The sequence below is a fragment of the Vibrio mexicanus genome, assembly GCF_001012815.1.
In the GTDB taxonomy this organism is placed as follows: domain Bacteria; phylum Pseudomonadota; class Gammaproteobacteria; order Enterobacterales; family Vibrionaceae; genus Vibrio; species Vibrio mexicanus.
In genome coordinates this window covers 1-57671 of record NZ_JYJP01000106.1, presented here as the reverse complement: position 1 = coordinate 57671, position 57671 = coordinate 1, and the positions used below count along the sequence as shown (strand labels likewise).

The 57671-nt window shown below is 45.2% G+C and carries 45 protein-coding genes, 1 other RNA gene and 10 pseudogenes (1 of these 56 running past the window's edge); 44 read left to right on the top strand and 12 right to left on the bottom strand.

Annotated features, from left to right (window positions below; genetic code table 11):
- A pseudogene (gene purF, locus UA76_RS15890) lies at positions 1-104 on the top strand (amidophosphoribosyltransferase); it begins 1409 nt to the left of the window's first position.
- A 76-nt stretch (positions 105-180) separates the two neighbouring features.
- On the opposite strand, the pseudogene znuB reads toward purF, so the two are convergent.
- Positions 181-965, bottom strand: a pseudogene (gene znuB / locus UA76_RS15885) (zinc ABC transporter permease subunit ZnuB).
- Positions 962-1744, bottom strand: a complete 783-nt coding sequence (gene znuC / locus UA76_RS15880; protein WP_047048145.1) for a zinc ABC transporter ATP-binding protein ZnuC — start codon at positions 1742-1744, stop codon at positions 962-964. The pseudogene znuB and the gene znuC overlap by 4 nt, the downstream one beginning before the upstream one ends.
- 82 nt (positions 1745-1826) lie before the next feature.
- Here znuC and znuA point away from each other — a divergent pair, with 82 nt between their 5' ends.
- The 3 genes from znuA to UA76_RS23485 all read left to right on the top strand — a co-directional run bounded on the left by znuA (position 1827) and on the right by UA76_RS23485 (position 6289).
- The gene (znuA, locus tag UA76_RS15875) at positions 1827-2708 is read left to right on the top strand and encodes a zinc ABC transporter substrate-binding protein ZnuA (RefSeq protein ID WP_047048142.1); all 882 of its coding nucleotides are present in this window, start codon (positions 1827-1829) and stop codon (positions 2706-2708) included.
- Between the two features lie 441 nt (positions 2709-3149).
- Positions 3150-4799 carry a two-component regulator propeller domain-containing protein gene (locus UA76_RS23490; protein WP_052772075.1) on the top strand — a complete coding sequence of 550 codons (1650 nt, stop codon included), beginning with the start codon at positions 3150-3152 and terminating at the stop codon, positions 4797-4799.
- Positions 4796-6289 (top strand): helix-turn-helix transcriptional regulator, encoded by a 1494-nt coding sequence (locus UA76_RS23485; RefSeq protein WP_052772074.1) that lies wholly within the window; start codon positions 4796-4798, stop codon positions 6287-6289. The genes UA76_RS23490 and UA76_RS23485 overlap by 4 nt, the downstream gene beginning before the upstream one ends.
- A gap of 1322 nt (positions 6290-7611) precedes the next feature.
- Here the strand turns inward: UA76_RS23485 and UA76_RS15865 are convergent.
- Positions 7612-8043: an HIT family protein gene (locus UA76_RS15865; RefSeq protein ID WP_047048138.1), complete on the bottom strand. Its 432-nt coding sequence runs from the start codon at positions 8041-8043 to the stop codon at positions 7612-7614.
- Positions 8044-8411: 368 nt separating this feature from the next.
- Positions 8412-10145, bottom strand: coding sequence for an arginine--tRNA ligase (gene argS / locus UA76_RS15860; protein WP_047048134.1), 1734 nt, complete (start codon positions 10143-10145; stop codon positions 8412-8414).
- Between the two features lie 220 nt (positions 10146-10365).
- On the opposite strand from argS, the gene UA76_RS15855 reads away from it, so the two are divergent.
- Positions 10366-10932 carry a VOC family protein gene (locus UA76_RS15855; protein WP_420340925.1) on the top strand — a complete coding sequence of 189 codons (567 nt, stop codon included), beginning with the start codon at positions 10366-10368 and terminating at the stop codon, positions 10930-10932.
- Between the two features lie 126 nt (positions 10933-11058).
- Here UA76_RS15855 and UA76_RS15850 read toward each other — a convergent pair.
- A pseudogene (locus UA76_RS15850) lies at positions 11059-13834 on the bottom strand (insulinase family protein).
- Positions 13835-14086: 252 nt separating this feature from the next.
- Between UA76_RS15850 and sixA the strand changes: the two are divergent.
- The 23 genes and pseudogenes from sixA to UA76_RS15735 all read left to right on the top strand — a co-directional run bounded on the left by sixA (position 14087) and on the right by UA76_RS15735 (position 35603).
- A pseudogene (gene sixA / locus UA76_RS15845) lies at positions 14087-14553 on the top strand (phosphohistidine phosphatase SixA).
- Between the two features lie 181 nt (positions 14554-14734).
- The gene (flhA, locus tag UA76_RS15840) at positions 14735-16831 is read left to right on the top strand and encodes a flagellar biosynthesis protein FlhA (RefSeq protein WP_047048132.1); all 2097 of its coding nucleotides are present in this window, start codon (positions 14735-14737) and stop codon (positions 16829-16831) included.
- A gap of 47 nt (positions 16832-16878) precedes the next feature.
- Complete coding sequence (flhF, locus tag UA76_RS15835) at positions 16879-18372, top strand: flagellar biosynthesis GTPase FlhF (protein ID WP_047048129.1); 1494 nt, start codon at positions 16879-16881, stop codon at positions 18370-18372.
- Between the two features lie 13 nt (positions 18373-18385).
- Positions 18386-19272: pseudogene (locus tag UA76_RS15830) on the top strand (MinD/ParA family protein).
- Positions 19265-19996 (top strand): RNA polymerase sigma factor FliA, encoded by a 732-nt coding sequence (locus UA76_RS15825; RefSeq protein WP_047048172.1) that lies wholly within the window; start codon positions 19265-19267, stop codon positions 19994-19996. The pseudogene UA76_RS15830 and the gene UA76_RS15825 overlap by 8 nt, the downstream one beginning before the upstream one ends.
- A 44-nt stretch (positions 19997-20040) precedes the next feature.
- Complete coding sequence (gene cheY, locus UA76_RS15820) at positions 20041-20409, top strand: chemotaxis response regulator CheY (protein WP_000697871.1); 369 nt, start codon at positions 20041-20043, stop codon at positions 20407-20409.
- A 42-nt stretch (positions 20410-20451) separates the two neighbouring features.
- Positions 20452-21171, top strand: coding sequence for a protein phosphatase CheZ (locus UA76_RS15815; RefSeq protein WP_047048121.1), 720 nt, complete (start codon positions 20452-20454; stop codon positions 21169-21171).
- A 9-nt stretch (positions 21172-21180) separates the two neighbouring features.
- The gene (locus tag UA76_RS15810) at positions 21181-23394 is read left to right on the top strand and encodes a chemotaxis protein CheA (RefSeq protein WP_047048119.1); all 2214 of its coding nucleotides are present in this window, start codon (positions 21181-21183) and stop codon (positions 23392-23394) included.
- 27 nt (positions 23395-23421) lie between these two features.
- The gene (locus UA76_RS15805) at positions 23422-24537 is read left to right on the top strand and encodes a protein-glutamate methylesterase/protein-glutamine glutaminase (protein WP_047048116.1); all 1116 of its coding nucleotides are present in this window, start codon (positions 23422-23424) and stop codon (positions 24535-24537) included.
- A gap of 10 nt (positions 24538-24547) precedes the next feature.
- Positions 24548-25324, top strand: coding sequence for a ParA family protein (locus tag UA76_RS15800; RefSeq protein ID WP_047048112.1), 777 nt, complete (start codon positions 24548-24550; stop codon positions 25322-25324).
- Positions 25317-26390, top strand: coding sequence for a chemotaxis protein CheW (locus UA76_RS15795; protein ID WP_047048109.1), 1074 nt, complete (start codon positions 25317-25319; stop codon positions 26388-26390). The genes UA76_RS15800 and UA76_RS15795 overlap by 8 nt, the downstream gene beginning before the upstream one ends.
- 37 nt (positions 26391-26427) lie before the next feature.
- Complete coding sequence (locus tag UA76_RS15790) at positions 26428-26922, top strand: chemotaxis protein CheW (RefSeq protein ID WP_047048106.1); 495 nt, start codon at positions 26428-26430, stop codon at positions 26920-26922.
- Positions 26922-27416, top strand: coding sequence for a DUF2802 domain-containing protein (locus tag UA76_RS15785; protein ID WP_047048103.1), 495 nt, complete (start codon positions 26922-26924; stop codon positions 27414-27416). Before UA76_RS15790 ends, UA76_RS15785 begins: the two co-directional genes overlap by 1 nt.
- A 302-nt stretch (positions 27417-27718) precedes the next feature.
- Entirely contained in the window at positions 27719-28339 is a 621-nt protein-coding gene (ccmA, locus tag UA76_RS15780) for a cytochrome c biogenesis heme-transporting ATPase CcmA (protein ID WP_047048100.1), read from the top strand.
- A gap of 3 nt (positions 28340-28342) precedes the next feature.
- A complete protein-coding gene (ccmB, locus tag UA76_RS15775) occupies positions 28343-29011 on the top strand; it encodes a heme exporter protein CcmB (protein ID WP_047048099.1) in 669 nt (222 codons plus the stop codon).
- 99 nt (positions 29012-29110) lie between these two features.
- Positions 29111-29862, top strand: a pseudogene (locus UA76_RS15770) (heme ABC transporter permease).
- Positions 29863-29866: 4 nt separating this feature from the next.
- Positions 29867-30073 (top strand): heme exporter protein CcmD, encoded by a 207-nt coding sequence (gene ccmD / locus UA76_RS15765; protein ID WP_047048096.1) that lies wholly within the window; start codon positions 29867-29869, stop codon positions 30071-30073.
- Positions 30070-30555, top strand: coding sequence for a cytochrome c maturation protein CcmE (ccmE, locus tag UA76_RS15760; protein WP_047048092.1), 486 nt, complete (start codon positions 30070-30072; stop codon positions 30553-30555). The genes ccmD and ccmE overlap by 4 nt, the downstream gene beginning before the upstream one ends.
- Positions 30552-32508: pseudogene (locus tag UA76_RS15755) on the top strand (heme lyase CcmF/NrfE family subunit). Before ccmE ends, UA76_RS15755 begins: the two are co-directional and overlap by 4 nt.
- 2 nt (positions 32509-32510) lie before the next feature.
- The gene (locus UA76_RS15750; RefSeq protein ID WP_047048090.1) at positions 32511-33062 is read left to right on the top strand and encodes a DsbE family thiol:disulfide interchange protein; all 552 of its coding nucleotides are present in this window, start codon (positions 32511-32513) and stop codon (positions 33060-33062) included.
- Positions 33062-33541 (top strand): cytochrome c-type biogenesis protein, encoded by a 480-nt coding sequence (locus UA76_RS15745; protein WP_047048087.1) that lies wholly within the window; start codon positions 33062-33064, stop codon positions 33539-33541. The genes UA76_RS15750 and UA76_RS15745 overlap by 1 nt, the downstream gene beginning before the upstream one ends.
- Positions 33541-34758 (top strand): c-type cytochrome biogenesis protein CcmI, encoded by a 1218-nt coding sequence (gene ccmI / locus UA76_RS15740; RefSeq protein WP_047048085.1) that lies wholly within the window; start codon positions 33541-33543, stop codon positions 34756-34758. Before UA76_RS15745 ends, ccmI begins: the two co-directional genes overlap by 1 nt.
- A 104-nt stretch (positions 34759-34862) precedes the next feature.
- Positions 34863-35603 (top strand): MlaA family lipoprotein, encoded by a 741-nt coding sequence (locus UA76_RS15735; protein WP_202906953.1) that lies wholly within the window; start codon positions 34863-34865, stop codon positions 35601-35603.
- A gap of 122 nt (positions 35604-35725) precedes the next feature.
- Here the strand turns inward: UA76_RS15735 and UA76_RS15730 are convergent, their stop codons facing one another.
- From UA76_RS15730 to UA76_RS23135, 4 genes and pseudogenes are all read right to left on the bottom strand, one after another.
- The gene (locus UA76_RS15730) at positions 35726-37069 is read right to left on the bottom strand and encodes an outer membrane protein transport protein (RefSeq protein ID WP_047048079.1); all 1344 of its coding nucleotides are present in this window, start codon (positions 37067-37069) and stop codon (positions 35726-35728) included.
- Between the two features lie 277 nt (positions 37070-37346).
- Complete coding sequence (locus UA76_RS15725) at positions 37347-38684, bottom strand: outer membrane protein transport protein (RefSeq protein WP_047048076.1); 1338 nt, start codon at positions 38682-38684, stop codon at positions 37347-37349.
- Between the two features lie 249 nt (positions 38685-38933).
- Positions 38934-39662: a DUF3379 family protein gene (locus UA76_RS15720; protein WP_047048167.1), complete on the bottom strand. Its 729-nt coding sequence runs from the start codon at positions 39660-39662 to the stop codon at positions 38934-38936.
- Positions 39663-40217, bottom strand: a pseudogene (locus UA76_RS23135) (sigma-70 family RNA polymerase sigma factor); the annotation flags it as partial. It lies immediately after the preceding gene.
- A 583-nt stretch (positions 40218-40800) separates the two neighbouring features.
- Between UA76_RS23135 and fadI the strand changes: the two are divergent.
- The 3 genes and pseudogenes from fadI to UA76_RS15705 all read left to right on the top strand — a co-directional run bounded on the left by fadI (position 40801) and on the right by UA76_RS15705 (position 44943).
- A pseudogene (gene fadI / locus UA76_RS15715) lies at positions 40801-42106 on the top strand (acetyl-CoA C-acyltransferase FadI).
- Complete coding sequence (fadJ, locus tag UA76_RS15710) at positions 42106-44271, top strand: fatty acid oxidation complex subunit alpha FadJ (protein ID WP_047048074.1); 2166 nt, start codon at positions 42106-42108, stop codon at positions 44269-44271. Before fadI ends, fadJ begins: the two are co-directional and overlap by 1 nt.
- A gap of 123 nt (positions 44272-44394) precedes the next feature.
- Positions 44395-44943, top strand: a complete 549-nt coding sequence (locus tag UA76_RS15705) for an NAD(P)H nitroreductase (protein ID WP_047048071.1) — start codon at positions 44395-44397, stop codon at positions 44941-44943.
- Between the two features lie 54 nt (positions 44944-44997).
- Here the strand turns inward: UA76_RS15705 and UA76_RS15700 are convergent, their stop codons facing one another.
- A complete protein-coding gene (locus UA76_RS15700; protein WP_047048068.1) occupies positions 44998-45873 on the bottom strand; it encodes a LysR family transcriptional regulator in 876 nt (291 codons plus the stop codon).
- Positions 45874-46111: 238 nt separating this feature from the next.
- On the opposite strand from UA76_RS15700, the gene UA76_RS15695 reads away from it, so the two are divergent.
- From UA76_RS15695 to recR, 7 genes are all read left to right on the top strand, one after another.
- A complete protein-coding gene (locus UA76_RS15695) occupies positions 46112-47209 on the top strand; it encodes a response regulator (protein WP_047048066.1) in 1098 nt (365 codons plus the stop codon).
- A gap of 182 nt (positions 47210-47391) precedes the next feature.
- Positions 47392-47523 carry a hypothetical protein gene (locus UA76_RS25240; RefSeq protein ID WP_047048063.1) on the top strand — a complete coding sequence of 44 codons (132 nt, stop codon included), beginning with the start codon at positions 47392-47394 and terminating at the stop codon, positions 47521-47523.
- A 23-nt stretch (positions 47524-47546) separates the two neighbouring features.
- A complete protein-coding gene (locus tag UA76_RS15685) occupies positions 47547-47951 on the top strand; it encodes a YbaN family protein (RefSeq protein ID WP_047048060.1) in 405 nt (134 codons plus the stop codon).
- A 143-nt stretch (positions 47952-48094) separates the two neighbouring features.
- Positions 48095-48640: an adenine phosphoribosyltransferase gene (gene apt, locus UA76_RS15680; protein ID WP_047048164.1), complete on the top strand. Its 546-nt coding sequence runs from the start codon at positions 48095-48097 to the stop codon at positions 48638-48640.
- Between the two features lie 36 nt (positions 48641-48676).
- Entirely contained in the window at positions 48677-50908 is a 2232-nt protein-coding gene (gene dnaX, locus UA76_RS15675) for a DNA polymerase III subunit gamma/tau (protein WP_047048057.1), read from the top strand.
- An 86-nt stretch (positions 50909-50994) separates the two neighbouring features.
- Complete coding sequence (locus tag UA76_RS15670) at positions 50995-51324, top strand: YbaB/EbfC family nucleoid-associated protein (protein ID WP_047048055.1); 330 nt, start codon at positions 50995-50997, stop codon at positions 51322-51324.
- Positions 51325-51437: 113 nt separating this feature from the next.
- Positions 51438-51959, top strand: a complete 522-nt coding sequence (gene recR, locus UA76_RS15665; protein WP_112417538.1) for a recombination mediator RecR — start codon at positions 51438-51440, stop codon at positions 51957-51959.
- A gap of 68 nt (positions 51960-52027) precedes the next feature.
- On the opposite strand, the gene UA76_RS15660 is transcribed toward recR, so the two are convergent.
- Entirely contained in the window at positions 52028-52276 is a 249-nt protein-coding gene (locus tag UA76_RS15660) for a YkgJ family cysteine cluster protein (protein WP_047048052.1), read from the bottom strand.
- Between the two features lie 148 nt (positions 52277-52424).
- Here UA76_RS15660 and UA76_RS15655 point away from each other — a divergent pair, with 148 nt between their 5' ends.
- The gene (locus UA76_RS15655; RefSeq protein ID WP_047048160.1) at positions 52425-52904 is read left to right on the top strand and encodes a YcgN family cysteine cluster protein; all 480 of its coding nucleotides are present in this window, start codon (positions 52425-52427) and stop codon (positions 52902-52904) included.
- Between the two features lie 190 nt (positions 52905-53094).
- A complete protein-coding gene (locus UA76_RS15650) occupies positions 53095-53487 on the top strand; it encodes a hypothetical protein (RefSeq protein WP_047048050.1) in 393 nt (130 codons plus the stop codon).
- A 146-nt stretch (positions 53488-53633) separates the two neighbouring features.
- Here the strand turns inward: UA76_RS15650 and UA76_RS15645 are convergent, their stop codons facing one another.
- Positions 53634-53936 (bottom strand): MGMT family protein, encoded by a 303-nt coding sequence (locus tag UA76_RS15645; protein WP_047048046.1) that lies wholly within the window; start codon positions 53934-53936, stop codon positions 53634-53636.
- 52 nt (positions 53937-53988) lie between these two features.
- Here UA76_RS15645 and UA76_RS15640 point away from each other — a divergent pair, with 52 nt between their 5' ends.
- The 4 genes and pseudogenes from UA76_RS15640 to UA76_RS15625 form a co-directional block, all read left to right on the top strand.
- Complete coding sequence (locus tag UA76_RS15640) at positions 53989-54729, top strand: VP0952 family biofilm-associated protein (protein WP_047048043.1); 741 nt, start codon at positions 53989-53991, stop codon at positions 54727-54729.
- 146 nt (positions 54730-54875) lie between these two features.
- Positions 54876-56893 (top strand): annotated as a pseudogene (locus UA76_RS15635) (diguanylate cyclase).
- 130 nt (positions 56894-57023) lie between these two features.
- Positions 57024-57120: signal recognition particle sRNA small type (gene ffs / locus UA76_RS23130), an RNA gene on the top strand.
- A 123-nt stretch (positions 57121-57243) separates the two neighbouring features.
- Positions 57244-57671 (top strand): TnsA endonuclease N-terminal domain-containing protein (locus UA76_RS15625; RefSeq protein WP_047048037.1); only part of this gene is annotated, 428 nt, incomplete at its 3' end.

Here is a 57671-nt window from a genome sequence, read left to right as displayed (position 1 = left end):
CGTACCTAGACTATCTAGAGTCTCTACGTAGTGATGATGCCAAGATCCAACGTGAGATTCAGCAAGACCTAGCGAACTTGGAGTTGCACAACGAAGGCTCATAATCTCGACGCAACTTCGTGACAGATTTGAACAAGTAAAAGGCTTCCTAAATTGGAAGCCTTTTTTGTATCGATAAGATTATCGTTTTGCTGGAATGAGCTGAGACACAATGAAGAGTGCGGTTGCGCTTAGTACAACCGAAGGACCTGCTGGGGTATCGTAATGCCAAGAAAGGGAAAGGCCTCCAAGGACCGAGATTGCACCTATTATCGAAGCATATACCGCCATTGATTCCGGTGTATCAGCGAGCTTTCTTGCGGTTGCGGCAGGAATGATAAGAAGGGAGGTCATAATCAGAGCCCCAACAAACTTCATGCCGACGGCAATCACTAAACCCACCATTAACATCAAAATCAAACGCATGAGATCAACGTTATGCCCTTCTACGGCGGCTAAATCTTCGCTGATAGTGGTAGAGAGTAATGGACGCCAGAACACAACCAGTAATCCGAGTACGACTAATACGCCCGCATAGATAAAGATAAGATCATCAGGAGACACGGCTAAGAGGTCACCAAATAGATAACTCATGAGATCGACTCGAACGTTATCGAGAAAACTGATGGCGACCAAGCTAATGACAAAGCACTGTGGGCCAATATACCAAGCAATGTGTCAGTTGCTATTAGCTGTTGTCTTTGCAGCGTTACTAATACAACAGCTAGCGCGAGACAGCATATAAGCAGTGCGAAGTAGAGGTTTATATCTAGAAGAAAACCAAATGCGAGCCCCATCAATGAGGCGTGAGCAAGGGTATCGCCAAAGTAAGCCATCTTGCGCCAAACAACGAACGAGCCCAAAGGGCCTGCAATTAGGGCAATACCAAGGCCTGCAAAAATCGAAGGGAGTAGAAATTCAATCATGAATGATGACCGTGGTTATGGTGAGAACAAGTTGCACCGTCTTCGGCTACTGGCTCTCCAGCAAGGTCGTGATGATGGTGGTCGTGTTGATGTTGGTAAAAAGCTAACGCATCGGTTCGGTGGTCACCAAATAGCGCGAGATAGTTTGGATGCTTAGTAATGTCTGCAGGTGCGCCAGAGCAGCAAATGTGGTGTTGTAAGCAGATAACATGATCGGTTTTAGCCATGACCAGATGCAAATCGTGAGAAACCATGAAAATTGCACATCCAAAGCGAGGGCGAATTGAGTCTATCAAGTTATAGAGATCGATTTGGCCTTGAACATCAACACCTTGAGCGGGTTCGTCAAGTACCAGTAGGTCGGGGCGTTGTAACAGAGCTCGAGCTAACAACACTCGCTGAGTCTCACCACCGGATAGGGCGTGCATGTTGGCTGAAAGTAGATGTTCAGCCCCTACAAGTTTGAGTGCTTCTATGAGTTCCTGCTTGCTAAATTTTCCGGCTAAATTGAGGAACCGAGTCACATTTAGGGGAAGTGATTCATTGAGCTTTAATTTTTGAGGAACATAGCCAATTTTGATCTTTTTAGGTTTGGTAATGGTACCTGTGTAGGCAGTTTGAAGACCAAGAAGAACTTTAACTAAGGTCGATTTACCCGCACCATTTGGACCAATTAATGTGGTGATTTGGCCTTTGTGAAGCTCTACACTGATAGAGTCGAGAACTTTCTTATCGTTGAAGGTGACGCAGATATTATTTAGCTCTACGAGAGCAGACATAAATAAAACTCATTTGCAAAAACTTAATGTGATAATGTAACATTTGTCATCCCTTAACGCTATAAAGTAAAGAATAAAGCTTATGTTTCGTAAATTTGTCGCAGTGACCCTGACTTTGCTGGTTAGTTTACCAGCTATGTCGATGAACGTTCTGACCAGTATCAAACCAATCCAGCTTATTGCCAATGAGCTGGTGATCGAAAGTAACTCTTTGGACTTGCTACTAGCGTCGAATACATCACCACATGACTATGCGTTGAAACCATCAGATGTACGTAAAGTGCGATCTGCGGATCTTGTGATCTGGTATGGCCATGACTTAGAGCCGTTTCTTGAAAGTGTCGTTGCGGAAAATGAGCAGGTGCTTACTATTACAGACATCCCTAATTTAGAACTTCGAGAGTTTGAAGATTCACACGGTCACGACCACCACGGCCACTATCATGGTAGCCATGATCCACACTTTTGGTTGGGGACTGCACCTTCGCGATCCGTTGCACGTGCAATCACTGAACGCCTAATTGAACTTGATGGCGGCAATGAACAACAATATAAAGCAAATCTAGCAAAGTTTGAAACGAACCTAGAGCAAACTGTTTCGGACATTAAAGCACAATTGGAACCCGTACAGGCGGAGGGTTACTACGTGTTTCATGACGCATATGGTTATTTTGAAGAGCAGTTTGGCCTAAACCATTTGGGCTATTTTACCGTAAGCCCAGAACGCCGTCCGGGCGCTAAGACCTTGGTACAAATCCGCAGTGCGCTGTCTGAGGGTAAAGCGAAGTGCGTTTTCTCTGAGCCACAATTTACCCCGGCAATTGTCACCTCTGTCACGCGTGGCAGTGATGTGTTAGTTGGAGAACTCGATCCGATTGGCTCTACAACGGCGGTTGAGCAGGGTGGCTACTTCAATTTCTTGAAGACAGTTTCAAACAGCTTTTATAGCTGCTTATCTCAGTAACAGATGAATGAGTAAAAAAGAGCGATTTATCGCTCTTTTTTTTGGTTAAATTACTTTAAATAAGTTGGTTGGTTTGTAGCTGTCGTGATCGTGGCGATAGTTTATCTATCTCAAGAGTAGAGCTTGTGTCGTAAATAAGAAAATTCGTATAGTATTAGATAATTAGCTTCAAAAAATAACTTGCTGTCATTGGACTTTTACTTGTTGCTACGTGGATAAAGGCTTGCTGCATATAACTATTGCGAAAAATATGCGCTGGATGCTATGCGTACTCTTCTCATTACCAGCATTCGCGTCGGATTCCTCACCTTCAATTTTCTACCCTTTGCCGACTCAGGCTGAAGGGCGTGTCTTCGTGGCTCAAGATCTGTACTTAGGTGAAGAAGGGGGATTTGGATTCATGATATTCACAATAATGTCGCTTTCTTTGATGGCAAATCGATGTCGCCAAGGCGAGGCTCAGTTCTTGATGATAACTATGAGCAAGTGACTTATCTCGATAGTGCTTTTTGGACTTTTATTGATAATGAAATCTACCGTGTTCTGCCTAATCAAGAACGTGAACTCGTATTCAGCCTTACTCCCGGTGCGGTAATTAATAAAATTGGTTCGTCAGATCGCCATATTTGGCTGACCGATGATACGTATTTTTATACCTACAACGTTGATACACGTGATTTTCAATCCCGCTCATTGATGGAGCTTTATCAATCGAGCGAATCGAGTCAGACCTTCATTAATGATGCCCAGTACGTTTTGTCTAATTGGGTAGTTGCAACTAATTCAGGGACTTATATCACCGACGGTACCGGGTTTAATCATGTCGCCAACTCCGGCAAGTTCTTTATTGAAATGGCTTACTTTTCAAAGCAGAGAAGGGAGGTGGTGATTGGCACGCTTAATGGCGCACTTATCATTGATATCACTGACCCCAATAGCACGCTAAAACATGTGGGCAGCTCTCATGTTCTAACCGTCACCGAAACAGAGCAAGCCTACTGGATTGGGACTGAAGACGGCCTATTCGTTTACTCATTTGTCGACGGGACGACCCGGAAGTATACCGAAGGTGGATTGCATGATTTTGAGTTAGCCGGTAACAAAATCTATTCATTGGTGAACGATCAAGCCGGAGGGATATGGATTGCGTCTAATAAGGGGATTCAATACTTTTCGATCTTTGGTCAAAAGTTTGAGCGTCTTTCAAGTCGGTTGTTAACCTATGATAAGCAGTTAGAAAAACCTGTTTTGATGCGCAAGAGCTCTGGTCGAGATGGCTATTGGTTAATCACCAGTTTAGGTTTATATCGTGTGAGTTTGCAGGGACAAACCAAACGAGACCTTATTTTTAAGGGCAACGTCAACGACATCGCTGAATTTGGAAATCTTCTGCTGGTTGCGACAGAAGAAGGGCTAATTTGTATCGATATTGTCACCAGCGAAGTGGTCATAGACAAATTACCCGAAAGTTTAAAGAACGTTGAAATTGACTTTGTAGAGGTGGATACCGACGGGGTGATTTGGACAGTCAAAAACGACCAGCTCTCTTCGTTTAATCCTGAGAGTAAGGAATACAAAGACTATTCAAACCAGTGGATTATAAGTGCTTACTTACCTGCAAAGGTTACTGACATCAAAGCCAGCTCTGAAAAAGGTCTGTTTTTGGGTACCGACCACGGTTTGTATAGTATTCGTAATGGGCATGTTCGCTTCTTCAAGCAGAGTGAAACGATTGGTCAGGTGACTCATATAGAGGAGTCGCAGAACTCGGAGGTTTGGGTAGCCAGCACTTACGGTGTATTTCGTATATTGGATGACGTCGAAACGATATCTCAAGTTACGCTCGCAGAGTCAAATATTATTCCTCAATGTGTCATATCTTCCTCAGACGGAGTGTGGCTGACTACGTCCTCCGGTTTATCTTATTACACGGTAGATGGCGTGCTTGAAAAACACTTCGGTAGGCCATTTGGTATCATAAACAATGAGTTCATTCCTCGCCTTTGTTCTGCTTCAGAAGATGGGACTGGTAGGTTGATATTGGGTTCGCGCTATGGCTTATCACCGTTTTTCCAGATGAGCTTCTGGTGAGTCAGATCCCGACTAGCCGTGTCATCTTTAGCCAAATCAGGGTAGACCAAGAACCAGTGGCCATTGGTCAAGCTCATTCACTCGACCTTTCCATAGGTTACGGTCAGTCAATTAGTTTCTTGTTTGGATTGATGCCTCAATCGAATAGTCAGCAGTTGGAATATCGATTGGGAGAGAATGAAGAGTGGCAATTATTAGAAGGGGTACAACTTACATTTGAGCACTTACAGCCAGGTTCTTATCAACTGTTTGTTCGTATTCGAACGCAGCAGCAACAGGGCAGTAAAATCTACAATCTCGACTTTAATGTTGGTAAGCCTTGGTACATGAATGCTTGGACTATTGCTCTGTTTCTGTCACTAGTCATTGTACTGTTTAGCTTAGCGTTTGTATGGCGTTCACGACTGATATTACGCAGTAACCACAAGCTTAAAGCTCAGGTGGCTCTTAAGACGAACCAGCTACGCCACCAAAGCCGAATCCTATTGACCAATAACCAACAACTTCGCAAGCAGCTTCATGTCCGACATATTTTGTTTGAGCAGGTTCTGGAGTCCATCAGTAACAATTTGCGCAAAATTGCCCGCCGGACGTTGCAAGACGAACAGCAAAAAGCCGAACATTTTATTAACGCCGTGCAAAGTGAGCTGGAAATACTGATTAATGTAAGAAGTGATAATACGGGCACTAAACAAGTCCATGATCTTGCCATAGTAGCCACGTCGGTGATTAATGGCTGGAGAGAAGAGTTCAATAAAGCGGGAATTTACATCGAACTCGTTAATAATTGCCCAGAAAAGTCGGCACACGTTGAACTTAATGAGTTCAACTTGGACATCATGTTTAATGCGCTATTTGCTAGCCTTTTAAAGCGCTGTTATCGCAATCAGCAAGTTATGGTTACATTAGACAGTGATAACGAGTTTTCAACGCTTAAGGTTATCGACCCAGGCTCTGCTTTGCCTCAGTTAGAGAGTGGAGTGTCTGTTGACCACAATGATGTTTCATTAACTGAATTACCAGTTTGGGTCGAGAACAGTGGTGGTACGCTGAGGTTTTACACCTATGATGAGCGTAATATTGTTGAAGTGACTTGGCCAACGGCGACTGTCTCTTCTGAGTTGGGTTTACCAGCAGAAGAACCTCGTGAGTCTGTTTTAGATGAAGGGGACCCGTGGCTGATGAAGTTGGAGCAATTGGTACAAGACAATTACGCAAATGCTGACTTCGGGACTAACTCTGCGGCCAAGTTGATGTATGTTTCAGAGCGAAGTTTACAGCGCCGCTTCAAACAAGCAAAAGACAAGACGTTTAAAGAATACCTCAATGAAGTTCGTTTAGAGCAAGCGTGCCGCATGCTACTGAAGGGCGACAAAGTTTCTGATGTCGCATTCGAATGTGGCTTTAATGATCCATCGTATTTCAGCCAGCGCTTCAAGCATCACTTTGGCATGTCACCTACCCAGTTCGTGGAGGAGGAAAGCGAGTAACCCGTGCTTTACTAACCTCAGCTTCAACTAACTTCAGCTTTTATCATCCTCTAGTGCGCACTCTTCATATCTAATGGAAGCTCGCTTCTTCTAATCAAACTCAATTAACATTAGCTACTAATTCAACAAGTTAGTGGCTAATGCACTTACTTAGATTCGCTAAATAACGTTTGGGTAGCCGTATAAACGCTTTGTAGAATCACTCGTGGCCTATCAATAACGCGTTTCTTAATCGAGGGAAAAATTAGGTGTTGTGAAGCTATAAATGGATTTAGATATGTAAAAATGAGTTAGAGCTGAAAAGCAGTGTTGGTAAGGTATGGAGAGATAAGAAAAAAAATATCGTGGTATAGCCGGGGGACTATACCACGGGTGCCAATGACACCTTCGCTTGCTGCCGGAGTAGTATGGCAAGCCATACTACCTCTGGAATTCTAAAGTCGAGGACGATTGCCTCTCGATGGATTAACTATAAGTCTTACCACTTTTTTTACTTATAAAATTAACGCCAGAAAAGCATAAGAAATCCGACACTTTTGGTTTGTCATTTTAAATTATTGATTGGTAACGGTTATTTTTTCTGGTTTTGTTTTTTTTAGCATTTTGCAAACTTTTGAGTGGCATTGAAATGACTATTGTTAACGTTTTTGACGATTGGTGTTTTTACAAAAATGACGAGATTGACGAGAAATGCCAAGTGTGGAAGACATTAATAGGGGAAACAAAACATCCTTATAAAGTGTAAGACCATAAAAATACCCGTTCACCAAGATAGTTTATGAATAACCACGATGACAGCTAGACATTTATATAGACTAGTTAAGTTACAAATATGACGTTATTGATCTTAAATGAAACCTTTTCTCATTTGTGATTGTTTTTGGGTTTAATGGCTCAGGATCTAAACGGGGAGTGATGAGGTGCGAAAATGACGCTCTGGAATGTTTTTTAGTGATGGCACTTGAAGATGGATAAAGCCACCTAAGATTTAGTGGCTTTATGGGGAAAGGGCTATGCGGCGTTGCTTTTAAGGAAAGAGCAGAGCAACCAAAATAGTCTAGGGCGTGTTATTCTTTCGAGCTGATTTTTGCAGCACTTTGTGGGAAATTTATACAAGACAGAGGCTTTGATGTGTAGCTAGTCTACATGAAAAGCCGATAACGCAGTAGAAATGAACCACAAAGGCTGCCCGAAGGGTTCGGCTAAAATCGTTTTTTGCTTTGTTGAAGACTATTTGCTTAGAATGACTAGCTACACAGTCTTCGCTGCGCCTAAAACGATTTTATCTCGAACAAAATTTAACCACGAAAGATCAACACGCCCTAACTAGCCTTTTGGAAAATTGAGCTTAGAGATAGAACATTTTTGATTCTTTCGAGTATTTGGGTTTGTTCGTCTTCTGTCCGGAATTCACCGGTTGTATTGCCCCATATAGGTCCGGGCCAAGCGATATCATCTTTGAAGCGCGCAATATGGTGAATGTGTAGTTGGGGCACCATATTTCCCAACGCGCCCAAATTCAGTTTGTCAGGACGGAAAGTCGCTTCTAAAGCTTGGCTAACGGCTTGAGATTCTAATAGAAACTGCTGCTGTTCAGACATCGGCAGATGGTGCAGCTCTTTCAAGTCGGCACGCTTTGGTACCAAGATAACCCACGGCACTGCGTTATCTTTATGCAGTAGTGCGATACAAAGCGGGAAATGACCAATAACAGTGGTATCTTTTGCTAACTGAGGATGTAGTTCAAAACTCATTATTTTATCCAGACTAAGATGATTAATTGCATTATACCCAAGTAACCTCAGGATGCGTGGTTCAGCGAGAATTGCCTAGTTTGCAAACGCGGCAACGATTAGACAATCTAGTGGTTCTAAATTGAGAATCGTTAACAAAGTGTGCGAGCTAGGCAAACTCGCCCTTTGGGAGCGTGTCACGGATTCAATTCCTACGTTAAATGACTTGGAAAGAACCCGTTATTCCGCTGCGTCATTTGCCTTGAACTTGAACCCGTGACAACGCTCTGAATCCTGCATCTTGAAGTCACTTGGGTATATAAGCCGGATAAAACAAAAGGTTGATGCTTTCACATCAACCTTTTTAATTTTGTCTATATTCGAATCGCTTACATGCGCTCTAGCGTATCAATACCAAGTAGTGATAGGCCTTGCTTGATTGTCTTAGCAGTTAGCGCTGCAAGTTTTAAGCGACTTTGCTTAACCGACTCATCTTCTGCGACTAGGATCGGGCAAGCCTCATAGAAGCTAGAGAATTGTCCGGCCAGCTCAAACAAATAGCTACACATGATGTGCGGTTGACCTTCGCGAGCAACAGATTGAACCGCTTCTTCGAATTGCATTAGCTTAGCAATTAGCGCTTTCTCTTTTTCGTCAGTGATTTTGATTTCACCTTGAAGCTCATCCATAGATACGCCAGCTTTAGCAAACACAGACGCAACGCGAGTATAAGCATATTGCATGTAAGGCGCTGTGTTGCCTTCAAATGCGAGCATGTTGTCCCAATCGAACACGTAATCTGTAGTACGGTGCTTAGACAGGTCAGAGTATTTAACCGCTGCCATTGCAACAGTAGTAGCAATGTTCGCTTTCTCTTCTGCATCCAAATCTGGGTTCTTAGACTCGATCAGTTTTGCAGCGCGTTCTTCTGCTTCATCCAATAGGTCAGCTAGACGAACCGTACCACCTGCGCGAGTTTTAAATGGCTTACCATCTTTACCCAGCATCATGCCAAATGCGTGGTGCTCGAGTGATGTTGACTCTGGAACATAGCCCGCTTTACGAACGATAGTCCACGCCTGCATTAGGTGTTGATGTTGGCGAGAGTCGATGAAGTAAAGTACACGGTCGGCACCTAGCTGTTCATAGCGGTATTTGGCACACGCGATATCAGTAGTCGTGTAAAGGAATCCACCGTCACGCTTCTGAATGATAACGCCCATTGGGTCGCCGTCTTTGTTCTTGTATTCGTCTAGGAAAACAACTTGAGCGCCATCGTCTTCAACAGCCAAACCTTTTTCTTTAAGGTCAGCGACAATACCCGGAAGCATATCGTTGTACATGCTTTCGCCCATCACATCTTCACGAGTGAGTGATACGCTTAGACGGTCGTAGTTGCGCTGGTTTTGGATCATGGTTACGTCAACCAGTTTTTTCCACATTTCTGCGCAGAACTCATCACCGCTTTGCAGTTTAACGACGTAGTTACGAGCCTTAACCGCGAACTCTTCGTCTTCATCATAAAGCTTTTTAGATTCACGGTAGAAGGCCTCAAGGTCAGCCAGTTCCATGGATACTTCACCTGAAGCTTGCTGAACCCGCTCAAGGTTAGCGATAAGCATGCCGAACTGTGTACCCCAGTCACCGATGTGGTTGGCGCGGACTACTTTGTTACCCAAGAACTCTAGTGTACGAACAACCGCATCACCGATGATGGTTGAGCGAAGGTGGCCAACGTGCATCTCTTTCGCAACGTTTGGTGCTGAGTAATCAGCAACGATGGTTTTCTCTTCTTCTTTAGCAACACCAAGGCGTGAATCTGCCAATGCAGCTTCTGCTTGCTTTGCTAGGAACTCTTCACTCAGGAAAATATTGATAAAACCAGGGCCTGCAATTTCTGTTTTACTCGCAATGCCATCAAGGTCCAGAACATCCAGTACTTTTTGAGCAAATTCTCGTGGGTTAGTGCCCAATTTTTTTGCAACGCCCATGACGCCGTTAGCTTGATAGTCGCCAAATTGTGGTTTTGCAGATTGGCGGACCGCTGCGGGGCTTCCTGCAGGTGCGCCAGCGGCTTCAAGAGCCTGAGATACTTTGTCATTTATAAGTGCTTGGATATTCACACGCATTTCCTTCTATTCAAGGACAAAGAACTCGGCTAAATGAGTGCCGAGTTCTGTTAGAGTTCACAAAAATGGGGCTAATGATAACAACTTTATTGTTATTCATACAGAGACGATTCGGGGAATTTCTTACTTTTTCGATTAAATGGAAATGTACGATAGTTTGGGTTTACTATTGCAGCCGAATATAGAGAACAAAGCCCCGAAAAGAGAGCCATTAATGACCACGTATTTGATTGAAAAACGCTTAACACCGGAACTCATGATCCAAGATCTAGATTCCTTCATGGGAAAAATTGAAGAGCTTGCGGTGATGCTTAAGCTGGATTTGAGTTTGGCTCAAGCTGACCATATTGCCCTCCGTATTAACGAGCTAGAAACGGCAAAAGCAGCCCACCTTGCATGGACGGAGTTTGGTAAGGTGATTTCGCAAGCTCAAATTAACGGGCGGCCAATTATTGTATTCGAATTTAACCAGCCTTTAAAAAGCAAAGGTTGGTCGATAGAATGCTTGGAGTTGCCTTACCCGGCTGAAGGGAAGCATTACCCAAGCGAAAGTTGGGAGCATGTCGAGTTTGTAGTGCCTTCCCATGCCCAAACCGCAGACGAGTTTCTGGCTGATTTAAAACATACTTATCCTGAATTTGGTGCGCAATACGATCATCTGCAAGATTTAGGTATTAAAACAAAGCTATCAAGTCCGAAAGGCGAGGGCGAACGTTTGAACAACCCGACCGTGGCTTTAAATACAATGGAATTTGTATCAAGCTTCATCCGCACTCACTGAAACGAATTGTCGAGTCAGAGCAGGCGTAAGTGCTAACCTCGTATACGACTGGTTACTGATTCAAAGGAAAGGAGCTCGCGTGAGCTCCTTTTTTACTATATGCAACTGTAGTTTTTGGCAGGCATTCTAACCTAAATCGTAGTCTTTCGGTCTCAACTGAAACTCTTCAATCGAACCAATCTCTAGCCCCAAATCTAAAGGTGCGGCTTCGTGGTGCACGTTACCTTGTGTATGCATGATCAGCCTGTTGGCTGTTCGAGGTTTCAGCTCATTGACAACGAAACGTATCATGTCGCTACGGCTCAAGTTTTTAAGCTCTTCGAGCACACGTTGTCTTTGATTAAAACTCTCATCTTTATTACCAATCGCCACCCATAGCCTTTGAGCACGTCCACGCAGAGTGGTATCTGGCGTTGCTATCTGATTCCAAAGACCGCGTTTACTGCTGTGCCATTGGTATTCATTAAGCTCTAACAGCACCATGTAAAAAGCATTCAAAAACTCATCGATTGAGCTAATAAGCTCCGATGGTGCAGCATTTGGTGACTGGACATAGAGCACAATACCCGGATGCTTATTCAGTGGCATGTTACCTGTGCCAACCATATAACCCAGTTGCTGTTTGGTGCGTATTTCATGGAAGAAAGTCGCCGACATCAAATGATTGGCAAGCGAGTACAGCGCGATATTGCGAGGGTCGATATCTTCGCATTGGTAATAAACGACAATGGCAGAGTCTTCTTGATTGCAAATGACCTCTTTCTGGAAGGTTCCATTTTTGCCAAGCATAACCAAAGGCCGCAGTGATTCTTCATAGCTTTGGTCTTTGACGCGCAGAGCATCTTTTTAACGTATTACCAAGTGCGAGTGCTTCCTCTTTGTGCCAATCACCATAAACAAACATCTCTACATGCAGTTCAGCCAAAATCTTGTCAACAAAAGCAGAAAGTTCGCCCACTTCGATATGTTCAAGCGCTTCTATCAATGCAGAATAAGGCGGGTTGTTGGGCTGTAAAATCCCGGTCATTGCGTTGAAAAGTTGGGATATTGGTCGATCTTGTTCCGAGTTAACCCAGTTTCTTAATAACTGTTGCTTGATTGAATCAAAGCGAGCAGGGCTAAATTCGCGCGCGGAAAAGCGACTTAAAATGAGCTTGAGAAGTTCGGGTTGTTTTTGGCTAAACCCCGAAATGGTGAGAGTCACTCCGCCCTGATGGGCATAAAGGTTGTAGCCCATACCAGCGATTTCAGCTTGGTAAGTCTCTTCTGCCAAGGAGTCTAAAAACATCTCGACACAAAGCCTGGTCTTGACGATGTTTTCGGCATTGGCAACGGCGTGAGGGCTGTCGATAGCGACATACATGACCCCTTTAGGCACACGAAATTGGCTGTCTTGCAGGTGCCACAATTTAAATCCAGACAGCTCTTCAATCACTTCAGGCGTGTCGAGAGATTGTTCAATAGGCTTTGGATCGAGGTCGTAGCATATGTAAGGGTTACGTTCTGGAAGAGAGAACTCGAGCTCAGTTTCTTTCTTAAACTGTTCAATCTGCGCTGAGGAAAAGCGAGAAACTGAGTAGAGGGTATTATACCATTTCGCCTGTTTATCGTGGTTTCCACCTTTTGCAATCAGCACCATGCGCAGATTTTCAGGAGTGAAATAGCGAGACAGCTTTTCAAGTAACAATGGATCGAAATCTTGCATCATATAGTCGCCATAAACCACATCTTCAGGCAGGTAATGCTGCATGTTCATCACTAGATGACTCGCAAGATCTAAAGAGCGTGTTGGTTCTTGAAAGCGAAATGCGGATTCAAGAACCGCCTGTTTCTCTTTATAGCGCCACTCGTCATAGTCATTTGAGGAAATTAAATGAATGTAATGAAAGACCGCCTGAGTAATCTCGTCGATGTGTTCAATGCCTTCTAGTGTAAGTGCACAGCTGATACTGAATTCACGATAGTTGCTACCAGAAGTACCACCGCCTGCCGACAAAGAGTTAATCCACCCCTTCTGTTTTAGCGCGATCATCAAGCTACCGGGGCCTTCATAACCGAGCAAGTGTGCAAAGTAGGACAAAGGTTTACCTTTGTAATAGTCATCTACATTGGGTAGTGGAAAGGTCAATGTTAGCTTTCGGATATCCTTTACAGGCTCAACGTGGATCTTGATACCTGTGTGGTCTTGCGTTGTATAAGGGACAGAAATGGACTTCCCTTGAAGGCTTTGATTGATTACGGAAGAAAACTTCTCGGTGACGGCTTTAGCCATTTCCTCGATAGAATGACTGCTCACCACGGTAAGAGTCATCAGATCGGCTGAATACTGGGTTTGGTAGAAGTCTAAGATTTCGTTGCGAATGGTTTGCCCATTTCGATCCCCAAGGGTCTCTAGGTTACCGACCGAAAACTTGGAAAAAGGGTGTTCTGGGTTGATGGTCTCTTTTAATACTTGATAGAGACGTCGAGAGTCATCATTCAATTTGAGCTTGTATTCGGACTCAACCGCTTGTCTTTCTTTATCCAAAGATTCTTCGTTAAAAAGCGGCGCAGTAAAGAACTGACTGAAACGATCTAACCCCTTAAAAAAGGCATTAGGCGATACGTCGAAGAAGAAGCAAGTATGCTCAGTGCCCGTCCAAGCATTATTACTACCGCCGTGTTGGCTAATATAGCTTTGAAACTCACCGACTTTAGGGTATTTTTCCGTTCCCAAAAAAAGCATGTGCTCTAAATAGTGTGCGAGACCCTCACGTTCAATAGGGTCATCGAAGTGCCCAACGTTGACGGCTAGTGCTGCCGCGGATTTTTGCGCATTACTGTCATGAACAATAAGTACCCTTAGACCATTGTCTAGCGTCAGGTATTTGTATTCATTACTATCATTTGGGCTAAGGTGCACAGGTTTTCTCCAACGGTGAATTACCTTAAGTATGACTCTCATTAACAACGCTGCAAATTACAGCGCGAATAAATCAGAGCGAAGACAGAGAAATTGAAACAGAATTTGTCTTTTTAATAGATTGTTAAGAATGTCGAGGTCTTTAGCAAGGTACTTGATATAATTATTTTTAAGTAAATCAAAATCCTTACGTAGTTTTAGAGACTTTTAGTCAGCAAAAAGCTGAACTGTCGGTAAGTATAGGAATTAAAAATGAAAATATACATCATGCGTCACGGTGAAGCGGAACACTTTGCGGCGAGTGATTCAGAGCGAGCCCTTACTGCTCATGGCATCGACTGTTCGATTTCGGTTGCGAAGTCAGCGGCCCTCAATGGAGCGCAAGAAATTGATAAAGTGCTGGTTAGCCTTATTTGCGTGCTCAACAAACGTGGCAAGCGATTGAGTCCAATTTTGATGCTAAAAGTGTTGAAACGTGTGCGGATATTACGCCGTACGGTCAGTCGGAGCAGGTCTTCGACTACGTAACGGCGCTAATTGACGTGGAAAAACTCAATTCAGTCATGCTCGTTTCTCACCTGCCTTTAGTAGGTTATCTAACTGCAGAGTTTGTGCCAGATATGATTCCACCTATGTTCCCAACTTCAGGAATGATCTGCATCGAGTTTGATCCTGAAACGCAAAGTGGTCAAAAGATCTGGCATCTAAACCCACAGTGATATTAATTCTGGTGGATAATAGGACGGTGTCGCCCCTAGTGACAGCAACAGGCTCACTTTAGGGTAACTCTATGTTGCGGCGTGGTTTGTTAGCCAGAATTTTGACATATGACAATGGACTGATATTTGCATCTAGGGTGCTACTGCCTGATTTAAGTACAAGACTACGACTCGTTAATCTATGAAATTCTCCTTACCGTTTGCGGATAAGCTACCACCTATCCCTCAGCGAGCAGTGCCAGCAATTGGTGCGCCAGTTATGGTTCTGGCCACCTTGGGTATGGTGGTTCTTCCCATACCTGCGTTCATTCTGGATTTATCTTTCACCTTCAATATCGCGCTGTCGCTGGTGGTGTTACTCGTTACGGTATACACGCGACGCCCATTAGATTTTGCTGCGTTTCCAACGGTTCTTCTGATTGCCACACTATTGCGATTGGCACTTAACGTTGCGTCCACCCGTGTCGTTTTACTCTATGGACACGAGGGGCCTGGAGCTGCAGGTAGTGTCATCGAAGCGTTCGGTAATGTTGTAATCGGTGGTAACTACGCGGTTGGTTTGGTCGTGTTCCTCATCTTGATGATCATTAACTTCATGGTTGTGACCAAAGGTGCTGGACGTATTTCCGAGGTGAGTGCTCGATTTACCTTGGATGCGTTACCGGGCAAACAGATGGCGATCGATGCTGACTTGAATGCAGGTCTTATTGACCAAGACCAAGCGAGAGTTCGTCGTTTTGAAGTGACCAAAGAGGCCGACTTTTACGGTTCTATGGACGGTGCGTCTAAGTTCGTAAAAGGCGATGCGATTGCCGGTATCTTGATTCTCTTCATCAACATTATTGGTGGATTGACCATTGGTATGGCTCAGTACGGATTAGGTTTTGGTGAAGCGATTCAAATCTATACCTTGCTGACGATTGGTGATGGCTTGGTTGCTCAGATTCCATCCTTACTGCTGTCTATCGGCGCTGCAATTATGGTGACGAGGCAGAACACCGATGAAGACATGGGACAGCAGCTTAAGTTCCAAATGTTCGACAACCCGAAAGCGTTGATGATCACGGCGTGTATCTTAGGGGTTATGGGTATAGTTCCGGGCATGCCTCATTTTGCATTCTTGTTCCTAGCGACACTTGCTGGAGCCGGTGCGTATTGGTTGACACGTAAACAGAAGAAAGCCAAAGAAGAAGAGAAGAACTTACCTGCAACGACAGAACAAGAAGCCGCTCCGCAGAAAGAGTTGTCATGGGATGACGTTCAGCCAGTCGATATTATTGGTCTGGAAGTGGGCTATAGACTTATCCCACTGGTTGATAGAGACCAAGGTGGTGAGCTGCTTGAAAGGGTGAAAGGGGTGCGTAAAAAGCTCTCTCAAGATTTCGGTTTCTTAATTCCTGCAGTACATATTCGAGATAACTTAGAACTGACACCAAACAGTTACCGCATTACTTTAATGGGGGTAGCGGTAGGTGAAGCCGAAATTAGACCCGATCAAGAGCTTGCGATTAACCCAGGCCAAGTCTACGGCATGATTGAAGGGGAGCCGACGATCGACCCTGCATTTGGCTTGGAAGCGGTCTGGATTCGAGAGGAGCAGCGAGAGCATGCGCAAGCTCTGGGCTATACTGTAGTCGATTCTTCAACGGTATTGGCCACGCACCTTAGCCAGCTGTTAACGAATAATGCGTCGCAGTTAATAGGCCACGAAGAGGTGCAAAACCTGCTTGAAATGTTGGGTAGGTCAACGCCGAAACTGGTTGAGAACTTCGTACCCGACCAACTGCAATTGGGCGTGGTGGTTAAAGTGCTTCAGAACCTGTTAAACGAAGCGATTCCAATTCGAGACATTCGTACGATTGTTCAAACCTTGTCGGAATATTCATCAAAGAGTCAAGAACCCGACATTCTGACTGCAGCCGTCCGGATATCGCTTAAACGTTTAATTGTTCAGGAAATCAATGGTATAGAGCCTGAATTGCCAGTGATAACTTTGATTCCTGAGCTGGAACAAATCTTGCATCAGACAATGCAGGCTTCTGGTGGAGAATCCGCTGGAATTGAGCCGGGGCTAGCGGAGAGGCTACAAGCATCGTTGAGCCAAGCAACGCAAGAGCAAGAACTGAAAGGTGAGCCTGCGGTTCTACTCACATCAGGTGTCTTGCGCTCGACCTTAGCCAAGTTTGTGAAAAACACGATCCCTTCGTTAAGAGTGCTTTCTTACCAAGAGATCCCGGACGAGAAACAGATTCGAATTGTTCAGGCAGTAGGGAACTAGGCAAGAGCCAAAGGACTGCTTAAGCGATGAAATAACGGACAGCTACTTTGAAAATTAAACGATTTTTTGCCAAGGACATGCGTACCGCCCTTCTTCAAGTAAAAGAAGAACTTGGGGTGGATGCCGTTATTATGTCCAACAAAAAAGTTGCTGGTGGTGTAGAGATTGTTGCAGCCGTCGATGGAGAGCAAGCAGGAAAGCGTGCCTCCAGTAGCTACAACTCGCAACCGCGAACTCAACATCAGAAGACCAGTAATTACACGCAAGCTTCTTCTGCTGCCAAACCTACTAAACGCGAGCTCGATGATGATCGCGTTAGCCTCCAGTCTAGCGCAGACAATGGTCGCTCAATGACCAAGCGCTTTGCCAACATGCTCAAGCAATACAGCAATGGCGCGAGTGAAGCAGAATCTGATCACCGCGCAGAGAATGAAGATTCTTTGTCGGCTTTGCTAAAAAGGCAAAATGAATCTCGTGGTGGTCGTTCAAATGATGTGAGCATTAATCAAGATTCTCCACTTGCTAAATTGATCGCTGAAGATCGTCGTGTCGAGCGCCCAGCCCCACGTTTGGACCCGACTCGTTACGATAGGCAGCGTAATAACGACAGCGCGCTGAATGGGGCAGAACTTGAGGAAATGAAAGAAGAGATGACGTCTATTCGTCGCCTTCTTGAGCATCAGGTTTCTGGACTCATGTGGCAGGAAGTGGAGCGACGCGAACCCTTACGCGCGATGCTAATCAAACGCCTAGAGCGAATGGGCGTCTCTGCAGAGCTAGCAGACCAACTCGCTTGTTACATTCCAGAAGACACGCCGCCAACGAAAGCTTGGAAAGCATTGCTTGGTTTAGTGGCAGATCAAATTCCAGTAACAAAACAAGATATTTTGAAGCGCGGTGGTGTCGTCGCATTGCTTGGCCCTACTGGGGTTGGCAAAACGACCACGGTCGCGAAGCTTGCGGCAAGAGCTGCAATGGAATACGGGGCAGACAACGTTGCGTTAGTGACAACGGATACTTACCGTATCGGCGCCCAAGAGCAGCTGTCAATTTACGGACGAATTATGGGATGTCCTGTAAGAGTTGCTAAAGATTCCAACGAGTTAGCCGATGTAATCTATCAGTTACGTAATAGAAGGCTCGTATTGGTCGATACGGCGGGTATGGGGCAGCGAGATGTACGCTTGTCAGAACAGCTCGATACCCTAATGCAAGAAAGTGGTGAAGTCATCCATAGCTACCTCGTATTACCGGCAACAGCGCAACGAAAAGTGCTTCAAGAGACCATTGAACACTTTAGACGCATTCCGCTTTCAGGATGCATCATGACCAAACTTGATGAGTCACTCAGCTTAGGCGAATTTGTCAGCGTAGTGGTTCAAAATGCATTGCCAGTCGCCTACATCGCGAATGGCCAACGTGTTCCTGAGGACATTGTCATTGCTCAACCTAAATATATGGTGGCAAAGGCGAATGAATTATTAGAGAAGTCGACAGAGAATGAACCTCACTTCTGGAATAGCGAATCAGAAGGGTTCTAGGCGGCGGACAACTATGACAAAGAATATGATACAAGACCAAGCAAGCGGATTACGCCGCCTTACTCAACCTTCATTGACTAAGGTTATCTCGGTTACCGGGGGTAAAGGTGGAGTTGGTAAATCGAACGTTACCTTGGGTATGGCTATTTGTATGGCTCGCAAGGTAAAAAGGTGATGGTATTGGATGCCGACCTTGGCTTGGCAAACGTTGATGTAATGCTCGGTATTCGTCCAAAACGTAACCTTGGACATGTGCTCGCAGGTGAATGTGATCTAAAAGATGCGATTGTTGAAGGTCCGCATGGTATTAGAATCATACCGGCGACCTCTGGTACACAATCCATGACGGAGTTGAGTCATGCTCAACACGTTGGTTTAATTCGAGCATTCGGCAGTCTTGAAGATGAAATGGATGTGCTTTTAATCGATACAGCGGCTGGTATTTCTGATATGGTTGTCAGTTTTTCGCGTGCCGCTCAGGATGTTGTTGTCGTGGTATGCGATGAACCAACATCGATTACTGATGCATATGCGTTAATCAAGCTGTTGAGTAAGGATCATCAAGTCCAACGTTTTAAAATTGTTGCAAATATGGTCAGAAGCTACCGAGAAGGCCGAGAATTGTTTGCAAAATTGACGTTGGTCACAGAGCGATTCTTGAATGTGAGCCTTGAACTCGTAGCATGTATTCCATTGGATGATAAAGTTCGTCAAGCAGTTAAGAAACAAAAGATTGTCGTGGATGCATTTCCTCGCTCACCAGCGTCACTTGCTATTGGCTCACTCGCAAATAAAGCGATGACTTGGCCAATACCGAAAGTACCGAGTGGACATTTAGAGTTTTTTGTCGAACGCTTATTGAATAGAACTGAGAGTTTAGGGGAACCGTTTGGTGAATAAAGCGCTCACTTACGATCAATACGCTAACCAAAATAGCCAAAAGGCTTTTTTGGAAAAGTACTCTGTATTGGTCAAACGTATCGCGCATCACTTACTTGGGCGTTTACCACCGAGTGTTCAGGTTGAAGACTTGATACAAGCGGGCATGATCGGGCTCTTAGAAGCTCAAAAGAATTATGACGGAAGTAAGGGTGCAAGCTTCGATACCTACGCGGGTATACGAATCCGCGGTGCTATGCTTGACGATATACGCCGTGGTGACTGGGTACCTCGCTCAGTGCACAGAAACAACCGAGAAATTAATCAGGCAATCTCTATGCTGGAAGGTGAGCTTAATCGTGATCCTACCGATGCAGAGGTCGCTAAACATCTAGGAATGTCCTTAGATCAATATCATACAGCGTTAACTGACATAAATTGTTCTAAGCTAGTAGGTATAGAAGACTTAGGCGTATCTGACGATGTTATTGCCCCAGTGGATGAAGAGGAAAACAGTCCATTTAAGGGCGTCGCGGATGAAACATTTCGCAAAGCTTTGGTAGAGTCGATAAAATCTCTACCTGAGAGAGAAGCGTTGGTTCTCTCTCTTTACTACGACGAAGAGTTAAACTTAAAAGAAATTGGCGAAGTTATTGGTGTCAGTGAATCTCGCGTGAGCCAAATTCTGAGTCAATCAATGCAGCGTCTGCGCACTAAACTAAGTGCTTGGACACAACCTGACTAAATACACTGACATAGAACTCAGTGGAGGCAATTTTGAATAAAAACATGAAGATACTTATTGTTGATGACTTTTCAACAATGCGCCGTATTGTAAAGAATCTACTTCGTGATTTGGGCTTTAACAACACCCAAGAAGCTGATGATGGTCTAACTGCGTTGCCAATGTTAAAGAAAGGTGAGTTCGATTTCGTTGTTACGGATTGGAACATGCCTGGAATGCAGGGAATTGACCTGCTAAAAAACATCCGTGCAGACGATGAGCTAAAACATCTACCGGTACTGATGATCACAGCAGAAGCTAAGCGCGAGCAGATTATTGAAGCGGCCCAAGCAGGGGTAAATGGCTATATCGTTAAGCCATTCACTGCAGCGACTCTAAAAGAAAAACTAGACAAAATTTTTGAGCGTTTATAAGTCAAATTGACAATTTAATGGGCGTAGAAAGGCCATTTCAGGATGATTTCATTAGAACAGGCAAAACAGCTAGTTGAACTACTAGAGCAAGGTGAACAGGAAGAGGCAGACTCTCTTGTTAAATCGATCTATGTAGAAGCTGGCAATCCAATGCTACAAGAAATAGGGACATTGACCCGCGATTTACACGACTCTCTTAAGCAGTTCAATCTCGAAGAGCGTATGACAGAAATCGCGAACGATGAAATCCCTGACGCGCGTGACCGTCTTCAATATGTCATTGACAAAACTGAGGTCGCAGCGAACAAGACCATGGATGCGGTAGAACGTTGCATGCCTATGGCTGATAGCCTTCATGACTGTTTACTCCAAGTTCGTCCTCAATGGAATGAACTGATGCATGGTCGTATCGAACTTACTGAATTTAAAGCGCTCTGCCATCGTATTGATGGTTTGTTGGAACAGGTTGAAGGCGATAGCTCTGAGCTGCGTAGTCAACTGACCGAAATTTTAATGGCGCAGGACTTCCAAGATTTAACAGGGCAAATTATTCGTCGTGTGATTACCTTGGTTAACGAAGTCGAAGATCGTTTAGTGCAGATACTGACCGCATTTGGGTCGCAACAATTAGAAGAAACACCAGATAACAAGAACAAAGCATCTACTGAAGCGGAAGGGCCAATCCTCAACGCTGAAGAGCGCACGGATGCGGTGTCGTCACAAGACGAAGTCGATGACTTATTATCAAGTCTTGGGTTTTAGGGGTAACGTATGAGCTACGAATTAGACGAAGACATTCTACAGGACTTTTTGGTCGAAGCGGGAGAGATCCTAGAGCTGCTTTCAGAGCAGTTAGTTGAGTTGGAAAATAACCCTGAAGATAAAGATCTTCTCAATGCAATCTTCCGTGGTTTCCACACCGTTAAAGGTGGTGCTGGGTTTTTGTCACTGACTGAACTTGTTGATACCTGCCATGGTGCAGAGAACGTGTTCGATATTCTGCGTAATGGTCAACGCTCGGTTACCGCATCGTTGATGGATACTATGCTGCAAGCGTTGGATACGGTCAATGAGCAGTTTCAAGCGGTTCAAGATCGTGAGCCTCTTCCACAAGCGGAACAAGCACTACTTGATGAGCTACATCGTTTATGTAAGCCAGAGTCTGAAGATGAAGTAGCCGCTGAGCCTGTGGCTGCAGCCCCTGAACCAGAACCTGTTGTCGAGCCTGAAGTGACTGCCCCAGCGCCTTCATCAGAGGCATCGAGTGGCGGGTCTATTGACGAAATTACTCAAGACGAATTCGAAAAGCTTCTTGATGAGCTTCATGGTAAAGGTTCAGCGCCAAGTGCCGCTTCTGCGGCACCGGCAGCTCCAGCTCCGACACCAGCAGCACCTGCTGCCAGTGAAGCGAGTGGCGATATCACTGATGATGAGTTTGAAAAACTGTTAGACGAACTTCATGGGTCAGGAAAAAGTCCTTCCTCTGCTTCATCTGCAGCGGTTGCTCCACCACCGCCTCCGCCGCCGTCAAAACCCGCACCTTCTGCTGCTGCAGGCGGTGATGACTTGATGACAGATGAAGAGTTTGAAAAGCTGCTTGATGATTTACACGGTTCCGGAAAAGGGCCTTCTGTTGAAGAGCTAGAAGCTGCAACTAACCCTGTTGCGCCACCACCGCAACCTAAACCTGCGGCTGAGCCAGCACCAGCACCAAAAGCGGCGCCAGCACCTGCTCCTAAAGCAGAGGCTAAACCGCCAGCTAAGAAAGATGCAGCGCCGCCGGCAACGCAAACTAAGAAACCGCAAGCCGAAGCGACGGTCCGTGTTGATACCTCTACGCTTGATACCATTATGAATATGGTCGGTGAGCTTGTACTGGTGAGAAACCGTCTACTCAGCTTAGGCTTGAATAGTAACGACGAAGAGATGTCTAAGGCTGTTGCTAACCTAGATGTCGTTACTGCTGACTTGCAAGGCGCGGTAATGAAAACCCGCATGCAGCCAATTAAAAAGGTATTTGGTCGATTCCCGCGAGTTGTTCGAGATATTGCTCGTAGCTTGAAGAAAGACATCAACCTTGAAATGCGCGGTGAAGATACGGATCTTGATAAGAACTTGGTGGAAGCGCTTGCGGATCCATTGATTCACTTGGTACGTAACTCGGTAGACCACGGCATTGAAATGCCAGATGACCGCGTCGCAGCAGGTAAGTCTCGTCAAGGTAAAGTGATACTTTCTGCTTCTCAAGAAGGCGATCATATTGAACTTGCTATCGTTGATGATGGCGGTGGTATGGATCCAGATAAGCTTCGTGGCATTGCAGTCAAACGCGGCATGATGGACGAAGACGCAGCGTCTCGACTGACAGATAAAGAGTGTTTCAATCTTATCTTCATGCCTGGCTTCTCAAGTAAAGAACAAATCTCAGACATCTCTGGACGTGGTGTGGGTATGGACGTTGTGAAAACAGCCATCAACACATTAAACGGCTCGATTGATATCGACTCAGAGATGGGTAAGGGCACAAAGATTACTATCAAAGTGCCACTGACTCTTGCGATTCTACCAACTCTAATGGTTGGGGTTGCAGGTCACCCATTTGCTCTACCGCTGGCGAGTGTGAATGAGATTTTCCACCTTGATCTAAGCCGCACAAACGTGGTTGATGGCCAGTTGACAATCATAGTACGCGAGAAATCTATCCCACTGTTCTACCTACAAAACTGGTTAGCACCTCAAGCTGGTCAAGTTGAGTTACGTAAAGGGCATGGGCATGTGGTTATCGTTCAGCTAGGCAGTCAACGAGTTGGCTTCGTGGTTGACAGCCTGATTGGTCAAGAAGAAGTGGTTATCAAACCACTCGACAATTTGCTACAAGGCACGCCAGGTATGGCGGGCGCTACGATTACGAGTGATGGTCATATTGCATTGATCTTAGATGTACCAGACCTATTGAAGCAGTACGCAGCTGCCTCAAGAATCTAGTTCGCACTCGCTTGAAAAAGGAATACTATGGCGATTAAAGTGTTAGTCGTTGATGACTCTAGTTTTTTTAGAAGACGTGTTAGTGAAATCATCAATGCGGAATCGCGCTTAGAAGTGATTGATGTTGCAGTTAATGGCAAAGAGGCAGTGGAAAAAGCACTTTCTCTTAAGCCTGACGTCATCACTATGGATATTGAAATGCCAGTAATGGATGGGATTACTGCCGTGAAAGAGATCATGGCCAAGAATCCTATCCCTATCCTGATGTTTTCATCCCTTACCCATGATGGTGCTAAAGCAACACTTGATGCATTAGATGCGGGTGCATTGGATTTCTTACCAAAGAAATTTGAAGATATTGCGCGTAATCGCGACGAGGCTGTGTCATTGCTTCAACAGCGAGTGATTCAGATTTCATCGCGTCGTTCAATGATGCGCAGGCCGATCCGTCCTGCTGCTCCAACGCGAACAGCACGTCCAACTGCTGCAACAAGTGCATTAACTTCAAAGCAAGCGGCTAAGCCTGCCGCACCAGCAGCAACGCGTTTTCGTGCATCGGGTAAGAAATATCAATTAACCGCGATTGGTACATCAACTGGCGGTCCAGTCGCACTGCAGAAAATTCTCACGAGTCTTCCGTCGAACTATCCTCACCCAATTTTGCTGATTCAACACATGCCCGCAACGTTTACTGCGGCGTTTGCTAGTCGTTTGAATTCTCTTTGCAAGATTCAGGTGAAAGAGGCCAGTGAAGGTGATGTATTGAAACCTGGCGTAGCATATCTTGCTCCTGGTGGTAAGCAAATGATGGTCGATGGCCGACCAGGCTCTGCTAAGCTGCGAATCATCGATGGCGGTGAACGCATGAATTACAAACCATGTGTGGACGTGACGTTTGGCTCGGCAGCAAAAATCTACGCAGATAAAGTCCTTTCGATGGTACTGACGGGAATGGGTGCCGATGGTCGCGAAGGTGCTCGAATGCTCAAGTCAGCCGGCGCTACGATATGGGCGCAAGATGAAGAGAGCTGTGTTGTTTATGGCATGCCACAAGCTGTCGCTAAAGCGGGGATCTCTACTGAAGACCTTCCACTTGAGCGCATTGCGGAAAGAATGCTTGTTGAAGTTGGCCTTGCCAAGTAGAGGGAATTAAATGATTGTCTGGAGCGTGGCTAACCAGAAAGGTGGCGTAGGCAAAACAACGACTACCATCACCTTAGCTGGTTTGTTGAGTAAACAAGGTAAACGAGTCCTGCTGGTGGATACAGATCCACATGGGTCTTTGACGACTTATCTTGGTTATGACTCTGATGCAGTCTCTGCCAGTCTATTCGATCTCTTTCAGCTTAAAGAGTTTAAGCCAGAAACGGTCAAACCCATTATCTTGCAATCGAATGTAGAAGGTATCGATATCATTCCTGCTCACATGTCGCTTGCAACCCTTGACCGGGTGATGGGAAATCGCAGCGGTATGGGGTTAATTCTTAAACGCGCACTGTTGGCGCTGCGTAGTGACTACGATTACGTTTTGATTGATTGCCCGCCAATTTTGGGTGTGATGATGGTTAACGCTTTGGCGGCGAGTAATCGTATCTTAATCCCTGTCCAAACAGAGTTTTTGGCGATGAAGGGCTTGGAGCGTATGGTTAGAACGTTGACTATTATGCAGAAATCACGCAACAAGGGCTTTAATGTGACAATCGTTCCTACAATGTACGACAAGCGCACGAATGCCTCGCTTCAAACGTTGACCCAATTAAAGCGTGACTACCCAGATCAAGTTTGGAACTCAGCGATACCTATCGACACAAAGTTTCGAGACGCGAGCTTGAAGCATCTACCAGTTTCACATTTTGCCGCAGGTAGCCGAGGGGTATTCGCTTATAAACAGTTGCTTCTTCACCTTGAGAGGTTAGCGGTTGATGAGTAGTGATATTCAGCTTTCAGGCGATCAAGCACTCGATGATTACTTCACAGCATTGCTAGATGAAGAAGAGCTCTTTCTCGATGCAACAGAGAGTGATGTAGATTCCGATGCAGTTGAGCCCGATAAAGCAGAGCTTGAAGCGGTTGATGAAAATGAACAACTATTGCCAGAGCCAGAGCCAGAGCCAGAGCCAGAGCCAGAGCCAGAGCCACTGCTGCAGTCGGTAGAAGAAAAAAGTTACTACTCTGCGCCTACGGCAGAGGTAGAAGTTCCGAATCTCGAAGACGTAGAGAGACTTCTTGAACAGTTAGAAACGACAAATCCTGTTGCTGACTTGCAACTTGAAGAGGTTATGGAGCAGAACACTGCGCAAATCGCTTCAGAGCAAGCAGCGCAAGTAGAAGAGCTCACGCAAACTGATGAGCTGCAAGATTGGGATATCGCTGTTGAAGAGCCAGTTGTCGAAGAAACAGTCATTGAACCAGAAATTAATGACTGGCCTGTCGATGAGGCTTCGCCAGAAATTAAAGAAAACATCGAAACTGATTCGCAAGTCGATGTTGAACCGCAAACTCAAACGGGTGGCGGTGACTTAGGCGAGTGGCACAGTACTCGTCGAGATGAAGATTTTCAGGCTCTGTATTTTGAAGTTAATGGCGTGATGTTTGCCGTTCCTCTTGATGAACTTGGCGGCATTCATCGAATGGCGGAGCTGAACCACTTAATTGGTAGACCCGAATGGTATCTTGGCTTATTGACGTCAAAAGAGAACCAGTTGGATGTTGTTGATACAGCCAAGTGGGTGATGCCCGAGAAGTTAACGGATGAAGAATACAAAGACGAGTACCAGTATATTGTCATGCTTGGCTCTAGTCTTTGGGGGTTAGCTTCAACTCAGTTAAAAGGGACTGAGTTGTTGAACACAGAAAAAGTACGATGGCGCGAGCAAGCCGGAAAAAGACCTTGGCTTGCTGGTATGGTTAAAGAAAAAATGTGTGCATTGATACATGTAGAGGCATTAATCGCTATGCTTAATGCAGGGCTCGATGTTAAAGCACTGGATAAATAAATCATTTATGTCGGCAACGACTTAGAGAGGAAAAGGTATGTCTCAAACAAATGAAGTCGAAGTAAGAAAAGAACAGTCTAACGACGAAGTGCTTCAGTGGGTGACGTTCCAGTTAGAAGAAGAAACCTACGGTATCAATGTAATGCAAGTACGTGAAGTGCTTCGTTATACTGAAATCGCCCCCGTTCCTGGAGCGCCAAATTACGTACTCGGTATTATTAACCTACGCGGTAACGTGGTTACAGTTATCGATACACGCTCTCGCTTTGGTTTGATGGAAGGCGAAATCACAGATAATACCCGTATTATCGTGATTGAATCTGAACATCAAGTGATTGGTATTCTTGTCGACAGTGTCGCTGAAGTGGTTTACCTTCGCTCTTCTGAAATCGATACAACACCAAGTGTGGGTACTGATGAAAGTGCTAAGTTCATTCAAGGTGTGAGTAACCGTGACGGTAAGCTGCTTATTTTGGTTGATCTTAACAAGCTACTTACTGATGAAGAGTGGGATGAAATGGCTCATCTGTAATGACTACAGAACAGTTAACAAGTCTGCCTATTATCGCGGGCGTTGCAGTAGCGCTGATACTACTGCTTCTGCTCGGTTTGTTTAGGCTCAAAAGAAGTATTAACACTTTATCTAATCATCATCGCCAACAGTCTCGGGCGTTAGATAAAGAGCTTCAGAAAGCAAATAAACAGTTACTTGAAGTAAGATCAGTAGTTGTTGGGCTTGGGCAAAAGCTTAGTGAGCAGCAAGAGATCATTCACTATCAAAACGAAAGGCTCAATGAGTTAGAAAATGCTGATAGTGATGGCAGGCTATATTCTCGTGCCAGTAAGATGGTCAAGTTAGGCGCAGGGATTAATGAGCTGATAGAAGAGTGCGAGTTGCCCAAAGCGGAAGCCGAGCTGATGATGTCTCTTCAGAAGAAGCTGGCAGGAAAAGAAACCATTCCACCTCTAGAGGGTTCGCCAGAGCGTTCATCTAAACAGCCTCCTCGTAGGACTGCACGGAAATGAATCAACTGATCTAATTGTTTACAAAAAGGAAGCGTATGCTTCCTTTTTTTAGTTTTGATATTGCAATCTAACCTTGTTAAAACAAGGCACTAGCTAGCCCTTAGGGGGTAGTGCTGGTATTGGTATGGCGTTCTTTTGTACTGTATGTATGGAGGATTTGTAAATAAGTAAAAATGTTAAGCAAACCTCACGAATAATTAACAGTTTCTTACTTAGTTTCGTGACTCCAACGTGCCTTGAATAGTTTTGTCTTTTACTCGCTGTGTTAATATAAACCCCTTAATTTATCCGAAATTTGATATATGCTAGAAGTCAAAGAATTGTGTGCTATTCGGGATGAGCGAATCCTGTTCGAAAACCTCTCTTTTACAATTGACTCAGGTGACTTAGTGCAAGTCGAAGGGCGCAACGGAACAGGAAAAACAACGCTTTTACGAATCATTACCGGTTTAGGTGACCGTGATGAGGGCGAGATATTCTGGAATCAAGAGACTATCGAATCTAGCAGAGATTCTTACCATCAAGACTTGCTGTTTTTAGGCCACCAAACCGGTGTAAAGCGTGAGTTAACGGCGTTTGAAAATCTCAACTTCTATCAATCAATTCACGGAACCAAAAACGTCACGAAAGACGCATTGTATAATGCGCTGCTGAAAGTGGGTTTAGCTGGCCGAGAAGATGTTCCTGTTGGGCAGCTGTCCGCGGGCCAGCAGCGGCGAGTGGCTTTGGCACGTTTGTGGCTAAGTGAACAAAAACTCTGGATCCTTGATGAGCCGTTGACTGCCATTGATAAGCAAGGTGTCAAAGTGTTGGAGTCATTGTTTCTTAACCATGCAGAGAATGGCGGCATTGTCATTTTGACTACGCACCAAGATATGTTCGCGGATAATCCTAAACTAAGAAAGATTAAGCTGGGTGATTAGTAGATGATTGCAACCATGACCACTATCGTGAGACGTGAACTGCTCATCGCATATCGACGTCAAGCTGACATTTTCAATCCGCTTTGGTTTTTCATCATAGTGATTACTCTGTTTCCTTTAAGCATAGGGCCAGAGCCAAATTTATTAGCACGTATTGCTGCAGGTATTGTTTGGGTTGCGGCGCTATTGTCAGCACTGCTTTCGCTTGAAAGATTGTTTAGAGACGATTTTCAAGACGGCGCGCTCGAACAAATGATGTTGATGCCAGTTCCTTTGCCAGTGGTAGTGATCTCAAAGGTATTGGCTCATTGGGTATTGACTGGGTTGCCTTTGATTTTAATCAGCCCGCTGTTGTCGATTCTATTATCTCTCGATTTTAATACCTGGATTGCGGTGGTTTTAACACTGCTTGTTGGTACACCAACATTAAGTTTTATCGGTGCAATTGGGGTTGCACTAACGGTGGGTTTGCAAAAAGGCGGTGTTCTACTGAGCTTATTGGTACTGCCTCTGTATATTCCAATACTGATTTTCGCGACATCGGCGATCGATGCTGCAACGCTAGGAATGCCATATAACGGCCAGCTTGCGATATTGGGTGCGATGTTTATGGGAGCACTGACCATGACTCCTTTTGCCATTAGTGCAGCTTTGCGTGTAAGCGTTCACTAATTTAAACGGTCTATAAGAATACTATAAATGAATGCGGAGTATGTGGCCTGAGTAAGTCATGACCCGCGTTCAGCAATGAAGTAAGAGTGAGAAACTACGATGTGGAAATGGCTCCATCCCTATGCTAAGCCAGAATCGACTTATCAGCTTTGCTGTAAGTTGTTGCCTTGGTTTTCAGTCCTCGCACTGCTGTGTCTTTCGATTGGCACGGTATGGGGGCTAGCATTCGCCCCTTCTGACTACCAACAGGGGAACAGCTTCCGAATTATCTATATTCATGTCCCTTCGGCGATTTGGTCTATGGGTGTATACATGTCTATGGCGATTGCGGCATTTATTGGCTTAGTCTGGCAGCTAAAACTTTCCAATATGGCAGCGTTGGCAATGGCGCCAATTGGTGCTGTCTACACCTTTATTGCGCTTCTAACGGGCGCTGTTTGGGGTAAGCCGATGTGGGGTGCTTGGTGGGTATGGATGCTCGCTTAACTTCTGAGCTTATTCTTCTGTTTTTATATCTTGGTGTCATTGCCCTTTATCATGCGTTTGACGATCAAAAAACTGCATCAAAAGCGGCAGGTATTCTGGCCATTGTAGGTGTGATAAACCTTCCTATTATTCACTTCTCTGTAGAATGGTGGAACACGCTACACCAAGGCGCGACTATCACTAAGTTCGCTAAACCTTCTATTTCCAACGACATGTTATGGCCGTTACTGCTGAATATCTTTGGTTTTGCTTTCTTCTTTGGTGCCGTCACCATGGTTCGATTGAAGAATGAAATCATTAGCAAAGAGAGTCATCGCCCTTGGGTGATTGAGCTTGCACAAAAAACATTGCGTAAAGAGGGGTAAGGGTATGTATTTCGAGACTCTAGGAGATTTCTTTGCAATGGGAGGTTACGCCTCTTATGTGTGGAGCGCATTTGGAATCACATTTGCTAGCATGCTTATTTTATTGTTTGTGAGTATTCGTAGAGGCAAGGCCCTACTTGAAGACGTACAAGCCAAAGTTGAACGTCAAGCTCGTATTGACGCGGCGAAGAATTTGGAGAACACATTATGAACCCAAGACGTAAAAAGAGGCTCGGCATTGTTCTTGCGATCTTTATCGGTATCAGCGCTACTGTCGGTTTAATTATCTATGCACTGAACCAAAATATGGATCTTTTCTACACCCCGACTGAGTTAGTTAACGGCAAGAGTGACGGCACTAAGCCTGAAGTCGGCCAACGTCTGCGTATTGGCGGCATGGTGGTAGTAGGTTCAGTAAGTAGAGACCCGAAATCACTGCGTGTTAGCTTTGACCTTCAAGATGTTGGCCCAACAGTAACGGTGCTTTACGACGGAATCCTTCCTGATCTATTTCGTGAGGGGCAGGGTATTGTTGCTCAAGGCGTGTTAGTTGATGCAACCACCATTGAGGCCTTTGAAGTACTTGCTAAGCACGACGAAGAATACATGCCTGCTGAAATCGCGGAAGCAATGAAGAAGACTCATGAACCTCTTCAATACTCAGAAAAACAATTACAAGGAAGCGATCAATGATTGCTGAAATAGGCCATTTTGCGCTAATCGCGTCACTGTCGTTAGCGGTGCTGTTGAGCATCTTACCGCTGATGGGAGCGACGCGTAACAATACCATGTTAATGAATACCGCCAGACCGCTGTCTTGGGGGATGTTCATTCTGCTCTCTGTTTCTTTCTGTATTTTACTTTGGGCCTTTTACGCGAATGACTTTACGTTAAGTTACGTTGCTAATAACTCAAATACCCAACTGCCTTGGTATTACCGTTTGACAGCAGTTTGGGGCGCGCACGAAGGGTCGTTGCTTCTATGGGTACTCATTCAGGCAGGTTGGACCGTAGCGGTTGCTATGTTCAGTCGTGGCATGCCGCAAGAATCTGTTGCTCGTGTTTTGGCTGTAATGGGTATGATTAATGTCGGCTTTTTGCTGTTCATTATTCTGACTTCTAACCCTTTCCTCCGTACGTTGCCGTTCTTCCCTGTTGACGGTCGTGATTTGAACCCACTACTGCAAGACCCAGGGTTGATCGTTCACCCACCTATGCTTTACATGGGTTACGTTGGTTTCTCTGTCGCTTTCTCATTTGCCATTGCCTCACTAATGGCAGGTCGGCTCGATACGGCTTGGGCTCGTTGGTCACGCCCTTGGACGATTGCGGCATGGCTCTTCTTAACGCTAGGTATTGCGCTAGGCTCTTGGTGGGCTTACTACGAACTTGGCTGGGGTGCTGGTGGTTCTGGGATCCGGTTGAAAATGCTTCCTTTATGCCTTGGCTTGCAGGTACTGCGTTGATGCACTCCCTTGCGGTGACAGAGAAACGCGGTACGTTTAAAGCTTGGACAGTATTACTGGCTCTTTCCGCTTTTTCGTTGAGCTTGCTAGGGACATTCCTAGTTCGTTCTGGCGTTCTGGTGTCAGTACACGCTTTTGCTTCCGATCCAGCGCGCGGGATGTTTATTCTTGGATTCCTGGTTGTCGTAATCGGTGGTTCGCTTCTGCTATTTGCTCTGAAGGGAGCAGCAGTTCGAGTGCGCGGTAACTTTGACCTGTTCTCCCGAGAAAACGCACTGCTTGGTAACAACATTATATTAATGGCTGCGCTGGCCGTGGTGTTAGTGGGTACGCTTCTACCGCTAGTGCACAAGCAGATTGGCTTAGGTTCAGTCTCTATCGGTGCACCGTTCTTTGACATGTTGTTTGCGTGGTTGATGATCCCATTTGCCTTCCTACTTGGTATTGGCCCGCTTATCCGTTGGAAGCGAGATAACCTATCGAATCTAATGAAGCCTATGTTGATCTCCGGTGTTGCTTCACTGGTGCTCGGCGCGGCCTTTGTTTTCTTGTTTGCCGATAACTTCCAAGGTATGGCTTACCTAGGTTGGGTAATGGCGCTTTGGATTATCTTCTTGCACGGTTACGAGTTACATGAACGTGCAACGCACCGTCATAGTTTTATGGAAGGTGTGAAGAAGTTGCAGCGCAGCCATTGGGCCATGATGATGGGCACATTGGCTTGGCGGTTACGGTGATTGGTATTGCCATGGTGCAGAACTACGACATCGAACGTGATGTACGTTTGGCACCGGGTGAGCACTATGAGTTGCAAGGTTACGACTTCTACTTCTCAGGTCTTCGTGATAAAGATGGCCCAAACTATGACGGCTATATTGCGGACTTTGAGATTACTAAAGACGGTCGCTACATCAACACACTGCATGCTGAAAAACGCTTCTACCGCACAGCACGTTCTATGATGACGGAAGCGGCTATCGATCGCGGTATTACTCGTGACCTGTATATCGCAATGGGCGAGCAGTTGGAAGACGGCGAATCATGGGCTATTCGTATTTACTACAAGCCATTTGTTCGTTGGATTTGGGCTGGCTCTTTGCTAATGGCACTAGGTGGCGCACTAGCAATCAGTGACAAACGTTATCGCTTCAGAAAAAGTAGCAAACCACAGGAGGCGTGATTATGAGTAAGAAAATACTGTTTATCCCTCTTATAGCGTTCGCTGCATTGGCTATAGTGTTCGCTACGCAATTGGTAAGAAATGCCGGTGGTGATGATCCAACAAAGCTTGAATCGGTACTCGTAGGTCATCCAGTTCCCGAATTCCGACTAGAAAGCTTGGAAGAACCTGGGAAGCTTTACCAACAAGAGATTTTTGTTGGCGAACCACTATTACTTAATGTGTGGGCGACTTGGTGCCCGACGTGTTACGCAGAGCATCAGTTCCTTAACGAGTTGGCGTCACAGGGTGTGAAAATTGTCGGCCTAAACTACAAAGATGACCGGGCCAAAGCTGTCCAGTGGCTTGAAGAGCTTGGTAATCCATACATGATCAGCTTGTTTGATGGTAATGGCATGCTTGGTTTAGATCTTGGTGTGTACGGCGCGCCAGAGACGTTTCTGATTGATGCAAGTGGCGTTATTCGCTACCGACATGTTGGTGATGTAAACGATCGCAATTGGTCTGAAAAACTTAAGCCAATGTATGAGCAGATGTTAGCGGAGGCTAAGTAATGAAAAAATTCCTGATTTGCTTAACTGCTCTGCTCAGTTTTTCTATGGCAAGTTATGCTGCGATTGGTATCTACGAGTTTGAAACGTTAGAGCAAGAGCAACAGTTTAAAGACTTGAGTCATACGCTTCGTTGTCCAAAGTGTCAAAACAACACGATTGGTGATTCTAATGCGCCTCTGGCACAAGATTTACGCCAGCGCGTTTATGAAATGACAATGGCGGGCAAAACTGAAGAAGAGATCGTTGATTTCATGATTGCACGCTACGGTAATTTCGTGACTTATAAGCCGCCTCTAACGCTAGCAACGTCGATTCTTTGGTTTGGCCCTATCGCTATTCTTGTATTTGGCTTTGGCTTAATTGTCGTTAAAAGTCGCAAATCAAAAGTGGCTGTTGCGGAAACAGAGAAATGGGATTCAGAAAAAGAAGCGCGTCTAAAAGCTCTGCTTGATGAAGAGAATAATGGAGATAAGCAGTAATGACACTATTTTGGGTAGCGACCATTGTTCTTGCCGCGTTTAGTGTTTTGATGGTCGTGTGGCCGATGCTAAATAAAAAAGCCAACGATGACGAAGCACTACGTGATGAGCTAAACAAAGCTTTCTATAAAGACAGATTGAGTGAGCTGAAAGAAGAAGCTGATGAAGGTCTTGTCGACGATCAGGAAGACTTGATCGATGATTTGAAGCAATCTTTACTTGATGACATTCCAGCGGATGCCAAGCAAGAGAAAAGTGCGTCAATCTCACCGGCTATGATTTTTGTCCCATCCGTGGTTGTGACCATTGTTCTTAGTTATGCGCTTTACTACAAGTTTGGCGCTTATGATGACATCACGCATTGGCACGAAGTAAGCGCTGAGTTGCCTGCTTTGTCTAAGAAGCTAATGGATCCAAATGGCGTTGAGCTGACCGATGAAGAGATGCAAGACTTAACACTCGCCTTACGTACTCGTCTGCACTATCAAAAAGACGATTCTACAGGTTGGTTGTTACTAGGCCGAATCGCACTGGCAAATCGTGATGTTGAAACCGCTATCGGAGCAATGAAGAAAGCGTATCGACTAGAGAGCGATGACGATGATATTAAGTTGGGCTACGCACAAGCGTTGATGATGTCGCAAGACGAAGTTGACCAAAACCGAGCACGCATCTTGTTATCAGAACTGGTTAATCAAGATTACGTCGATCTGCGAGTTTTCTCTTTGCTCGCCTTTGATGCTTTCGAGCGTAAAGATTTCGCTGCAGCGATTCGTTATTGGGGCGTAATGCAGCAGATGATTGGCCCGCAAGATTCACGTTATGACATGCTTTCACGTAGTATTCAAAGTGCAAGAGAGCAGATGGGTGAGGGAGTTGCATCGCCAGCAACTGTGACTGTTACCGTTGAGCTTGGCGAAGGTGTCACACCGCCTGAAAATGCGTTCTTAATCGTGTCTGTACATAGTGCCGATGGTGCACCAATGCCAGTGGCTGCGGCTCGTTACCCTGTGGGTTCATTCCCTAGAAGTGTATTGCTTGATGATGGGAATAGCATGATGCAGGGCAGAAAGCTCAGTGATCTGAAAGAGTTTATGGTTAGAGCTAGAATTGACAGTGATGGCGACGTAGCTTCGAAAAGTGGCGATTGGTACGGTAACAGCGATGTTGCAGAGATAGGCAGCGCTGTTGAAGTTGTCATTGATAAACAGTATTAATATCATTTAATATACTCATGAACTTGTTTGAGTATCAATGATTACAAAGGCCAGTTAATACTGGCCTTTTTTAGATCGGCACTAGTTATATGGATGTAAACCGAATGACATTTAAGCATCGGATAGCTTTTCTTTTCTTTGCCATTCTTGCACTGAGTGGGTGTTCAAGTACCCCGAACCCAGATCCGGATATCAACGATCCGTTTGAAGGGTTTAACCGTGCTATGTGGGACATTAACTACGACTACCTAGACCCATATCTAGTGCGACCTGTCTCTTTGGGCTATGTTGAATATGTGCCCGTTCCTGTCCGTAGCGGTATCTCTAACTTCCTTTCTAACCTAGATGAACCAGCTAGTATGGTGAACAACTTAGTTATGGGTAATGGCAGCAGGGCAGTCGATCACTTTAACCGTTTTTGGATTAACTCAACGTTTGGCCTACTAGGCTTTATTGATATAGCTTCTCGAGCTGGGATCAATAACCATGGTGATAGGGCGTTCAGTGATGCTATTGGTCATCATGGAGTAGGTCATGGCCCCTATGTGATGGTACCTGGATATGGTCCGTGGACAGTGCGTGAAACTGCCGATGTGGTTGACGGCTTATATGCCCCTCTGAGTTATTTGAACTTCTGGGCTGGCTTGGGCAAGTGGGCGCTGGAAGGAATGGAAACGCGAGCCGCTCTGGCTAGCCAAGAAGCAACGCTGCATAACTCACCAGATCCATACTCTTTAACACGTGACATTTACATACAGCGCCAAGATTATAAAGCTGAAGTCGTAACCGACGAATACGATATTGAAGAAGAAGCGTATCTTGATGACTATCTTGATGACTTCTAAAAGAAAGGCTTAGGTTAATACCTAAGCCTTTTTTGATTGTTGCTGAAGGTCACTTAAGCCTTCATTTCTTAGCTATTTCATGCATAGTGACTTCATGTCATAGCTACTTCATTTCACTGCTACTAGAAACGGTAGTTAGCTTGAACACCAATTAGCCATACATTGCCACTCGTTTGACCAACGAACGTGCCGCCAATGCTCTCAGCCAATACGTCCGATTTATAGTCTGTGCTGCGCGCTTCTTTGATGCTTGCGTCTTTAGCAATGATGTAGGTAAAACCGCCATCAAGCGTAAACTTCTTCGTAAACTCGTAGCTCGCACCAACACTTAACCACGTACGATCTGTCTCAGGAATTGTGATCGTGCGGTTCTTGTCGCTTACCGCTGACGTGTCATAAGCAATACCTGTACGCAGAGCGAGTTTCGGCATCGCTTGATAGGTCGCACCGATAGCGAAACGATAGTTATCTTCCCAGTTCTCGATCTTTACTTCTTGCGGAGTATCGTAACCGACTAAGTTCGCTTCAAGCTTTTCGAACGCACTCCAATCTGTCCAGTTAAAGCTTGCGTGAACGGCAAGTGCATCGGTCAGTTGGTGGTAAGAAGCTAACTCAAGCGTTGCTGGCAAAGGCAATTTCATATTACCGTCATTCTTTTGGCCTGGCATTAGCCCAAAGCCCACACCTTCGGCGTAGCCGTCAAGCGATAGCTTTACTTCAGACTTGTAGGCGAAACCAATGCGGTGGTGTTGGTTGATTTGCCATGCGGTACCGACTTGCCAGCCCCATGCTGTGTCTTCACCTTCCATATACTTTAGCGTGGTGCCCGCAGCAGGAATGACGGTAGTTGCACTGACTTGGGTTGGCGTTGATGGGAGGTGGCCCGGCGCAGTCGCGCCAAAGTGGCCTTCACCGCTAATAAAGCGTAGACCACCACCAAAGCTCCAAGCCTCGTTAAGTTGGTAAGCTAAGTTTAGGTTGGCTTCAATGGTTTTGATCATCGCTTCGTTGCCAAAGTGGCTTGCCGCGAAGTTATCATCGAGCTTCGTTTCCATACCGTAGTTAGTGCCTAGTGCGAAACCAAGGAAAAGTTGCTCATTAAGTTGGTGTGAGACATAAAGGTTTGGAATCACGGCATCCAGAGCGAAGTCGTCTGAAGCAGTGCCCACTTGTTTAGATTGGAAGTCAGAGTAATCCAAGTAGCTAACCGTACCTTCAACATCGAGGTTTGGGTTGACGTAGATAGCGCCTACAGATACCTGAGTACCTTTTAAGTAAGTGAGCATCGCTGGGTTACGCCATTGTGCGCTGGCATTGTCTGCCATCGCAGCTTCGCCCGCGTAAGCTCGCCCTAAGCCTGTTGCTGAATATTCTGCAAGCTGGAAGCCTGCCGCATGAACGCTGCTAGAGAGAGAAGCAACACCCAGTGCTACTGCAAGTGATAGTATTGTTTTATTGTTTTTCATATTTATGTTCGCTGAACTTATTGTTTTGAGTCCGGCGAGTTTACGGTTAGAGCAATTACTTTAAAAATTAAAAACAGTGTATTGCAGTTCTTTGAATCTAAATTCTTAACATTATGGAAAAATTAGCTAATTATTCTATTTGTTAAGTGCTTGTTATCTGATTTGAGCGAACGAATGTAGTATGAAAAGGTTGGATTTGATGACAGGTGTAAGCTGAAAAAGAGAGAGGCAAATAAAAAAGGGTCGGAAACCCGACCCTTTATCGTTTCTATCGAAATTAGAAGCGGTGCGTGTACTGTACACCGAATAGCATTGCGGTTGCTTTCGTTGTTGTGTTCAGTGTTAGGCCGCCAGCTGCTGCGCCGCCGTTGATTGTATCAACAACTGCTACGTCTTCACCCACAAGGTAAGTGAAACCTAGATCCAGAGATTGGTCTGCATTGAAGTGGTAGCTTGCACCAGCAGAGAACCATTGACGGTCAGAATCAGGTACAGAAACTGACGTTAGCTGGTCTTGTACACCTTCGTCAAACATGTAGCCGATACGTGCTTCCCAGTTTTGGTTGATGTAGTACGTACCACCGATTGAGTAGTGGAAAGTGTCTTGCCACTTGTAATCTTTGATGTTTGTGCCGTCAGTTGTGACTAGCGCATCAAAGTCGCTCCAACTGATGTACTGAATGCTGTAGTGTACCGCAAACTTAGTATCTTCGATGCGGTGGTAACCAGAGAACTCAGCACGCGAAGGTAGAGGCATCTTCAGATCGCCGATGTTGGCGTTACCTTGGTAAGAAACTGTACCGCTTGCTTCGATTTCTGGGCTGTAGTGGTAGCTTAGGCCAAAACGGTTGTTTTCGTTTAGCTCGTATACTGCACCAAGGTTGAAACCAACGCCCCAACCAGATGCGTCAACATCCATTAGGTTTTGCGTAGTTTGTCCCGCAGGTGTAAACGTTTGACCGTCCTGAGTTGTAATAACATTCATTGTAGTGTCGCGTTTTAGCTCACCTTCACCATGAATGATATCTAGACCTGCACCAATGCTCCATTGATCGTTTATACGGTAAGAAGCAGCTAGTAGTAAGTTGATTGATGATACGTTAGTCGTGCCACCAAACGCATCTGCGCCAGGAGCTACAGTAGTACCTAGTGGAGATTGAATTACTGTACCTGTACCTGCACCCCAGTTGCTATCAAACTCGTTAGTTGTACCAAAGTTCGAATATGCACCAAAACCTACCGCGAACTTGTCGTTAATTGGGTGTGCAATAAAGATGTTTGGAACGACAGAAGTTGCGTCGTTTTGAATGTCATCTACAGAGCGAGAATACGATGGGTTTGTGTAAGTCGTACCCTTAATATCAACTTCTGAGTTAATTACGTTAACACCAAGAGAAAGCTCTGTGCGGTCAAACAATGACATTGCCGCTGGGTTACGTGACATGACAGACGCGTTGTCTGCGATTACAGCATCACCTGCAAATGCACGGCCAAGGCCTGTTGCTGATTGAGAGTTTAGCTGGAAACCAGCTGCGGTAGCTTGCGTTGTAGCAAATGATGCCGAAGCAATCGTTACTGCGAGGAGCGATTTTTTAAACAGACGCGAGTTGTTCATAGTTGCTTTTTCCTTTATTTAATATTCGCCTCTAGATGGGCGATATATTTGAGCAAATGCTCAGTTGGGGGCTGATCCTAGACCCAAGTATAGAATATAGAAATCCGACCATTGCGAACTTTGAAGGTAAAATTGCTGAAATGACGACTAATTGGCAGGAATTTAGTGGAAAAGTTTGTTTTTTAGAGCTTTAGCTCTATTTTATTGTTTGTAAATTGGCCAAGTAGAGGTTACTTGGCCAATAAAAGCTTATGCAGCCGGTTTTATGATATGTGACAGCTGTTCGGCGATTTTAGCAACATCTTCACCCTGCTCGCCAACAAGAATCATACTGGTATTACCAATTGGTGCGACAACGCCGACCATTCCTTGCTTGTCGAAGCTGACTTCTTTGTCACTAAACACGTTAGTCACGAACATCGTGACGCGGCCAACCTCACCGGCAAACACCATATGCATTGCATTACTATCGCCAAAACCACAATGATTCAGGTAGTAGACGTGATACGGGAAAGTCTCGGTAAACTTGTAAGCAAAAGGCGTCATCTTCACATTGATCTGCTGTGAAGAAACCTGTTCATCCAACCCCATAATGAAGGTTTTCTCTGCAAATACGTGGCTTAAAGCGGTATTCGCTAAGCTCGCTTGAGCTGGCTGAACAATGATATTACCCCAATTGACTTGCCCAATGAGCAGGCCAGCCGTAAAGGCGACAGATGCGGCTAAAGACAAAGCACGTTTAGTAAAGTTGGCTTTAACAACATTGTTGCTTTGACCTGCCGTTTGATTGAATAGAATGCGGTCGGCAAGATCGTCAGGGACATCAACATTCATCGCTTGCGCGATTTTTTTGTCGAGTTCCATAATGTCGTCAGCAAACTTGCTGTTGCTTTCATTCTCGCTTAGCGCATCTAAAATGTCTTGGTCCCGCGCTTTCGGGTTGGACATAATTTGGCGGCGAAATTCTAATTCATCCATTTTGCTGCCTCTATTCTTTTCATCAGAGTCAATCATCTCTTTGAGCTGATTACGTGCTCTAAACAGACGTGTCATCACGGTATTCTTGTTAAGCTCTAAAATCTGGCTGATCTCTTCCCCACTAAACCCGCCGACAACCTGCAAAAATAGCGGTTCTCGATATTCGATGTCTAGTTTTAAGATCGCAGCTTGTATCCACTCTGTTTGGTGGTGAGCATCATCTGAGATTTTCGCTTCGTTGCTATGGTCATCTATATCAACAAGGTCGAACTGCTTACGTTCGAATCGTCTTGCATTTTCGCGACGCAAAATGGTGATTAACCAAGATTTTGCGGCTTTTTCGTCTTGCAAGCTGTCGAGGGACTTCCATGCTCTTAAGCACGTCTCTTGAACTAAATCTTCAGAGATCGACTTATCTTTACACAACCAATAGGCGTAACGATACAGATCTCGATGATACGCTCTAACAAGCGCTTCATACTTTCTTTGTCTTTCCATATCTACACTGACCGGAGTGTTTGAAGATTTATTTCCAAAAAGTTTTCGAATTGACACATGAGCCTCCGTTTGCTCTGTGATTCATAGAGTTATGTGCACCCAAGAAACTTTTGTGTGTTTGTCTGAGCCGCTTGGGTATCTGGCTGAGCAAGGCTGAGTAATTGAGCGTAACTCGGTCAATTGGTCGGATCTGATAAAAGAGTAATCGACAGAAAATTGATCTACTTCAAAATCCGCCCTCTGAAAGCCGTTATAGTAACACTCGTCATCTAGTTGATTGTTTCAATCAACATGTTGAGCAAGATGACACTTCCTTTTGAAGGCTGACTTTACTTTCTCCTAATCAGGAAACTGATTAATTTCAATTGGCGTAAGTTAATTGCTTTATACATTCCAACCACACAGTTCTGTGTGGTTTTTTTTTGCTTCCAGTCTATACCCATTTTGATGTTACTTGGGTATATAGCTTGTTAAATGTAAGCGAAGTTACGCCCTCATGCCACTTTAATACTCTTTGTTTTTCAGGGCCTTCATTAGCATATAGCCATGAAGGTCACGTTTATTCAAACGGCTGTTTGATTATATTAACATTCTCGTTACAATATCATCAGGTCAGACCTCTATGTTTTAAGGAGATGCAATGAGCAGGCAAGATGTGACGACTCGCCAAGGTGAGCGAATCGCAGTCGTGGCTGGCTAAGAACGCCTTTCGCCCGTCAGAGTACCGAGTTTAGTCAAGTACCCGCAGTTGATTTGGGCAAGATGGTTGTGAGCGAGATGCTGGCAAGAACCGACATCGACCCTAAGCTCATTGATCAAGTGGTGTTTGGTCAGGTGGTGCAAATGCCAGAAGCGCCAAACATTGCACGTGAGATTGTGTTGGGTACAGGGATGAACATTCATACCGACGCGTACAGCGTAACTCGAGCCTGTGCGACCAGTTTCCAATCTGCGGTTAACGTTGCAGAAAGCATTATGGCGGGCACAATCGACATCGGTATAGCAGGAGGTGCGGATTCGTCTTCTGTACTACCAATCGGTGTATCAAAAAAGCTGGCCGCTAATTTACTGGCGCTTAGCAAGACGAAAACCGTTGGCCAGAAACTTAAGATTCTAAAAAATCTCTCGTTCAAAGACCTTCTTCCTGTGCCGCCTGCGGTGGCCGAATATTCGACAGGCCTGTCAATGGGTCAAACCGCTGAGCAGATGGCTAAATCTCACGGTATTACTCGACAAGAACAAGATGCGTTAGCCCATCGTTCGCATACCCTTGCAGCGCAAGCTTGGGAAGATGGCAAGATTGAAGGGGAAGTGATGACCGCTTTCCCAGAACCCTACAAAAAGTGGTTAGCGAAAGACAATAATATTCGCACAGACTCGACAATAGAGCTACGCCAAACTTCGCCCTGCGTTTGATCGCCAATACGGCAGCGTGACTGCCGCAAACAGTACGCCACTTACCGATGGTGCAGCAGCGGTGATGTTAATGCGCGAGGGTAGAGCGAAAGAGCTTGGTATGGAAGTGCTCGGTTACATTCGTTCATACGCCTTTACTGCGATTGGTGTAGAAAAAGATATGCTCATGGGCCCATCTTATGCGACCCCACTCGCCCTCAGCCGTGCGGGGGTTTCACTATCCGACTTAACCTTAATCGACATGCATGAAGCGTTTGCGGCTCAAGCTCTATCGAATGTAAAAATGTTCGCGAGCGACAAATTTTGCGCAAGAAAATTTGGGGCTTGGTAAAGCGATTGGTGAAATCGATATGGACAAGTTTAACGTATTAGGTGGCTCGATTGCCTACGGACACCCATTCGCGGCAACGGGTGCGCGAATGATGACACAAACTCTGCGAGAGCTGAAACGCAGGGGAGGTGGCTTAGCGTTGAATACCGCGTGTGCAGCGGGTGGATTAGGTGCAGCAATGATTTTGGAGGTTGAATAATGAGTGATGTAAGCAAAGCAACAGAAGCGAATCAGTCAAACGGCAACCTTGCTAGTGCATTTAGTTTAACGATCGATGAGAGCAACATTGCGTGGCTTTCCATTGATGTGCCGAATGAAAAAATGAATACTCTTCAGGCAGCATTTGCTGAAGAGATGAAAGCGATCTTTGCGCAGCTCAGTGAAAAAGGCAGTGCGGTGAAAGGCTTGATCGTTCATTCGCTTAAGCCAGATAACTTTGTTGCCGGGGCTGATGTGCGAATGCTTGAAGCGTGCCCTTCCGCAAAAGAGGCGCAAGAACTTGCCGAGCAAGGTCAGCAGCTCTTTCAGCAACTTTCTGATTTGCCATACCCTGTGGTGGCGGCGATCCATGGCCCATGCTTGGGAGGCGGCTTAGAGTTGGCTCTTGCTTGTGACTACCGTGTGACCAGCGATAGTGATAAAACACGATTGGGATTGCCTGAAGTGCAATTGGGTTTGTTACCGGGCTCCGGGGGTACGCAACGTTTACCTAGGCTTGTTGGGCTGCTCACTTCACTAGATATGATACTGACGGGAAAGCAGCTTCGAGCGAAGAAAGCCAAGAAGCTCGGTTTAACCGATGCTTGTGTGCCTAATACTGTTCTGTTAGACGTTGCAAAGCAGTTTGTTGAGAAAAATTCTGGTTCGAAGAAGTCAAGCCGTAAAACCTCGACCAAAGAGAAACTGATCTCTAAAACGGGATTGGGTCGCAAAGTCATTTTCGAACAAGCAGAGAAGAAGACAGAACAAAAAGCGCGCGGCAATTACCCTGCCACGAAGTTCATCTTAGAAGTCATTCGTCACGGCTTAGAGCATGGCTTTGACAAAGGTTTGCAATTGGAAGCGCAAAGATTTGGTGAGCTTGTGATGACGAGCCAATCTAAAGCACTGCGCTCTATATTCTTTGCGACGACTGAAATGAAAAAAGAGACGGGTGGTGATGCAGAACCAGCTGAAGTCAATCGTATTGGTGTACTCGGTGGCGGCTTAATGGGCGCGGGTATCGCTCATGTAAGTGTGGCTAAAGCAAAACTGCCAGTTCGAATTAAAGATGTGTCAAACGATGGTGTGTTGAACGCCCTTAATTACAACTATAAATTGTTCGAAAAGCAGCGAAAACGCAGAATTATCAGTAAAGCTAAACTGCAAGCGAATATGCTTAAGTTGTCGGGAGGTATCGATTACACCAGTTACAAGAACCGAGACATTGTTGTAGAGGCGGTTTTTGAAGATCTCGACTTAAAACAGCAAATGGTCGCCGATATCGAAGCAAATAGCAGCGAGAAGACGATCTTTGCTACCAATACCTCGTCGTTACCGATTCATCAAATTGCTGAAAAAGCGGCCCGTCCTGAAAACATTGTGGGTTTGCACTATTTTAGCCCTGTTGAAAAAATGCCTCTGGTCGAAGTGATTCCTCATGAAGGGACATCGCAAGAAACCATTTCTACTGTCGTAGATTTTGCAAAGAAACAGGGTAAAACACCGATCGTCGTTAAAGACTGCGCTGGCTTTTATGTCAATCGTATCTTGGCCCCATATATGAATGAAGCGGCGCAAATATTGATGGCAGGTGAACCCATTGAGCAGCTAGATGAAGCCTTGCTTGATTTCGGCTTCCCTGTGGGCCCAATAACGCTGCTCGACGAAGTGGGTATCGACATTGGCGCGAAAATTATGCCGATTCTCGTTAACGAGTTAGGTGAACGTTTTAAAGGCCCTGATGTATTTGATACTTTGCTTAATGATGGCCGAAAAGGCAGAAAGAGCAGCAAAGGTTTCTACACCTACAAAGGTAAGAAAAAAGAAGTCGATAAGTCAGTCTACAAGCTACTGAAGTTATCACCCGAAGCGAAGATGAGTGCTAAAGACATAGGAATGCGTAGTGTGCTCCCTATGTTGAACGAGGCGGTTCGCTGCCTTGATGAAGGTATTATTCGCAGTCCACGTGATGGCGACATTGGTGCTATTTTCGGTATTGGTTTCCCTCCTTTCCTTGGTGGACCTTTCCGTTACATGGACAGCATCGGCATTAAAGAACTGGTTGAAATTATGAATCAACACGCCGAAAAGTACGGCGACCGTTTTGCACCTTGTGATGGTTTATTAACCCGAGCGGGCTTAGATGAAACATTCTATAGCTGATAACCAATAACTAATAGCGCATAGCGTGGTTTAAATTATGTTAATCAAAGGCGAACAGGTTGTTCGCCTTTTTGTTTTTTAGAGTTATTATCATCACTATAAGTACATAATAAAGGACATGCTATGGAAGCCTTGGATCTTCTGCTCAACCGTCGTTCTATTGCTAAATTATCCGCACCGGCGCCTGAAGGGGCGGCCTTGGAAAATATTATTCGTGCAGGTCTTCGTGCGCCTGATCATGCAGGGTTAACCCCTTGGCGTTTTGTCATTGCGCAAGGTGAAGGCTTGCAAAAGTTGGCGAACATTCTTGTTTCTGCTGCAAAATCCGAGCAGGCCGAAGACGCAGTAATCGATAAGTTATCTAACGCTCCATTTCGTGCGCCAATGGTGATTACTGTAATCGCTAAGGTGACGGAACATGAGAAAGTACCAGCAATTGAGCAACATTTGTCTGCGGGATGCGCAGTGCAGGCAATGCAAATGGCCGCTGTGGCGCAAGGCTTTCAAGGGTTTTGGCGCTCGGGTAAATGGATGTTCCACCCAGAAGTGAAACAAGCCTTTGGCTTAACGGGTGAAGATGAAATTGTTGGTTTTCTTTACTTAGGCACACCGGGTTGTACTCCGATGAAAGTGCCGGAGCGCGACCTGAGCAAATTTGTTGAGTTCTTGTAGAGCTTTTAGATAACCCCCTAGATAGTGAAAGCCCGCTCAAATGAGCGGGCTTTTTTAGTGTTGGTTGTATTCAATGATGAAATCGATAAACAGCCGGACTTTCTCTGGGAGATGGTCCTTATGATTATATAGCATGTAGAGATCTCTCGGGTTCGCACTCCAGTCTGAAAGTACTTGAACTAGATTCCCACTTTCAATGTACTCTTTGATCATTACATCTGGCATTAAAGTGATACCTAGCCCTTCAGAACAAGCACTTCTCACCACATTCAAGGCATTTGCTTCAAAGCGTCCTTTGTCGTTATTAACGACGTGCTCGCCATTGCTGTTTGTCAATTGCCACTTTAATAGAGGGTGGCCTTTTAACAGCTGGTGGTTGACCAAATCTTCTGCATGCAGCGGCGCAGGGTGCTGCTTCAAATACAAAGGACTTGCCACCAAGATATCTTTAACTTCGCTGATCTTGCGGGCAATTAAGCTTGAATCACGCTGTGGGCCGACTCGGAAGATGACATCCCACTCAGTTGGGTCTAACTCGTCAGGGCTGTTACTTGTGGTGAGCTCTAAGCTGATTTGCGGATACTTTGCCATGAATGCGTTGAACATCGGCATCATGGTTCGTTTAGTGATATTGGTCGGAGAAGAGATACGAATCTTACCCGCCGCCCCTCGACAGTCGTCGCTAATCTCAACAGCGCGCATGGAAAGCTGTTTTAACAATGGGGCACATTCTCTAAAGAAACGTTCACCTGCTTCTGTCAGCGTCAATTTACGCGCATGGCGGTTGAGTAAACGTATGTTAAGAGACTCTTCGAGCGCTTGAATACGTCGAGTAATCGTGGCCACTGGAATGGAAGTTTTTTTCGAAGTTGCGGTATAGCTTCCATTTTCTACTACCAGTCTGAATAGATTTAAATCGTCTAATTTCATTGTGCTCGACATGATTTTTTACACTTACTCCCAATTTATCGCTTATCTAATTGTAAATTTTTGAGGCATATCAACAAGAGTAACAATATATGAGCTTTCATACATATAGTGCAAAACTTGGCTCAACATCACTATATTTGTATAAACGTAATTTCAGGGCTACTTTTTAGAGAGTGTCTAGAGTTGACTAAAATAACAATAAAAAGATATTAATGAATTTACGAGTGAGGCGTAAGTTATGTACAAATCACACACTGTGGCTAGCGTACCATCGACACCAACGGCTGTGACTGAAAAACTTATCTTAGTTGTCGACGATGATCCGATTTTTCGTCGTATAACTCGAAGTTGTCTTGAGGCGAAGGGATACAGTGTCATCGAAGCAGAAGACGGGTTGGATGGATTAAGACAACTGCGTACCGCTGAGCCTGATATGATTCTTTGCGATCTTAACATGCCAATCTTAGGTGGGTTGGAGTTCGTTGAAGAGATCAGTTTGGAATATCCTTCATTACCTCTCATCGTTGTGTCTGCAACGGATGAAATGTCTGATGTGGCGCAAGCACTTCGATTTGGTATTAAGGACTTTTTGCCTAAACCGATATCCAACCCAAAGCATTTGTTGGAAGCGGTCGAGAATACACTTGACGATTCCTCCGATCATCTCTGTGACCAACGCGATTTTGCTAGCCAATGGTTCCGGGTAGACGGCGGAGATGTGCCTGAAGAACAAGAGCTTCATTGGCACTTAGAGTATTTGCAAGAAAACCCAAATGCCGCTCGTGACCTATTACATGCACTATTGCCAGATAAGGACACATCACAAGGCGCGTGGAAGTGCAGTTATAGGCTTTTACAATCTGCCGACACCATGCCATTGGTTTTTGACTACGCGTGGCTAATGAATGGGCAGTTTGCGTTTTATCTTGTGGATTCTGCTTCGGAAGAGACTGGTGTCGCGACAACATTGCTGGTTCGTGCGCTATTCCACGACTATTTACGGAACCTCAAGAGCTTCAATGCCGACCTTAAAGACATCGCGTATGTGTTAGAGAAAGGCATTGCTTGTTCGAGCAGCGCCGGGCCGATTCGCGCTTTGTTCGGCGTTGTGGATATGACCCAAGGAACGATTTCTTTGTTGCCTGCGGGCCTTGATGCACGGTGGAGTAATTCCCAAACCACTCAACATATCGAAGCGGAAAATATGTTAGGTGAACAGATAGGAAAGAACTTTATTATGAAAGATTTGCCTATCGACTCGTCTTGTCAATTGATGCTGAACCGTATCGGGTCGAGTAGCTTTAGTTTAGAAATCTACCAGAGTCAGCATATGTAGATATTTCAGCATTTAACGATATGGGAAGGTTATTGTTTCGACAATAACCCTTTTTTTAATCGGTATTTGTTGTCTCATTATTGAGCTATAGTCACGAACCAAAATAAATTTATGACTCTCTTAACAGTCAGAACTGGCTGCGAAAAGGGAGCGAAGCTCAGCAAAAAAACTGGAAGTTCATCATGGCAGACAAAGATTTTAAAGAACCTTATAATGTACTCTACTTTCTCGGATTTATCGCAGCGCTACTGATCCCTACATTACCGGCCACTCTAACGTGGATTAAGGTATTTAACGGTTACGTTGGTGGCTAACTGAACTTGGTTGATTCAACCCACTGGAGCCCATCATCAATATTCGCCGTCTCTTTCTCAATGTCGTTGGTGGGCTCAGTTTAATTCTCGGTGTTATCGGCATCGTCCTTCCTCTTCTTCCTACTACTCCATTTGTTCTCTTGGCCAGCGCTTGTTTTATGCGCAGTAGCCCTCGATTCCATCAGTGGATGCACAGTCACAAAACTTTCGGCCCAATTATTTCCAATTGGGAGCAGCATCGTGCCGTAAGTCGCAAAGTCAAACGTCGTGGAGCAGTACTTATTGTACTGAGCTTTACCTTTTCAATTATCGTCGTGCCGCATTTTTGGTTGAAAGTTGGGCTGTTGATTGGCCTTGTGGTCTTGATCACCTGGTTTGTGCGTTTACCGATACATGAGTCAGTTGATCACGGCCAAGAAAATCACTAGCATTACACACAAGTGTGCCCACTTACTGTGGGGATGATTGTTTACTCTGCTGCGCAGAACAACCAGTTGAGTAGAAGCCTGTATTAATGCCTCTCGGTTTTGACGACAAAGCCAAAATTGAAGCCAATCTAAGAAACCAAATTATGACAACTGAAACCCTTTCACTGATCAAATCAAGCATCAAGAGCATTCCTGATTACCCTAAGAAGGGCATCCTGTTTCGTGATGTCACCAGCCTGATGGAAGACGCGAAAGCTTATCAAGCGACGATTCAACTGTTGGTCGAGAAGTACAAAGACATGGGCTTTACCAAGATTGTTGGTACGGAAGCTCGTGGTTTCTTGTTTGGCGCGCCACTTGCGCTAGAAATGGGCGTGGGCTTTGTTCCTGTTCGTAAGCCGGGTAAATTACCTCGTGAAACCGTCGCGCAGTCTTACGAGCTAGAGTACGGCACAGACACACTTGAGATTCACGTTGATGCAATCAACGAAAATGACAAAGTACTGATGGTGGATGACCTTCTTGCAACAGGCGGTACGATTGAAGCGACGACCAAACTGATTCGCCAACTTGGTGGTACCGTTGAGCACGCTGCTTTTGTCATTAATCTACCTGAAATTGGTGGCGATGTTCGTCTGAAAAACCTTGGCTTAGAGGTTTACAGTATTTGCGAATTTGAAGGCCACTAAGGTCAATTGTCCCTAAATAAATAACTGGACATCTTAATGAGTTATCTTGCTCTCGCCCGTAAGTGGCGACCGACCCAGTTCAATGAAGTTGTTGGACAGGCTCATGTACTAACGGCACTAGAGAACGCGCTGGCGCAAAATCGTTTGCACCATGCTTATTTATTTAGTGGGACGCGTGGCGTGGGTAAAACCACGATCGGACGCCTGTTTGCTAAAGGTTTGAACTGTGAAACGGGTATTACCGCGACACCTTGTGGTGAGTGTTCAACCTGTAAAGAGATCGACGAAGGTCGTTTTGTCGATCTATTAGAGATCGATGCGGCTTCTCGCACCAAAGTTGAAGACACACGTGAGCTACTGGATAACGTTCAATACAAACCGGCCCGTGGGCGCTTCAAGGTCTATCTGATTGATGAAGTGCACATGCTGTCGCGTCACAGCTTCAATGCGCTTTTAAAGACCTTGGAAGAGCCGCCAGAGTATGTGAAGTTCTTGCTTGCTACGACCGATCCTCAGAAACTGCCAGTGACAATTCTGTCGCGTTGTTTGCAGTTCCACCTTAAGCCAATCAGCGTCGATACTATCCATCAGCAGCTCGACAAGGTTCTGGCGGCTGAAAGTGTAGAAGCCGAGGCTCGAGCTTTAGGGATGATTTCACACGCAGCTGACGGCAGTATGCGTGATGCCTTGAGCTTAACGGACCAAGCTATTGCTTTGGGTAATGGCAAGGTGCTGACTGACTCTGTCGCGCACATGCTAGGTACACTTGATACCGACCAAGCGATTCATGTTCTTGAAGCGATCAGTGCTAAGCAGGCACAAGTTGTAATGGGTTGTGTTGAGAAATTGGCCTCAAATGGTGTTGAGTGGGATGGGCTACTGCAGCAGTTGGCCTCACAACTTCATCGAATTGCTATGTATCAGGCATTACCATCAACGCTCGATCAAGGTCAGCCAGATTCTGAGAAAATTGAGCTACTAAGCCGTGCGCTCTCTCCTGAAGATGTTCAGCTTTATTATCAGATTGCGTTGAAAGGTCGCGCTGATTTGACGGCTTCGCCTTCTGAGCGAATGGGCATTGAAATGATCTTGCTGCGAATGCTTGCTTTTCGCCCTGTCAAGTCGATGGCAGTTAATGTCATCTCAACTGAGCCTAGCCAAGCAGTAGCAGCGCCAGTTTCGACGCCATCATCAGCAAATGTTGTTAATCAAGCGCAAGCTTCGGCTGTTGAGCGACCTAATCAACCGGCACCAGCGCCTTCTGCTGCATTAGATCGTGTAGATGAACCAAGCTACTCATCTGAGTCGCTAACACCTGAATCACCAGCGTATGAGCAACCATTATCAGCGCCACCAGCGTATGGTTACGAAGACTCAATGGGGTATTCAGAGCCGCCTCCAGGGTTTGACACGTCTAGCATTGAGCCACCAGCGAACTACGATGTACCTTCAGAACCGATGATGGGGCAAGCGCCGACACCTGCACCGGAGCAGGCGCAACCCCAATCTGAACCAGCACCGAAAGCGTCGTCGCCAGTGAGTGGTTTGCGACATCAGTTGCGCTCACAACGTAAAGGTCTTTCTGGATCATCAAACGCTGCGTCTGGTCAAAATAAGGGCAATAGCCCAAAAAAGGCTAGTGCGGCATCTGCAAAAAAAGAATCTGTCCTTGATCGTGTTGCTCAAAAGCACCAAGGCTCAGAGCGGGTGTCGCCTCTGTCTTCTCATTCACACACACAAGAAACCGCAGAAAAGGAGAATGAACCTTATCAGTGGAAGCCTTCTAAACCGATAGTGAAAGAGAAAAGTACGGAACTGACACCTACGCAGATTAAACGCGCTTTAGAGCACATAAAGACGCCTGAAATGGCGCAGAAGCTGGTGGAAGAGTCGAATGCTCAAGATGAGTGGGCAGCTCTGATTTCAAAACTCTCGACAGCGAAGCTTGTTGAACAGCTTGCACTTAATTCGGCCTATACTAAAGATGGCAGCACCATAGCACTGACGTTGAGAAACAGCCAAGCGCACCTCAATACAGATAAAGCTCAAAGCGAATTGCTTGCAGCCTTAAATTCAGAGCTTGGTGAAGAATGTCAGTTAACGGTAGAGATTGGTGAAAGTGGCACTACACCGCTTGAACTGCGAGATACTTTGTATCAAGGTAAACTTCAGCAAGCTTATGATAGTTTGGAAGAAGATAGCCACGTTAAGTTCTTTGAGCAACGATTTGCGGCCGAACTAGACAGAGACAGCGTCCGACCAATTTAACGGTCAACAAGAATACGAAAGGGGTTGAATTTTATAACTTCAGCCCCATTAACTACGAAACACCCAATAAAACCAGAGAGATTAACATGTTTGGTAAAGGCGGTATGGGCAACCTAATGAAGCAAGCCCAGCAAATGCAAGATCGCATGCAAAAGCTTCAAGAAGAAATCGCAAATATGGAAGTGACCGGTGAATCTGGTGCTGGCCTTGTGAAAGTAACGATTACGGGTAGCCACAGCACTCGTCGCGTAGAAATCGACGAAAGCTTAATGGAAGACGACAAAGAGATGTTAGAGGATCTTATCGCTGCTGCGTTTAACGATGCGGCTCGTCGTGTTGAAGAGACTCAAAAAGAGAAAATGGCAGGTGTGACTGGGGGTATGCAACTACCACCAGGCATGAAGATGCCATTCTAAGTTCGATCTGAACCTTTATAAATAGGAACTCAGATGCGAACCAGCCATATGCTGGAACAATTGATGGAGCCTTACGTTGTCTACCTGGGGTTGGCCCCAAGTCGGCGCAACGTATGGCCTTTCATTTGTTACAGCGAGACAGAAAAGGTGGCCTTCAGCTTGCTGAAGCGTTGAGTAAAGCGATGACTGAAATCGGTCACTGCAACGAATGCCGCACTTTCACAGAGGAAGAAACCTGTCACATTTGTACCAATCCTAAGCGTCAGGAAAATGGTCAACTGTGTGTTGTAGAAAGCCCTGCAGATATTGCAGCGGTTGAAGCAACGGGACAGTTCTCTGGTCGATACTTTGTTTTGATGGGACATTTGTCGCCACTTGACGGCATTGGCCCAAGCGATATCGGCTTAGATGTGTTGGACTACCGTTTACGCCGTGGTGATGTTAGTGAAGTTATACTAGCCACCAATCCAACCGTAGAAGGTGAAGCGACCGCTCACTACATTGCTGAACTTTGTAGAGAGCATGGTGTCAGCGCCAGTCGAATCGCTCATGGTGTCCCAGTTGGTGGTGAACTTGAGTTGGTTGATGGGACAACGCTGTCGCATTCGCTGCTTGGTCGTCAAAAGCTGTCTTAGCGAAGATCAAAACGAAACTAAATTGCAAAAAGCCGCTTTGATAGCGGCTTTTTCTTTATTCGACTTAACTATGTCACTCTTTCAAGCTCGGTGATGTTGTCAAAGGCGGCTTGATTGGTGTTGCCGCAAACAATCGGACAGGGCTTGAAGTCATGACAAACTTTCGGCCTTTCAGTTTTGCCAAACAGCTTACACAGATTGTCTTCATTAAGTTGAATGCAGCGCTCACCCGCTTTTTTGCCATTGGGCATACCGGGAATAGCGGATGAAATACTCGGTGCAATACAGCAGGCACCACAGCCAAGACGACAATCCATAACAGAATCCAATCAAAAAAACGGCGCGATAGTAGCAAAAATTACTTTGTGATGCAGCTCAAAGTTTATACTGTTCCTAACAGCACTTGAAATTCATAGCCCTCAAAGGTATAAAACGCATCCTGCTCCTAATATGAAGACTGAATCAATGACGACTCCATTCTGGCAACACAAAAGCCTTGAACAGATGACCGAGCAAGAGTGGGAATCTCTTTGCGATGGTTGCGGTAAGTGCTGCTTACACAAACTCATGGATGAAGACACGGATGAAGTCTATTACACCAATGTCGCGTGCAGCTGGTTAAACAGTAAAACCTGTTCATGCAAAGATTACCCAAATCGATTTAGCTCGGGGGAAGAGTGTCTAAAACTCACTCGCGATAAAATTGATGAGTTCCACTGGTTGCCAGATACGTGTGCGTATCGAGTATTGGCTGAGGGTAACCCGCTTCCAGAATGGCACCCGCTGATCACAGGTTCTAAATCTGCTATGCATGCGGCCGGCGAAAGTGTGCGAAACAAAGTGGTTTACGAAATTGACGTGGTGAACTGGGAAGATCACATCCTAAACTTGCCCGACCGAGTGAACCCCAAGGTTAGGTTTATAAGAGATGCGCGAACTGATTAAGTTCGTGCTTGTTTCATTCTTAATGTTTGTTTCTTGATAGAAGCCTTAATTGATATCTATCTAATTGATAAAGACTTTCCTATTCGGTCTAAATTCAGCTAGAGTAATTGTTCAAATAACTGCTTGCAAATTGACCAGTAACTGACTAAATTACGCGCTCTTTATCACGGGTTGGCGGGAAAATAGCAGTATGGGCTTGATTATATCTTCACTAATTTTAGCGACAGTGATGACGCAAGTTCCAAACTTAATGGGTATGAGTAACGCTAGTGAACTTACCTTGGCATCCGTGCTGAAGATTGCGCTCGTTACACTGCCTGTCACCTATGCGGGCACTGTTGGCTTTACTATGTTCTACGGTAAAGGCAGCGAAGTCTTCTCTTATCCTTCACTAAATATCATTGCTAAAGTAGCGGCATTTGCGATAGCAATTTTGGTTCAGTGGGCGTTTTTCAAAAAAACGGTAAACGTCGTGGAGATTGTGGGTATCGTCATCTGTGTTGTCGGCACCACCTTGATCGTTTTCAATCAGGAAATACACCAAGCAATTCAGTCAATGATGAGTGCAAAAGGCTCAGTGTGAGATGTCTTTTTTCCTATGCTGTAGGATCAAAGAGTAGGCTCTTAATCAGGTTCAAAGAAACCACCTTCAAGTCGGCCGCCATTTTCAAGTAACCAGTGCTCAAGTAAGCCTCTCACAAGTAAACATATCTCAGTTGACAAGAGTGGCTACGGCTGCCATCGATAGAGCCTGAGTTTTATCTTCCCCGCTTCGCTGACTTCAATGCCATCTTGAATCAACGCGGCCTTTTGCCTTTCAAATGAATCGCCTTTTAGCGAGATAGCACCTTGACTGTTTATCACTCTAAACCAAGGCAGTTTTGAACCCTCAGGCAAGTTTCCCAATGCACGTCCTACATGGCGAGCGTAACCAGGAAAACCTGCAAAACGTGCGATGTCTCCATAAGTTGCCACTTTTCCCTGCGGAATTTGGTGAATTACAGCAAAGATTTGCGCTAAGAATTGATCCATACTGAATTTGTCCTTGTTCAATAGTTACCACGGAAAGGTATAGGGAGTTGGCATGGTATTCTCGATGTTTCAGTTTATTATCACAACACTATTAGCGGTAGTTTGTGCACGAGCAATGAGTTTGAGTGAAGGAGACATTCCAGTACTCGCGCTTGTGATCCCCGCGTTATGGATTTTCCCCCAAGCACGTTACGCAGGTCTCGCTCTACTTGCGGCAATGATAACCTATGGGCTGACGCTTCCACATCAACCAATCGCGCTGTCGATCAGCGTGTGGATTTTGTTTCCACTTCTCATGGTTATATTCTCTCGACGCAGCAGTCTTATGGTTGTGGGAGTCATTGCCTTTATCGTTCTGACTCTACAAGTCGGTATCATGGTGACACAGATGGGCGGTAAGCTGGACGGAAGCGCAACTGTCACGGGTATCCAAACACTTTCGGTGATTGTGATTTGGTGGGCTGCGAGTCATTGGAAGCCAAATAATAAACACAGCTGGTGGACGTTAGGATTGATTCTACCACTATGGATCGCCGACTTATCTTATGCTGCTCTATTGGCGCTGAGCGTGACGGGTATTATGGCGTCTATGGAAAGCTTAACCCAGCTCAAGACGTTCAAGTGGAACAAGTTGTTGTGCTGGACGCTACCAACGGTGGGCTTCGCCGCACTGGTCGTGTCGCCAAGTATTGAAGTGCCACAACCAGTGTTTGTCGTTTGGCTATGTTTACTCGCAACGGCTTGGATGACAGATTATATTCTGCGTAGCAGCGAGAATCAGGAAGAGTTCTGATACATCTTCTGGGCTTATAAATGTTTTAGTATTTATCATTCAAAATATGACATCGCGCTTAGTGTATTTGTGTGCATAGTGTTTGGTTTAAGTTAGTATTGTGTAACTTGTTAGCCTGAACTCGGAGAAGTGTTCACTCACTCATTATGCACAAGCGTATTTTGGTCCTGCTGTTATGGATGTCAGCGTCCTTGCTTTATTCGATGGTGTCATATGCCTCTAGCCCTGCGCCTTTTAAGGTTGCGATAGAAGCGGATGATGTGGTGAGTAGAGTGTTGTTTGATGCAATATCTGACGACTTAAATGTTTCCATTGAGTATGTGACTTACCCTAGTTTTGATGAAATCTTGTCAGCAGTTGCGTCGAAGCAAGCAGATTTTGCTGCGAATGTGACTTACACAGACAGCCGTGCGCTGTTGTTCGACTTCTCTTCGCCAACTAATATTGAATACACTTATCTATACAGCTTAAACAACGCCACATTAAGGGACGTTAATGTGGTTGGCGTGCCTAAAGACACCATCTATGGCAGTTTAATCAGACAGCATTATCCTACATCAAGCAAGTTGAGTATTCGGGATACGATCATGGCAAGTGGTTACTAGATTCGGGAGAGGTTGAAGGAGTCGTTGATGCCATCAATCAGCTAAAGCCAATGCTGATGTCAGGTATGGATGCTCAGCTTTTAAACCACCAACTCACCATTAAACCTGTCTCTATCGTCACGGCTAAAGGTAATCACAGTGATTGGCTTGGCCAGTTTGAGCGAGTCGTGCATTCTGCATACGTGCAGCAGCATTTACGAGAGTCTATTGAGAACTATCAGTTTACGATTCGTCAACAAGCTTTACGCAGTGCGGTGTACAACAGTGGTTTGAACATAAAAGAGCCATTGAAGGTCAAGCTGGAGAACGTCGGTAACTTTGCAGTGTTTAATGGTGATGGCTCGGTCACTGGTATCAGCGCTGAAGTGTTATTCGAAGCTTGCCAAGTGCTGATGTTAGATTGCCAACTCGTTAACCCTGCCACTGAAACGTGGGAAACCATGTATACGAGTTTAATTGATAAGCAAATTGACATTCTGACCCCCATTACAGTGACGGAAAGCCGCAAAGAATTCGTGAATTTTAGTGAGCCTTATTATGAGGCGAATGCCATTTTGGTGACGAGAGAGGGATATAAGACTGGCGTTTATCGCAATGTATCTGAGTTGGTGACGGAGCAAATCGGTGTGGTATCGGGTGATATTTATGATGAGCTGCTAACGTCGCTGCTGCCGAAAAAGACATTGCTTCGTTATTCTAATGTAGACGCTCAGATTGCTGCTTTACTTCAAGGTGAGGTTAGTTATATCTCCCTAAGTGAGGCGACCTTTAACCGAATTTTACGTAATGCCTCTGGTGACTTGCCTATCACCAAAGCAAGTAGCATCGCCCCTTTTTATAGCGCGAATATAGCGTTGGGTTTTGCCAAAACGGTGAAAGGCGAAATCCTCAGTGGGCTGTTCTCTCGTGCTATCAAGATGATAGACGTGACGAAAATAATCGAACAATATGATCTTGCCCCCAATTGGCAAGCCGCGCTGCAAGCAGAAAAACGCTATTCAAGAAATAATCAAATGATACTACTGTTAGTTCTTGGCATTGTAGGTGTGTTTGCCTTTTACCTACATATACAATCTAATACTGATAATCTGACATCACTCAAGAATCGCCGTTCACTTCACCGAAAGTATAGGGGAGGGGTACGGCCTGAACTTGCACTTGTTTACATTGATGTGAATCATTTCAAATCGATCAACGATAGCTATGGCCATGAAGTCGGGGACGATGTACTCAGGTTGATCGCGGAAAGGATTAAATCCGTTTGGCAGGGAGACTGTTATCGAATTGGCGGTGATGAGTTTATATTAGTCGGAAAGGCCAAAGATAAAGATATCGACAAAGTGAAACAGTCATTAGGAATTTGTCGCTATTATAGTGGCTCTAAAGACTTAACATTTCCGGTCACCTCCTCAATTGGACTTTCAGTTAAGCGGCACGAACCCATGAGCCTACAAGCGGTTCTTAATTGTGCAGATCAAGCCATGTATAAAGAAAAACGCGCTAGCAAAATGGCTGTAAAAACAGTCGAACAAGAGCCATTAGTGGGAATTCACAGTTAGTCCGGTTATTTGCTCGCCACTTAAAGAGTAAAACAAGCAAATTTATCGATATCCTCTTGCAAAGGGGCAAGGGATACTTGATAATCCAAACACTCTTTGAGGCGACTCAAAGAAACAGAATCTATGGAGGCCCTGGTCCTCCCGCAACAATAGCTCGTGAACTCGGTCAGGTCCGGAAGGAAGCAGCCGCAGCGTGTGACTTGTGTGCCGGGATGTGGCTGGGGCTTCCACCCCTTTGAAGCCTGCAATATATGTTCGCATAAATTGCAGGCTTCTTCGCATATTTGCACTATAAGTCTGCATAGACTACTTTTTGTTGTAGGTTTACTACAAATAAGTAGATTCTGACTATGTACGACCAAACTAAAAAATCCTCTGCAGTTCACAATATTTGCAAGTTCATGAGTCTCAAGAATGACTCGGTTATCCGTACAATGTCGATACTTGAGTTTGATTTCTGTTTTCACGCAGAGTACAACCCTAAAGTAGCTCGATATGAGTCTCAACCGTTTGGTTTTGAATACTTATTTAACGGGAGAACGTGCAGATATACACCAGATTTTCAACTGTTTAATGATTCAGATAATGGAACTCTTGTTGAAGTTAAACACTCCAGTCAAACCACCAAAGAAGACTTTCGGGTGAGATTTGCTGAAAAGCAAAGAGTAGCTAAGAAAGACCATCAAAAGAAACTGATTCTTGTCACAGAAAAGCAAATAAGAGCAGGCTTTTTCCTATCCAATTTAAAGCTCTTACATGGTTATTCTGGTTTGAGAAC

Coding starts and splice junctions, on each gene's coding strand:
- znuC (WP_047048145.1), bottom strand. CDS start 1,744: ATGTCTGCTCTCGTAGAGCTAAATAATATCTGCGTCACCTTCAACGAT.
- znuA (WP_047048142.1), top strand. CDS start 1,827: ATGTTTCGTAAATTTGTCGCAGTGACCCTGACTTTGCTGGTTAGTTTA.
- UA76_RS23490 (WP_052772075.1), top strand. CDS start 3,150: ATGTCGCCAAGGCGAGGCTCAGTTCTTGATGATAACTATGAGCAAGTG.
- UA76_RS15865 (WP_047048138.1), bottom strand. CDS start 8,043: ATGAGTTTTGAACTACATCCTCAGTTAGCAAAAGATACCACTGTTATT.
- UA76_RS15855 (WP_420340925.1), top strand. CDS start 10,366: ATGACCACGTATTTGATTGAAAAACGCTTAACACCGGAACTCATGATC.
- flhA (WP_047048132.1), top strand. CDS start 14,735: ATGAAATTCTCCTTACCGTTTGCGGATAAGCTACCACCTATCCCTCAG.
- cheY (WP_000697871.1), top strand. CDS start 20,041: ATGAAGATACTTATTGTTGATGACTTTTCAACAATGCGCCGTATTGTA.
- UA76_RS15815 (WP_047048121.1), top strand. CDS start 20,452: ATGATTTCATTAGAACAGGCAAAACAGCTAGTTGAACTACTAGAGCAA.
- UA76_RS15810 (WP_047048119.1), top strand. CDS start 21,181: ATGAGCTACGAATTAGACGAAGACATTCTACAGGACTTTTTGGTCGAA.
- UA76_RS15805 (WP_047048116.1), top strand. CDS start 23,422: ATGGCGATTAAAGTGTTAGTCGTTGATGACTCTAGTTTTTTTAGAAGA.
- UA76_RS15800 (WP_047048112.1), top strand. CDS start 24,548: ATGATTGTCTGGAGCGTGGCTAACCAGAAAGGTGGCGTAGGCAAAACA.
- UA76_RS15795 (WP_047048109.1), top strand. CDS start 25,317: ATGAGTAGTGATATTCAGCTTTCAGGCGATCAAGCACTCGATGATTAC.
- UA76_RS15790 (WP_047048106.1), top strand. CDS start 26,428: ATGTCTCAAACAAATGAAGTCGAAGTAAGAAAAGAACAGTCTAACGAC.
- UA76_RS15785 (WP_047048103.1), top strand. CDS start 26,922: ATGACTACAGAACAGTTAACAAGTCTGCCTATTATCGCGGGCGTTGCA.
- ccmA (WP_047048100.1), top strand. CDS start 27,719: ATGCTAGAAGTCAAAGAATTGTGTGCTATTCGGGATGAGCGAATCCTG.
- ccmB (WP_047048099.1), top strand. CDS start 28,343: ATGATTGCAACCATGACCACTATCGTGAGACGTGAACTGCTCATCGCA.
- ccmD (WP_047048096.1), top strand. CDS start 29,867: ATGTATTTCGAGACTCTAGGAGATTTCTTTGCAATGGGAGGTTACGCC.
- ccmE (WP_047048092.1), top strand. CDS start 30,070: ATGAACCCAAGACGTAAAAAGAGGCTCGGCATTGTTCTTGCGATCTTT.
- UA76_RS15750 (WP_047048090.1), top strand. CDS start 32,511: ATGAGTAAGAAAATACTGTTTATCCCTCTTATAGCGTTCGCTGCATTG.
- UA76_RS15745 (WP_047048087.1), top strand. CDS start 33,062: ATGAAAAAATTCCTGATTTGCTTAACTGCTCTGCTCAGTTTTTCTATG.
- ccmI (WP_047048085.1), top strand. CDS start 33,541: ATGACACTATTTTGGGTAGCGACCATTGTTCTTGCCGCGTTTAGTGTT.
- UA76_RS15735 (WP_202906953.1), top strand. CDS start 34,863: ATGACATTTAAGCATCGGATAGCTTTTCTTTTCTTTGCCATTCTTGCA.
- UA76_RS15730 (WP_047048079.1), bottom strand. CDS start 37,069: ATGAAAAACAATAAAACAATACTATCACTTGCAGTAGCACTGGGTGTT.
- UA76_RS15725 (WP_047048076.1), bottom strand. CDS start 38,684: ATGAACAACTCGCGTCTGTTTAAAAAATCGCTCCTCGCAGTAACGATT.
- UA76_RS15720 (WP_047048167.1), bottom strand. CDS start 39,662: ATGGATGAATTAGAATTTCGCCGCCAAATTATGTCCAACCCGAAAGCG.
- fadJ (WP_047048074.1), top strand. CDS start 42,106: ATGAGTGATGTAAGCAAAGCAACAGAAGCGAATCAGTCAAACGGCAAC.
- UA76_RS15705 (WP_047048071.1), top strand. CDS start 44,395: ATGGAAGCCTTGGATCTTCTGCTCAACCGTCGTTCTATTGCTAAATTA.
- UA76_RS15700 (WP_047048068.1), bottom strand. CDS start 45,873: ATGAAATTAGACGATTTAAATCTATTCAGACTGGTAGTAGAAAATGGA.
- UA76_RS15695 (WP_047048066.1), top strand. CDS start 46,112: ATGTACAAATCACACACTGTGGCTAGCGTACCATCGACACCAACGGCT.
- UA76_RS25240 (WP_047048063.1), top strand. CDS start 47,392: ATGGCAGACAAAGATTTTAAAGAACCTTATAATGTACTCTACTTTCTC.
- apt (WP_047048164.1), top strand. CDS start 48,095: ATGACAACTGAAACCCTTTCACTGATCAAATCAAGCATCAAGAGCATT.
- dnaX (WP_047048057.1), top strand. CDS start 48,677: ATGAGTTATCTTGCTCTCGCCCGTAAGTGGCGACCGACCCAGTTCAAT.
- UA76_RS15670 (WP_047048055.1), top strand. CDS start 50,995: ATGTTTGGTAAAGGCGGTATGGGCAACCTAATGAAGCAAGCCCAGCAA.
- recR (WP_112417538.1), top strand. CDS start 51,438: ATGGCCTTTCATTTGTTACAGCGAGACAGAAAAGGTGGCCTTCAGCTT.
- UA76_RS15660 (WP_047048052.1), bottom strand. CDS start 52,276: ATGGATTGTCGTCTTGGCTGTGGTGCCTGCTGTATTGCACCGAGTATT.
- UA76_RS15655 (WP_047048160.1), top strand. CDS start 52,425: ATGACGACTCCATTCTGGCAACACAAAAGCCTTGAACAGATGACCGAG.
- UA76_RS15650 (WP_047048050.1), top strand. CDS start 53,095: ATGGGCTTGATTATATCTTCACTAATTTTAGCGACAGTGATGACGCAA.
- UA76_RS15645 (WP_047048046.1), bottom strand. CDS start 53,936: ATGGATCAATTCTTAGCGCAAATCTTTGCTGTAATTCACCAAATTCCG.
- UA76_RS15640 (WP_047048043.1), top strand. CDS start 53,989: ATGGTATTCTCGATGTTTCAGTTTATTATCACAACACTATTAGCGGTA.